Source organism: Shewanella mangrovi, assembly GCF_000753795.1.
Classification (GTDB): Bacteria; Pseudomonadota; Gammaproteobacteria; order Enterobacterales; family Shewanellaceae; genus Shewanella; species Shewanella mangrovi.
This window is the reverse complement of sequence record NZ_JPEO01000010.1, coordinates 115,344-165,704: the sequence shown is the minus strand read 5'-3', so window position 1 is coordinate 165,704 and position 50,361 is coordinate 115,344. Positions and strand designations below refer to the sequence as shown.

The 50,361-nt window shown below is 49.1% G+C and carries 44 protein-coding genes and 1 pseudogene (1 of these 45 cut by a window edge); 11 read left to right on the top strand and 34 right to left on the bottom strand.

Annotation, left to right across the window (positions count from 1 at the left end):
- Positions 1-129 precede the first annotated feature (129 nt).
- On the bottom strand, positions 130-1,269 hold the full coding sequence (gene dnaJ / locus HR45_RS13240) for a molecular chaperone DnaJ (protein ID WP_037443670.1): 1,140 nt from the start codon (positions 1,267-1,269) through the stop codon (positions 130-132).
- A gap of 93 nt (positions 1,270-1,362) precedes the next feature.
- The gene (gene dnaK / locus HR45_RS13235; RefSeq protein ID WP_037443667.1) at positions 1,363-3,282 is read right to left on the bottom strand and encodes a molecular chaperone DnaK; all 1,920 of its coding nucleotides are present in this window, start codon (positions 3,280-3,282) and stop codon (positions 1,363-1,365) included.
- A gap of 270 nt (positions 3,283-3,552) precedes the next feature.
- Here dnaK and HR45_RS13230 point away from each other — a divergent pair, with 270 nt between their 5' ends.
- A complete protein-coding gene (locus tag HR45_RS13230) occupies positions 3,553-4,461 on the top strand; it encodes a DMT family transporter (protein ID WP_037443665.1) in 909 nt (302 codons plus the stop codon).
- 20 nt (positions 4,462-4,481) lie between these two features.
- A complete protein-coding gene (gene ybaK, locus HR45_RS13225; RefSeq protein WP_037443663.1) occupies positions 4,482-4,961 on the top strand; it encodes a Cys-tRNA(Pro) deacylase in 480 nt (159 codons plus the stop codon).
- 91 nt (positions 4,962-5,052) lie between these two features.
- On the opposite strand, the gene HR45_RS13220 is transcribed toward ybaK, so the two are convergent.
- The 4 genes from HR45_RS13220 to HR45_RS13205 all read right to left on the bottom strand — a co-directional run bounded on the left by HR45_RS13220 (position 5,053) and on the right by HR45_RS13205 (position 11,143).
- Positions 5,053-6,312, bottom strand: a complete 1,260-nt coding sequence (locus HR45_RS13220) for a glutamate-5-semialdehyde dehydrogenase (protein ID WP_037443660.1) — start codon at positions 6,310-6,312, stop codon at positions 5,053-5,055.
- Positions 6,309-7,430, bottom strand: coding sequence for a glutamate 5-kinase (gene proB, locus HR45_RS13215; RefSeq protein ID WP_037443658.1), 1,122 nt, complete (start codon positions 7,428-7,430; stop codon positions 6,309-6,311). Before proB ends, HR45_RS13220 begins: the two co-directional genes overlap by 4 nt.
- A 167-nt stretch (positions 7,431-7,597) precedes the next feature.
- Positions 7,598-8,887 (bottom strand): NCS2 family permease, encoded by a 1,290-nt coding sequence (locus HR45_RS13210; protein ID WP_037443657.1) that lies wholly within the window; start codon positions 8,885-8,887, stop codon positions 7,598-7,600.
- Between the two features lie 729 nt (positions 8,888-9,616).
- Positions 9,617-11,143: a M17 family metallopeptidase gene (locus tag HR45_RS13205; RefSeq protein ID WP_037443656.1), complete on the bottom strand. Its 1,527-nt coding sequence runs from the start codon at positions 11,141-11,143 to the stop codon at positions 9,617-9,619.
- A gap of 218 nt (positions 11,144-11,361) precedes the next feature.
- Between HR45_RS13205 and HR45_RS13200 the strand changes: the two genes are divergently transcribed.
- The 4 genes and pseudogenes from HR45_RS13200 to HR45_RS19830 all read left to right on the top strand — a co-directional run bounded on the left by HR45_RS13200 (position 11,362) and on the right by HR45_RS19830 (position 15,865).
- The gene (locus tag HR45_RS13200) at positions 11,362-12,822 is read left to right on the top strand and encodes an aminoacyl-histidine dipeptidase (RefSeq protein ID WP_037443654.1); all 1,461 of its coding nucleotides are present in this window, start codon (positions 11,362-11,364) and stop codon (positions 12,820-12,822) included.
- A 180-nt stretch (positions 12,823-13,002) separates the two neighbouring features.
- On the top strand, positions 13,003-14,310 hold the full coding sequence (locus tag HR45_RS19735; RefSeq protein WP_037443652.1) for a methyl-accepting chemotaxis protein: 1,308 nt from the start codon (positions 13,003-13,005) through the stop codon (positions 14,308-14,310).
- A 232-nt stretch (positions 14,311-14,542) separates the two neighbouring features.
- Positions 14,543-15,319: pseudogene (locus HR45_RS19835) on the top strand (PAS domain-containing protein); the annotation flags it as partial.
- 30 nt (positions 15,320-15,349) lie between these two features.
- Positions 15,350-15,865 (top strand): methyl-accepting chemotaxis protein, encoded by a 516-nt coding sequence (locus HR45_RS19830; RefSeq protein ID WP_430742024.1) that lies wholly within the window; start codon positions 15,350-15,352, stop codon positions 15,863-15,865.
- Positions 15,866-15,914: 49 nt separating this feature from the next.
- Here HR45_RS19830 and gabD read toward each other — a convergent pair whose 3' ends face one another.
- Positions 15,915-17,357, bottom strand: coding sequence for an NADP-dependent succinate-semialdehyde dehydrogenase (gene gabD, locus HR45_RS13185; protein WP_037443647.1), 1,443 nt, complete (start codon positions 17,355-17,357; stop codon positions 15,915-15,917).
- A gap of 227 nt (positions 17,358-17,584) precedes the next feature.
- On the opposite strand from gabD, the gene HR45_RS13180 reads away from it, so the two are divergent.
- A complete protein-coding gene (locus HR45_RS13180; protein ID WP_162180656.1) occupies positions 17,585-17,920 on the top strand; it encodes a DUF3634 family protein in 336 nt (111 codons plus the stop codon).
- 17 nt (positions 17,921-17,937) lie between these two features.
- Here HR45_RS13180 and HR45_RS13175 read toward each other — a convergent pair whose 3' ends face one another.
- The 9 genes from HR45_RS13175 to HR45_RS13135 all read right to left on the bottom strand — a co-directional run bounded on the left by HR45_RS13175 (position 17,938) and on the right by HR45_RS13135 (position 26,736).
- A complete protein-coding gene (locus tag HR45_RS13175; RefSeq protein WP_081933482.1) occupies positions 17,938-19,185 on the bottom strand; it encodes an SAM-dependent methyltransferase in 1,248 nt (415 codons plus the stop codon).
- Positions 19,166-19,936 (bottom strand): DUF1365 domain-containing protein, encoded by a 771-nt coding sequence (locus tag HR45_RS13170; protein ID WP_052074727.1) that lies wholly within the window; start codon positions 19,934-19,936, stop codon positions 19,166-19,168. Before HR45_RS13170 ends, HR45_RS13175 begins: the two co-directional genes overlap by 20 nt.
- Positions 19,933-21,210 (bottom strand): NAD(P)/FAD-dependent oxidoreductase, encoded by a 1,278-nt coding sequence (locus HR45_RS13165; RefSeq protein ID WP_037443642.1) that lies wholly within the window; start codon positions 21,208-21,210, stop codon positions 19,933-19,935. The genes HR45_RS13170 and HR45_RS13165 overlap by 4 nt, the downstream gene beginning before the upstream one ends.
- Before the next feature lie 3 nt (positions 21,211-21,213).
- On the bottom strand, positions 21,214-21,933 hold the full coding sequence (locus tag HR45_RS13160) for an SDR family NAD(P)-dependent oxidoreductase (protein WP_037443640.1): 720 nt from the start codon (positions 21,931-21,933) through the stop codon (positions 21,214-21,216).
- The gene (locus HR45_RS13155; RefSeq protein ID WP_052074726.1) at positions 21,930-22,385 is read right to left on the bottom strand and encodes a nuclear transport factor 2 family protein; all 456 of its coding nucleotides are present in this window, start codon (positions 22,383-22,385) and stop codon (positions 21,930-21,932) included. The genes HR45_RS13160 and HR45_RS13155 overlap by 4 nt, the downstream gene beginning before the upstream one ends.
- 12 nt (positions 22,386-22,397) lie before the next feature.
- A complete protein-coding gene (phrB, locus tag HR45_RS13150) occupies positions 22,398-23,837 on the bottom strand; it encodes a deoxyribodipyrimidine photo-lyase (RefSeq protein ID WP_037443638.1) in 1,440 nt (479 codons plus the stop codon).
- Positions 23,834-24,730, bottom strand: coding sequence for a MerR family transcriptional regulator (locus HR45_RS13145; RefSeq protein WP_052074725.1), 897 nt, complete (start codon positions 24,728-24,730; stop codon positions 23,834-23,836). Before HR45_RS13145 ends, phrB begins: the two co-directional genes overlap by 4 nt.
- Positions 24,720-25,679: a YbgA family protein gene (locus HR45_RS13140; RefSeq protein ID WP_037443636.1), complete on the bottom strand. Its 960-nt coding sequence runs from the start codon at positions 25,677-25,679 to the stop codon at positions 24,720-24,722. The genes HR45_RS13145 and HR45_RS13140 overlap by 11 nt, the downstream gene beginning before the upstream one ends.
- Positions 25,680-25,809: 130 nt before the next feature.
- On the bottom strand, positions 25,810-26,736 hold the full coding sequence (locus HR45_RS13135; protein ID WP_037443635.1) for a polyprenyl-phosphate transporter: 927 nt from the start codon (positions 26,734-26,736) through the stop codon (positions 25,810-25,812).
- Positions 26,737-27,091: 355 nt separating this feature from the next.
- Between HR45_RS13135 and HR45_RS13130 the strand changes: the two genes are divergently transcribed.
- Positions 27,092-28,651: a S10 family peptidase gene (locus HR45_RS13130; protein ID WP_037443632.1), complete on the top strand. Its 1,560-nt coding sequence runs from the start codon at positions 27,092-27,094 to the stop codon at positions 28,649-28,651.
- A 68-nt stretch (positions 28,652-28,719) separates the two neighbouring features.
- Here the strand turns inward: HR45_RS13130 and HR45_RS13125 are convergent, their stop codons facing one another.
- On the bottom strand, positions 28,720-29,880 hold the full coding sequence (locus HR45_RS13125; protein ID WP_052074729.1) for an ammonium transporter: 1,161 nt from the start codon (positions 29,878-29,880) through the stop codon (positions 28,720-28,722).
- Between the two features lie 466 nt (positions 29,881-30,346).
- Between HR45_RS13125 and HR45_RS13120 the strand changes: the two genes are divergently transcribed.
- Positions 30,347-31,330: an LLM class flavin-dependent oxidoreductase gene (locus HR45_RS13120; protein ID WP_037443630.1), complete on the top strand. Its 984-nt coding sequence runs from the start codon at positions 30,347-30,349 to the stop codon at positions 31,328-31,330.
- Positions 31,331-31,390: 60 nt separating this feature from the next.
- Here the strand turns inward: HR45_RS13120 and fdhF (HR45_RS13115) are convergent, their stop codons facing one another.
- Both fdhF (HR45_RS13115) and HR45_RS13105 read right to left on the bottom strand, forming a co-directional pair.
- Positions 31,391-33,559 (bottom strand): formate dehydrogenase subunit alpha, encoded by a 2,169-nt coding sequence (gene fdhF / locus HR45_RS13115; protein WP_037443627.1) that lies wholly within the window; start codon positions 33,557-33,559, stop codon positions 31,391-31,393.
- Between the two features lie 582 nt (positions 33,560-34,141).
- Positions 34,142-35,419 carry an MFS transporter gene (locus HR45_RS13105; RefSeq protein ID WP_052074724.1) on the bottom strand — a complete coding sequence of 426 codons (1,278 nt, stop codon included), beginning with the start codon at positions 35,417-35,419 and terminating at the stop codon, positions 34,142-34,144.
- A gap of 112 nt (positions 35,420-35,531) precedes the next feature.
- On the opposite strand from HR45_RS13105, the gene HR45_RS13100 reads away from it, so the two are divergent.
- Positions 35,532-36,482, top strand: coding sequence for a LysR family transcriptional regulator (locus HR45_RS13100; RefSeq protein WP_052074723.1), 951 nt, complete (start codon positions 35,532-35,534; stop codon positions 36,480-36,482).
- A 251-nt stretch (positions 36,483-36,733) separates the two neighbouring features.
- Here HR45_RS13100 and HR45_RS13095 read toward each other — a convergent pair whose 3' ends face one another.
- On the bottom strand, positions 36,734-38,860 hold the full coding sequence (locus HR45_RS13095) for an OmcA/MtrC family decaheme c-type cytochrome (RefSeq protein ID WP_052074722.1): 2,127 nt from the start codon (positions 38,858-38,860) through the stop codon (positions 36,734-36,736).
- Positions 38,861-39,860: 1,000 nt separating this feature from the next.
- Here HR45_RS13095 and HR45_RS13090 point away from each other — a divergent pair.
- The gene (locus tag HR45_RS13090) at positions 39,861-40,760 is read left to right on the top strand and encodes a dienelactone hydrolase family protein (RefSeq protein ID WP_037443620.1); all 900 of its coding nucleotides are present in this window, start codon (positions 39,861-39,863) and stop codon (positions 40,758-40,760) included.
- Positions 40,761-40,801: 41 nt separating this feature from the next.
- Here the strand turns inward: HR45_RS13090 and HR45_RS13085 are convergent, their stop codons facing one another.
- The 14 genes from HR45_RS13085 to HR45_RS13015 all read right to left on the bottom strand — a co-directional run.
- A complete protein-coding gene (locus HR45_RS13085) occupies positions 40,802-41,353 on the bottom strand; it encodes a phosphatase PAP2 family protein (protein ID WP_037443618.1) in 552 nt (183 codons plus the stop codon).
- Positions 41,354-41,570: 217 nt separating this feature from the next.
- The gene (locus HR45_RS19085) at positions 41,571-42,215 is read right to left on the bottom strand and encodes a DsbA family protein (protein WP_052074721.1); all 645 of its coding nucleotides are present in this window, start codon (positions 42,213-42,215) and stop codon (positions 41,571-41,573) included.
- 181 nt (positions 42,216-42,396) lie between these two features.
- The gene (locus tag HR45_RS13075; RefSeq protein WP_241461123.1) at positions 42,397-42,975 is read right to left on the bottom strand and encodes a DUF3833 domain-containing protein; all 579 of its coding nucleotides are present in this window, start codon (positions 42,973-42,975) and stop codon (positions 42,397-42,399) included.
- Positions 42,972-43,499 carry a chalcone isomerase family protein gene (locus HR45_RS13070; protein ID WP_037443615.1) on the bottom strand — a complete coding sequence of 176 codons (528 nt, stop codon included), beginning with the start codon at positions 43,497-43,499 and terminating at the stop codon, positions 42,972-42,974. Before HR45_RS13070 ends, HR45_RS13075 begins: the two co-directional genes overlap by 4 nt.
- Positions 43,500-43,525: 26 nt before the next feature.
- Positions 43,526-44,008, bottom strand: coding sequence for a DUF2878 domain-containing protein (locus tag HR45_RS13065; protein WP_052074720.1), 483 nt, complete (start codon positions 44,006-44,008; stop codon positions 43,526-43,528).
- A 291-nt stretch (positions 44,009-44,299) separates the two neighbouring features.
- Positions 44,300-44,662 carry a VOC family protein gene (locus tag HR45_RS13060; RefSeq protein WP_037443613.1) on the bottom strand — a complete coding sequence of 121 codons (363 nt, stop codon included), beginning with the start codon at positions 44,660-44,662 and terminating at the stop codon, positions 44,300-44,302.
- Between the two features lie 36 nt (positions 44,663-44,698).
- Complete coding sequence (locus HR45_RS13055; RefSeq protein ID WP_037443611.1) at positions 44,699-44,881, bottom strand: hypothetical protein; 183 nt, start codon at positions 44,879-44,881, stop codon at positions 44,699-44,701.
- 238 nt (positions 44,882-45,119) lie between these two features.
- Positions 45,120-47,300 carry a formate dehydrogenase subunit alpha gene (fdhF, locus tag HR45_RS13050; RefSeq protein WP_081933481.1) on the bottom strand — a complete coding sequence of 727 codons (2,181 nt, stop codon included), beginning with the start codon at positions 47,298-47,300 and terminating at the stop codon, positions 45,120-45,122.
- 19 nt (positions 47,301-47,319) lie between these two features.
- Complete coding sequence (hydN, locus tag HR45_RS13040) at positions 47,320-47,862, bottom strand: electron transport protein HydN (protein WP_037443605.1); 543 nt, start codon at positions 47,860-47,862, stop codon at positions 47,320-47,322.
- Between the two features lie 190 nt (positions 47,863-48,052).
- On the bottom strand, positions 48,053-48,556 hold the full coding sequence (hycI, locus tag HR45_RS13035; protein ID WP_052074719.1) for a hydrogenase maturation peptidase HycI: 504 nt from the start codon (positions 48,554-48,556) through the stop codon (positions 48,053-48,055).
- Positions 48,549-48,953 (bottom strand): formate hydrogenlyase maturation HycH family protein, encoded by a 405-nt coding sequence (locus HR45_RS13030; RefSeq protein WP_037443603.1) that lies wholly within the window; start codon positions 48,951-48,953, stop codon positions 48,549-48,551. Before HR45_RS13030 ends, hycI begins: the two co-directional genes overlap by 8 nt.
- A complete protein-coding gene (locus HR45_RS13025) occupies positions 48,950-49,723 on the bottom strand; it encodes an NADH-quinone oxidoreductase subunit B family protein (RefSeq protein ID WP_037443601.1) in 774 nt (257 codons plus the stop codon). The genes HR45_RS13030 and HR45_RS13025 overlap by 4 nt, the downstream gene beginning before the upstream one ends.
- Positions 49,720-50,268, bottom strand: coding sequence for a formate hydrogenlyase complex iron-sulfur subunit (locus HR45_RS13020; protein WP_037443599.1), 549 nt, complete (start codon positions 50,266-50,268; stop codon positions 49,720-49,722). Before HR45_RS13020 ends, HR45_RS13025 begins: the two co-directional genes overlap by 4 nt.
- A gap of 18 nt (positions 50,269-50,286) precedes the next feature.
- Positions 50,287-50,361 carry the final stretch of a hydrogenase large subunit gene (locus HR45_RS13015; protein WP_052074718.1) on the bottom strand. It continues 1,656 nt past the right edge of the window, so only the last 75 of its 1,731 coding nucleotides appear in the window; its start codon lies beyond the right edge, outside the window; the stop codon is at positions 50,287-50,289.

The following is a 50,361-nucleotide window of genomic DNA, read 5'->3' as shown; positions in this document are numbered from 1 at the left end:
ATGAGTGGATTTACGGGCAAAGCCCTCTCATGAATGATAACCACCTACTGAAGTAGGTGGTTTAGGATGAGCAATAAAAAAGCCAGCAAACATGCTGGCTTTAGTCTACGCGCTATAAATTAGGTGAATTTAACCGTTCAGATCTTGAAAGAATTTCTTCACGCCATCAAACCAGCCTTCGGCTTTCGGACTGTGTTTACGCGCTTCACCAGTCAGAGTTGCTTCAAACTCTCGCAGTAACTCTTTCTGTTTCTCAGACAAGTTAACCGGCGTTTCCATCACCACTTTACACAGCAAGTCACCTACGGCGCTGCTACGCACGGATTTAACCCCTTTACCACGCAGGCGGAACATACGCCCAGTCTGGGTTTCTGCCGGGATCTTCAGGTTCACTTTGCCATCCAGTGTTGGCACTTCAATCTCACCGCCAAGCGCTGCTTTGGCAAACGAGATCGGCACTTCGCAGTAGAGGTTATTACCATCACGTACAAAGATTGGGTGTTCACGTACCGTAACTTGTACATACAAGTCACCCGCTGGTGCACCAAACTCACCGGCTTCACCCTCTCCAGCCAAACGGATACGGTCGCCTGTATCCACGCCCGCAGGGATTTTCACGTTCAGAGTTTTACTCTTCTCTACGCGACCATCGCCATGACATTTACTGCATGGGTCTTTGATGATCTTGCCGCGACCATGACAGGTTGGACAAGTTTGCTGCACCGCAAAGAAGCCCTGACGCATCTGTACTTGCCCCGCGCCATGACAAGTGCCACAGGTAGTGGCTGAAGTACCTTTCTTAGCGCCTGAGCCGTCGCACACGTCACAAGTGGCTAAGGTTGGGATGCGTAATTCACGGCTGACACCGCGCACCGCTTCTTCCAGCGACAGTTCCAAGTTGTAGCGCAGATCAGATCCACGAGCCGCTTGACGTTGACCGCCACCGCGACGACCACCACCGAAGATATCCCCAAATACATCGCCGAAGATGTCGCTAAAGTCAGCGCCGCCGCCACCGAAACCACCAGCACCGCCACGGCTAGGATCAACACCCGCATGACCAAATTGGTCGTAGGCGGCGCGTTTATCGCCATCGGTGAGGATTTCGTAGGCTTCCTTCACTTCTTTAAAGTTAGCTTCGGCTTCTTTATCGCCTGGGTTGCGATCCGGATGATATTTCATTGCCAAGCGTTTATACGCCTTTTTAATATCCCGTTCGCTAGCGTCGCGGCCGACGCCCAATACTTCGTAATAATCTCGCTTTGACATAATCTCTACGTTTTCTCAACTGGTGCAAGTACGAACGGGCGTTAGGGTTTCCCCGTAACGCCCGCCTGTAGTTAACCGGGGATAAACGCCCGATTATTTCTTGTCGTCTTTAACTTCTTCAAACTCAGCATCAACGACATCATCGGCAGCGGCGTTAGCACTTTGTTGGCCAGCATCTGCGCCGCCTTGTGCTTGCTGTGCGTTAGCTTGGGCGATTTCAACCAGTTTTTGTGAAGCTTGGATCAGCTCTTGAGTCGCCGTTTCGATAGCGTCTTTGTCGCTACCTTTGGTGGCTTCTTCAACTTTGCTGATAGCCGCTTCAATGCTGGCTTTATCGTCGCTTGGCAGCTTGTCGCCCGCTTCTTCAATCTGTTTCTTAGTCGCGTGTACCAAACCATCAGCTTGGTTACGTGCAGTCACTAATTCTTCAAACTTCTTGTCGTCTTCTGCGTGCGCTTCAGCATCACGTACCATTTGTTCTACTTCTTCGTCTGACAGACCTGAAGAAGCTTTAATGGTGATCGCTTGTTTCTTACCGGTTTTCTTATCGGTTGCAGAAACGTTCAGGATACCGTCGGCGTCCAAATCGAAGGTTACTTCAATCTGTGGCATGCCGCGTGGTGCTGGCTCAATGCCTTCCAGGTTGAATTGACCCAGAGATTTGTTGGCGCTAGCTTGCTTACGTTCACCTTGCAGTACGTGAATGGTTACTGCGCTTTGGTTGTCGTCAGCAGTTGAGAACACTTGGTTCGCTTTAGTAGGAATCGTCGTGTTTTTCTCAATCAGCTTGGTCATCACGCTGCCCATGGTTTCGATACCCAGAGACAGTGGCGTAACGTCCAGCAGCAGCACGTCTTTCACGTCACCCGCCAGTACACCACCTTGGATAGCCGCACCAACAGCTACTGCTTCGTCAGGGTTCACGTCTTTACGTGGTTCTTTACCGAAGAACTCAGTCACTGCCTGTTGTACTTTAGGCATACGAGTTTGACCACCCACCAGAATCACTTCGTTGATGTCTGAAACCGACAGGTCTGCATCAGCCAGAGCCACTTTCAGTGGTTCCAAAGAACGTTGGATCAAGTCTTCAACCAAAGATTCCAGTTTCGCACGAGTGATTTTCACCACCAAGTGTTTAGGACCTGTTGCATCAGCAGTGATGTAAGGCAGGTTCACTTCAGTTTGGTTCGCGCTAGACAGTTCAATCTTCGCTTTTTCAGCTGCTTCTTTCAGACGTTGCATTGCCAGTGGGTCTTTACGCAGATCCAGACCTTGCTCTTTCTTGAATTCGTCAGCCAAGTAGTTGATTACACGGTTATCGAAGTCTTCACCACCCAAGTGAGTATCACCGTTGGTTGCCAATACTTCGAACGTTTGGTCGCCATCAGCGCTATCAATTTCGATGATAGAGATATCGAAAGTACCACCACCCAAGTCGTAAACAGCTACTACGTTATCGCCTTGTTTTTTGTCGATACCGTAAGCCAATGCTGCTGCAGTTGGTTCGTTGATGATACGTTTAACTTCCAAGCCAGCAATACGACCAGCGTCTTTGGTAGCTTGACGTTGTGAATCATTGAAGTATGCAGGTACGGTGATTACGGCTTCGGTAACTTTCTCACCCAAGTAATCTTCTGCAGTTTTCTTCATTTTTTTCAGCACTTCGGCGGAAACTTGTGGCGGTGCCATTTTCTTACCGCGGCTTTCTACCCAAGCGTCGCCATTGTCAGCTTTAACGATGCTGAATGGCATGATGTCCACGTCACGTTGAACTTCGTCATCACCGAAACGACGACCGATCAAACGTTTGATTGCAAAGAAGGTGTTTTGTGGGTTAGTTACAGCCTGACGTTTTGCAGGTTGACCTACCAGGGTTTCATCTTCTGTAAATGCAATGATAGAAGGAGTGGTGCGATCGCCCTCAGCATTTTCCAGCACTCTGGGTTTGTCACCGTCCAGTACGGCAACACAAGAGTTGGTTGTGCCTAAGTCGATACCAATAATTTTACCCATGAGGTCCTCCGAAAATTTTTCGCACTTAAATTTGTTATCTGTTACTGGATATAGGGGCGAATTTGCTGTTTTCAAGCACTATTTTTACCGCCTGTATCGCGTCTTAACCCCTTTATGGGGGCGCAATTTGGCTTTACAAGGGCGAAATTAAAAAAATTGCGGCTTAACTGCCCCTTTTTTGATAAAGCGAAGCTAAAATAACCTCCACCTACCGTGCTAATGCCTTACTGGTTATGGCGCGTTCGCTTTTCTTGATATGAGTAGTGCTGATTGAAAACATCTTATTTGGCGCTCGCCTATGGTTTGGGCGCAGTGCTGTTGTGGTCGACTGTTGCCACTGCCTTTAAAATTGCCTTGGGCTTTTTTAGTCCACTGCAATTGGTATTTGTCGCCACTATTACTTCGGCGAGCGTACTGCTGCTGATATTGGCGCTACAGCGTAAACTAGCGCTTATTAGTCGTCAGTTCCGTCAGGCGCCGTGGCTATATTTGCAAACCGGCATACTGAATCCGTTTCTTTATTATCTGGTGCTCTTTAAAGCCTACGATTTGCTGCCAGCACAACAAGCACTGTCACTTAACTACACCTGGGCGATTTTGCTGCCGCTGCTATCTGTGCCCATGCTCAGACAAAAACTGCGCCGTATCGATTTAATCGCGGCGTTGCTCGCCTATTCTGGTGTAGTGATTATCGCTACCGGAGGCAATTTCGCGGGGCTGCAGTTTGAAAACCCGTTTGGCATTTTATTAGGGCTGACCAGTACCCTGCTCTGGTGTTTGTATTGGATTATTAACACCCGCGACAAAGGCGACCCAGTAGTAAGCCTTCTGTTGAGCTTTTTGGTAGCCTTACCCTTTATCACCTTGACGTTAGTGCTGACGCAGCCATTGCCAACACTCACATTACACGGCGTGTTGGCTGGCGCTTATGTCGGCTTATTTGAGATGGGGGTCACCTTCGTATTGTGGTTAATGGCGCTAAAATCTGCCGAGCGCACTGCGAGCGTGAGTAATCTGGTATTTCTTTCACCCGTGCTATCGATGTTTTTTATCGCCGCGATATTAGGTGAAACTATCGAACGTGCGACGATTTATGGTCTTAGCTGCATTTTACTGGCGCTATTACTACAGCAACTACTGCCCTATATTAAAAGTCGCCGTATGCGACGTGCGCTGTAACTATCACAAGAGAGGTCGTTGTGACGCCTGCTATCGATTTAGCGAATAAGAAGAAAATCTCCTTTAGCATCCACGAGTATCATCACGATAAAAATGCGCCGTCTTATGGTGAAGAAGCCGCGAGCGCGCTGGAATTAGACCCCAACCAAGTATTTAAAACTTTGTTGGTAAGCCTTGATGAAAAATCCAACCCGCTGGCAGTTGCATTAGTTCCGGTGAATCACCAACTCAGCCTGAAAGCGGCGGCGAAAGCGCTGAAACAGAAAAAGTTAGTTATGGCCGATCCGCAGCTAGCACAGAAATCATCAGGTTATCTGGTTGGCGGTATAAGCCCGTTAGGCCAGAAAAAGCAGCTACCGACGGTTATCGACGCTAGTGCTCAAGCCTTTGATAACATTTATGTCAGCGCGGGGCGTCGCGGACTGGAGATCTGTTTAAGTGCTGCAGATTTAGCTTCGCTCTGCCGTGGCAGTTTTGCTGAGATAAAAGCAGAAGACTAAGACAAAGATTTTTAAACTCAAAGTTCTAGAAAACAAAAAGCGCCGTGTTCAACATCGGCGCTTTTTTACTTTTTAAACTGTACGACTCAACTTAGCTACGTGCGGTGTAATCCCCGACAGCCAACCATTTATAGGTGGTGAGCGCTTCCAAGCCCATCGGTCCGCGGGCGTGCAGCTTTTGGGTACTCACAGCCACTTCAGCGCCAAGTCCAAACTGGCCACCATCGGTAAAGCGGGTGCTGGCATTCAGGTAAACGGCGGCGGAGTTCACCTCATTCATAAAGTGAGTCGCCGCTGCAATATCATCGGTCAGAATCGCTTCTGAGTGGCCACTGGAGAACTGACGAATATGGGCAATTGCGGCATCGATATCGGCAACGATTTTGATGCCAATCGTCAGCGACAGCCACTCAGTGCTAAAGCTTTCATCGGTGGCCGCTTCAATATCATAGGCGGGTAGCAGTTTACTGGTCGCTTCGCAGCCAACTAACTTCACGCCTTGCGCTGTCAATGCCGCCGCAAGTGTCGGTAAATAGTCTGCAGCAACCGCCTCATGCACTAATACCGTATCCAATGCGTTACACACGGTTGGGCGCTGCACTTTCGCGTTGATAATCACATCGGTCGAACGCTCGAGCTCAGCGGCTTTGTCGACGTACATATGACAGATACCAATTCCACCCAAAATCACGGGAATCGTCGCCTGCTCAGCGCAGAGACGCTGCAACTTGTCACCACCGCGCGGCACAATCATATCGACATAACTGTCCAACTTTAGCAGTCCGGTAACCAAGCTGCGGTCCGGGTTATCAATCAACTGCACCGCATCTTCAGGTAAACCACAACTGGCCACAGCCGCTCGAATCACCTTGGCAATTGCCATGTTGGAGTTCAGGGTTTCTTTACCACCGCGCAAAATCACGGCGTTACCGGTTTTGAGCGCCAGCACCGCGATATCCACCGTCACATTGGGGCGCGCTTCGTAGATCACTCCGATCACGCCCAACGGCACACTGCGACGACATAGGCGCATGCCATTTTCCAATAGACGCGAGTCAAACTCGCGGCCGATGGGATCAGGTAAGCCAACGACATTATCAATATCAGCGATTACACCGCTGAGACGCTCATGATTCAGCAGTAACCGATCAATCATTGCCTGATTCAGCCCTGCTGCTTTTGCTGCCGCAACATCCTGCTCATTGGCCGCGACAATCTCATCCGCCGCCGCGGTGAGACTGCTAGCGATGGCGTTGAGCAGCGTTGATTTTTGTGTCGAGGACAAATTAGCCAATGCAAAACTCGCCTGTTTGGCCTGCTGTCCTAGCGTTTGCAAATACTGTTCGTTCATAACACCACCATATCGTTACGGTGAACCACGGCATCGCCGTAGTCATAGCCTAAAATCGCTTCAATTTCGTTAGAATGCTTGCCGGAAATCATCCGCAGTGCTTTGGCACTGTAGCGACAAATTCCTTTAGCAAAGCGGTGACCATGCTGATCATGCAACTCCACAGTTGCGCCACGATCAAACGTACCTTCAATAGCCACTATCCCTTTAGAGAGTAAACTGCGGCCTTTTTCTGAAACCGCCCGCACAGCTCCATCATCAAGCACAATTTTGCCCTTGGCTTTCGGCCCGGCCAAAATCCATTGCTTACGGCTCTCAAGCGGGGTTTCGATAGCGCTAAAGTGGGTACCAACGCTTTCTTGCGCCATCAGTTTTAAAATCACATCCGGATGATGACCGGAGGCAATCACCACTTCGATACCAGCTCGACGTGCGATATCTGCCGCTTCCAACTTGGTCGCCATGCCACCTGTGCCCAACCCGGAAACCGAACCGCCAGCGATCTCGCGTAACTGGTCATCAATTCCCGCGACCTCAGAGATAAGTTTAGCGTCTGGATTGTCGCGCGGATCAGCATCGAACAAGCCTTTTTGATCGGTCAGCAATATCAGTAAGTCGGCATCACACAGCAAAGCAATGCGCGCCGACAAGTTATCGTTATCGCCGACTTTGATTTCACTGGTGGCCACAGCATCGTTTTCATTGATGATGGGAATGATATTTTGTGCCAATAGAGCGTGCAGCGTGTCGCGGGCATTTAAATAACGTTTGCGGTCTTGCAAATCGGCACGGGTGAGCAACAACTGCCCGACGTGCAAGCCGTAGATACTGAATAACTGCGCCCATGCCAGAATTAGCTGGCTTTGACCAACGGCGGCCAGCAACTGTTTATTAGGCATGGTATCGGGTAACTGTGGGTATAGCAGGTGTTCACGCCCTGCCGCAATCGCACCCGAGGTACACAACACCACCTCAATACCATCGCGCATCAATGCAGCCATCTGCCGCGACAACTCCACCATATGTGCTTTATCCAGCTTGTTACTGCCAGAGGTCAACACACTCGTACCGAGCTTTACTACCACACGCCGATAGCCGGCTTTACTGGAATGTTCCATCTACATCAAACGCAGAAAATCAAAGGAAGAGGGATTAACTTATACCGAATCGCCGCACGAATTCCTAGCGTCATTAGCTGTGAACTAATCTTTTCTGTGATTTTTTTAAAAATCTTCCATAAAAAAAGGCCATCACTAAGGATGACCTTTCTTAAACAGCAAATTTGTTACATAAACAATACTTTGCCGAGGAACAAAATCGCCAGCACGATAATGCCGACGTTAAGATCTTTGAAACGACCACACAGCAGCTTAATTACAGCGTATGAGATAAAGCCCAGTGCAATACCATTGGCAATTGAGTAAGTAAATGGCATCACCAAGGCGGCCACCACCATAGGTGCTGCTTCAGTCAGATCGTCCCATTCTACGTGCAACAAGCTCGACATCATCAGAATAGCAACGTAGAACAAGGTACCCGCTGTCGCATAACCTGGCACCATGCCCGCCAATGGCGAGATAAACAAGGCCGCGATAAACAGCAGACCAACCACAACCGCGGTTAACCCAGTACGGCCACCAGCGCTCACACCAGCGGTGCTTTCAATGTAGCTAGTCGTGGTTGAAGTACCTAATGCCGCACCCGCCATTGTCGCCAGAGAGTCAGCCGTCAATGCACGTTTTAGACGCGGTAAGCTACCATCGCTCTTAAGCAAACCGGCACGGTGTGCAACCGCCACTAACGTGCCAGAGGTATCAAACAGGTCAACAAACAGGAACGCGAATACGATAGAGATCATGCTGATATCCATCACACCACTCAGATCCATTTTCATGAAGGTTGGTGCTAGTGATGGCGGTGCAGACACAATACCGTGGTACTCAACATCACCAAACAGCAAGCCCAGCAAGGTAATGGTCAGAATACTAAGGATAACCGCTGCTTTATAACCACGGTTAACGAAGGCGATAATCAGGAAAAAGCCCAGCGCCGACATGGCAACCGGAAACGCTTTTAGATCGCCCATACCAACCAGTGTGGCAGGGTTATCAACGACAATACCTGCACTACGCAGGCCAATCAGCGCCAAAAACAGACCGATACCTGCCGCAATCCCCATACGCAATGACATTGGAATCGAATTAACGATCCACTCACGAATACGCACGAGTGACAGGATCAGGAAGCAACAACCTGACAGGAATACCGCCCCTAAGGCAGTTTCCCAGCTATATCCCATGTCACCTACCACACTAAAAGTGAAGAAGGCGTTTAAACCCATCCCTGGAGCCAACGCAATCGGATAGTTGGCTAAAAGACCCATGACCAGACAGCCAACCGCGGCGGCCAGACAGGTAGCGACGAATACCGCTCCATGATCCATTCCAGCTTTAGCCAAAATCTCGGGGTTGACGAAAATGATGTACGCCATGGTGAGGAAGGTGGTGAAACCAGCCAACACTTCCTGCTTTAGGGTCGTTTGGTGCTCTTTGAGCTTAAACAGTTTTTCCAGCATGGAACCGGGTTCCTTGAACAGTGATTTGTAGGGTTCTTCTTTATGTAACAGTTATTTAACATAACCGCACGGTAGCGGCAGATTATAAATGCGTTCCTTTATCTTATTCCAGCAATATTCGTAGAGTGCCGGACAAGGATCACGCAATTACACTGACTTGCTGGTGATAGCAAGCACTGACGAACAGGCAAAAAAAAACCTGCTCAACAGAGCAGGTGAAGAGATGTAACAAAACGCCCATAAGATGGGTAAAAATAACCATTTGCACAAACAGATCCTGATGGGTTGGTGTCCATCGAAAATCGGTTCTAAAGCAACCACTTAAAAAAGCAGTTACGGGTGAAAGCTGTGATCCGGAGTGAAATCAACAACAAACATCAAGTAGAGAGACTCTGCAACCGAGGCTGAATTCCGACTGTAACTGACCGACCAAAGTCACTACAGCGATAGGATTCCGATGAAACTTAGAGGTTGGGGACTCTCATGGGTAACATCACCTTCGGGAACATCCGTCGACCTCATGTCTTGGCGTCACCGTTGGTACTAATAATACACAGATGAAATATTATTACAAGATAAAATGCATATTTTTTTAATTATGGAGCTCTTTTGTAATAAAGTTACAAAACGATGACAATAGAATTTCTAAGTGTTTTTTAAAAAATCTATATATTCAATAAGTTGAAAACAACCCACTCGAAGATTTAGCGATTTTTGCGTTTGTCTTTTTTAGATCAACTGTTGTAAGTAATGCCAAAATGTTACCAAAGGTATCGCATTGGGTTTGCCATAACGCGGATCCCCTTCGATAGCCGCCCCCGCTATATCAAGGTGCATAAATGGCAGTGGCGTTGGCGACTGTGCACCATGACGATTAAGACCAGAAGCACTGACAATAAAAGCCGCAGCAAGCTGATGACCACGTGTCACCATCGACGAGCCTAAATGCATACTCGAGAGCACATCGGCGGCCAAAGTAGTATCGGTGATGATGGAGAAATCTTCTTGAGACAATGCCGAGACTGTCGCCGCCTCGCCCTGCAAGTTCGCCTGATGAGAGAAGCTTGGGGCCAAATTAGCTAGCGCCACACTATTAGGCACAGTCGCAAAATGTCGGCCAAAGGCACGCGCGGCGTGACTGGTTAAGGTCGCCACCGAAAATAACTGTGGATTAACCGCGTCACTAGCCAAGATGCGTAAATGCGATAACAGATCTGCTAGCACTAAGCGCCCTTCGGCGTCGGTATTGCCAATACGCACACGTGTTCCAGCGTGTGAGGTAATGATTTCATCGGGTACAAAAGCATCGCTGCCGATACTATTGCGGACTAAACCAAGCTGCGCAACAACGCGTACACCTTGAGGTTTAAGCAACCCAATGGTTTTCATCAGTCCAGCAATCGCCGCCGCGCCACCTTTATCGCGACTCATCCCCGACATGCCGCCGCCCACTTTAAGGCTGGCACCGCCAGTATCGAATATCACTCCCTTTCCAGCCAACAACAACGTATGCTTGACTTCGTCTTCCGGCAGGTATTCGAGTTGTAACACCCGAGGTTGATGACGTTCAACCTGCAATGATGCTCGACCAACGGCGCACAACAACGGATAGTCGGCCAACAGAGTATCGAGATCATCAAGGACGGAGACATCTACATCACTCTCCACGAGTGACTTCATGCAGTAATCCACAAACGCATAAGGCGCCATCCGCTCAGGCTCGGTGGCACATAAATCGCGTGCTAATATTCTTCCGGCTTCAATCGCCGTGAGTTGCACGGCAATGTTATCCGGCACATCGACTAAGCCGATGCAACTGATGCCGACTTGATGCCCAGCCTCTCGCGCTTCTAATGGCAACCAAAGCTGCTGCGCACAGCCAAGCGCGGCGACCGATAGCGCCATGGCAAATTGCGGTAAAGGATTAGCCGCAACCCATAATAATGGCCGTTTGGCGCCACTCGCCTGTGCTTGGGCGATTGCCTGTTGTGCCACCTCGGCATAAACACTGACATCACCATATTCTGCATCTATCTGTACGACGGCACTGAGCAAGCGATTCCCCGGCGCACTATCGCACACGGACAACACCAATTGCTGACCAATACGTTTATCGATGGCCGCCTGTTGCTGCAATGCTTGACGAATAGCCGCGAAAGGAACCGCTAAAGGATCTGGACTGATAATGATAAGCGCATCCCAGTCATTGCTGGATGCGAAGAGTTCGTCACTGGAAACAGAAATAAATTGCGGCACAGCAGGCTCCGGTTATGCGCTAAAAATGAGGCAACCTATTATTGGCATTTCAGTTGATGATTACTATGCCCATCCCGCTGGAAAGTTTTGCTGCCAAACAGTGAGCTAGATCTTAACTGATAACCACTATCAACTGCTGCTTATGTTAAACTCGCTGCATATTCATGATGACGCGTGCGTCATCAACCTGTGTTCAATTTCATTATCAGGAGTCTGATGTGTCTCAACTCAGCCAATTAGCCCCCCAGCCTTTGTGGCAATGGTTTGAAAAGATTTGTGCAATCCCAAGACCGTCTAAACATGAAGCGGCGTTGAGTCAGTTCATTCAACAGTGGGCCAAAGCACGTGATCTGCTGGTCATTGAAGATGCCACTGGCAACCTTATCATCCGTAAACCAGCCACTGCTGGCATGGAAGACCGCAAAGGCGTGGTTATTCAAGCGCATATGGATATGGTGCCGCAGGCAAATGCCGATAAAGTACATGACTTTACCAAAGATCCAATTGAAGCTTGGGTAGATGGTGACTGGGTAAAAGCCAATGGCACCACCCTGGGTGCTGACAATGGCATAGGTATGGCATCTGCGTTGGCGATTTTGGAAAGCACCGACATTGCCCACGGTCCGCTCGAAGTGCTGCTAACTATCGATGAAGAAGCGGGAATGACCGGTGCATTTGGTCTGCAAGCGGGCGTGTTAACCGGCGACATTCTGATCAACACAGATTCAGAGCAAGAAGGCGAAATCTATATGGGTTGCGCAGGTGGCGTCGACGCCAGCTTTACCCTGCCATTGACCAAGATTGCCAGCGATAATGCTGATAAAGCCTTCCGCTTAACTGTGTCTGGCCTTAAGGGCGGTCACTCTGGCGTTAACATCCATTTAGGTCGTGGCAACGCCAATAAAATTCTCGCGCGTTTCCTATTTGATAACGCTGACGAGTTGGGACTCACGTTAACCGATTTCACGGGTGGTTCTCTGCGTAATGCCATTCCACGTGAAGCCTTTGCCACCATTACTGTGCCAGCAGCCCAGGTTGATGCGCTAGCAAGTGCTGTGAGTGAATTTCAAGCCTTATTGCGCACAGAGTTGGCGATTGCAGATGCCGACGTAAAAGTATCAATTAGCCCAGTTGAATTACCTGCTGAGCAATTTAGTGCTGCTACCCAAGCGCAATTACTGTCACTGCTGCATGCCTGCCCGAATGGCGTAATTCGCATGAGCGACGAAGTAGAAGGCGTGACTGAAACGTCGCTAAACCTCGGTGTGATTACCACCGAAGCCGATAAAGTCGTTGCACTGTGCTTAATCCGTTCTTTGATCGACTCTGGGCGCGATAACGTGTGCAGCCAACTGGCCGCCTTAGGCAAATTAGCGGGCGCTCAAGTGGCATTTAGTGGTGCTTATCCAGGCTGGAAACCTGATAACGAATCTGAAGTCATGGCGATTGTGCGCAACACTTATCAGGATATCTACCATAAAGAGCCCGTCATTATGGTAATTCACGCGGGACTGGAGTGTGGCCTATTTAAAGAACCGTACCCAACCATGGATATGGTATCGATTGGCCCCACCATTCGTTATCCACACAGCCCAGACGAAAAAGTGAATATCACCACGGTTGGCCAATATTGGCAATTGCTGCTCGCTGTATTAGCGCGAATCCCTACCAAAGCTTAAAAAACAGCATTGAAAACAAAAGCCTTCGTAAGAAGGCTTTTTTTATGCCCAAACAAGCAAAACCTCCTATTCAATTCTATTCTTACATCTCGTGTGTAGCGCTAATGTCAGCACTCAAGCGGCCGATATTTAACTCGCAAGCTCATCCGTTCACGTTTCATTGCTACGGTAGGAAAATCTATGTTCTGGGGCAAAAAATCGAATCACCAACAACGACAGCAACTTCAGGAAGAGTTAGCGGAGCTGCAGTCTGTATGCGACTCAATTCACAAGAGTATCGCGTCGATATCTTTTACCACGGACGGCAAAATTACTGAGGTCAGTGAGCTATTTGCCAACACTGTCGGTTATGACCGTCAGCGCATGCTTGGCATGCAACACCGCGAGCTATGTTTTCCTGAAACCGCAAACTCTAGCGCTTACAAAGAGCTGTGGAATAAACTTCGTAGTGGTAAATCCTTTTCCGGGCCAGTGAAACGAAAACATGCTGACGGCCATGCCGTCTGGTTACAAGCGACCTACTTTCCGGTGATGCGGGACGGTCAAGTCACCAAGGTGATGAAGCTGGCAACAGACATCACCGTCGAGCATGAAGAACTACTGGACAAAGTCGCACTATCTGACGCGCTGGAGCTATCACGTGCCAGCATTGAGTTTGACCCTCAAGGCAATATTATTGATGCCAATAAAAATTTTCTTGATGTGATGGGCTACACCCTCAATGAAATCAAGAATAAACATCACCGCATGTTTTGTGATGACAAGTTTTACAGTAAACATCCTAATTTCTGGAAGGAATTAGCCGCAGGCGAATACAAAACCGGACTGTTTAAACGTTATAGCAAACATGGCGATCCGGTCTGGTTAGAAGCGTCTTACAACCCAATTAAAGACCCATCAGGCAAAGTCTATAAAGTGATTAAGTTTGCCAGCGATACAACCGAGAGGGTATTGCGTGCCGATGCGACCAAAGCCGCCGCCAACGTAGCGCGCGAATCCGCCATTGAGACCACAGATAAACTGCAGCAGGCAACCTCTTTGCTGGCCAACGTTCGTGATAACTCCAATATGAATTATCAGCAGGTACAACGTGCCTCGTCGGCGATATCAGAACTCAACGAGCAGTCTCGCAATATCGAAGCGATTGTGTCGACCATTAGCGCCATTGCCGATCAAACCAACCTACTGGCACTCAATGCTGCTATCGAAGCCGCGCGGGCGGGCGAACAAGGTCGCGGCTTTGCGGTCGTTGCAGATGAAGTGCGGCAATTGGCAGCACGCACCAGCGAATCGACCAAAGAGATCAACGCTGTGGTTAAGAAAAATGGCGCCTTGACCGAACATGCCACCAAGGAGATTTCATCGGTAGCCGATGCCACCACTAAAGGCAGAGAACATGTTGAAGCGGTGAGTAGCGTCATGAGTGATATTCTGAGCAGTTCTCAAAACGTGTCTGAAACCATAGAAGCACTGCAACGCAATGAATAATTCGCGCTCATTTTTCGGCTGCCGCGGTACATGTTTTGGCTTAATATGTGCCGCCAAATAAGGACTACCTGTGCTAGTTGCCAAAGGCCAACACGGGTATATATGTAAGAGTCTATTGGAGAATAATAGCCCTATGCCACAGATCATCATGCTGACATAGGCAACGTCTTTTTCAGGGATTGAATAACATTTGAGTTGATCAGCGCCAACCGGCGAAGATAAAAGGGTTAAAATGTTCTGGAAAAGTAAACAGCAAACCGAAAACTGTAAACTAGAGCAAGCGAAGCTAGCTCGCTTACATGCAATCACCTCATCAATTGAGAATCACCTTCCTAGCATCACGTTTGCGCTCGATGGCACTGTCATTGAGGCGAGCCAGATGTTTGCAGATCTTGTCGGCATTGAACGGCATACGCTGAAGGGGATGCATCATCGGCAGCTTTGTTCTCCCGATTATGTCAACTCTGGTGATTACCAAAAACTGTGGCAGCAACTCCGTGCCGGGCAAGCCTATAGTAATGTGGTTGAACGACGGAACGCGTCATCAGGGCAGCGGCTCTGGTTGCAAGCCACCTATTTCCCCATTATTGAAAATGGACAGGTGACACAGGTGATGAAAATCGCCTTTGATGTTACGGCTAAGCGAGAACAACTGCTACACCAACTCGCTATTTCACAAGCATTGAGTCAATCACAAGCGATCATCGAATTCGATCCACAAGGCACCATTATCGAAGCCAATGATAACTTTCTGCGCACTATGGGGTATCGTCGCGACGAAATTATCGGTAAGCACCACCGCATGTTTTGTGACGACGAGTTCTACCGGCAGAACCCAAGGTTTTGGCAAGAACTGGCTGCAGGACAGTTTCGTAGTGGCTTGTTTAAGCGCCGTAATAAGGCGGGTAACGTGGTCTGGCTCGAAGCCTCATATAACCCTGTTAAAGACAGTTCTGGCAAGGTATACAAACTGATTAAGTTTGCCAGTGATATCACTGCACGCGTTGAGAGAGCACAAGCGACCAAGCAAGCTGCGGAAATGGCCCAACAGGCAGCAATGGAAACCAACGCCGAAGCACAACAAGCGTTAGCGCTGCTGCAGTCTGTGTTAGCCACCTCGCAAAGTAGTGTGCAGCTGGTAGAAAAAGCATCAGAAGCGATCACTAAGTTGAATACTCAGTCACACAACATCGAAGCCATTGTATCCACCATCAGCGGTATTGCCGATCAAACGAATTTGCTGGCGCTAAATGCGGCAATTGAAGCTGCTCGTGCTGGCGAGCAAGGACGAGGCTTTGCAGTCGTTGCCGATGAAGTGCGTAAATTGGCAGGCCGCACCAGTACCTCAACCCAAGAGATTGGCGAAGTCGTGCAGCAAAACGGCGGGCTCACTGCCATGGCGACACAAGACATGAGACAGGTAGCCGAATCAACACAGCAAGGCCAGCAACAAATAGAGGATGTGGTTCGCGTGATGAGCGCTATTATCGCCAGCTCCGCACAAGTCGAAAATACAGTTGCAGCTTTGTCAGGCGACGATGCGCTTAACATTTAATTACGACCGCAACAGCAATAAAAAACGCGGCAACAGCCGCGTTTTTTTATTAAATCGACATGCAGAGATATTTCATTTCGAGATAATCTTCTATGCCGTATTTTGAGCCTTCTCGGCCAAGTCCAGATTCTTTTACACCGCCAAACGGTGCGACTTCATTCGATATCAACCCGGTATTAATCCCAACCATGCCGTATTCCAGTGCTTCGGCCACGCGCCAGACCCGCGATAAATCCCGCGCATAAAAGTAGGATGCGAGGCCAAACTCAGTATCGTTGGCCATTTGAATGACTTCCTGTTCATCCTTAAAGCGGAATAGCGGCGCAATTGGCCCAAAGGTTTCTTCCTTCGCCAGCGTCATCTCTGCGGTAACTTCGGTTAACACAGCAGGTTGCATAAAGCGGCCTTGCAGCGGTGCGCCGCCCACGATTACACGAGCCCCTTTACTGGTGGCATCCTGCAACTGCGCTTGCACTTTTTCCAGAGCCTTAACATCAATCAAAGGCCCAACCTCAACCCCGGCTTCGGCGCCGTTACCGATTTTCAGTTGCGCGACTTTGCTGGCTAACTTACTGGCAAACTCATCGTAGATGCTGTCGTGAATATAAAGACGATTGGCACAAACACATGTTTGTCCGGCATTACGATATTTCGACAGCATTGCGCCTTCCACCGCAGCATCGATATCGGCATCGTCGAAGACGATAAATGGCGCATTACCACCAAGCTCCAGCGATAGCTTTTTCAGCGTGGCCGCACTTTGTTGCATCAATTTGATACCGACTGCGGTAGAGCCCGTGAAGGACAACTTACGTACGACCGGACTAGCTGTGAGTACCTGCCCAATCTCAATTGCATGGCCAGGCAATACGTTAAAGACACCCGCAGGAATACCCGCTTGTTCGGCAAGCTTAGCCAGCGCAAGTGCGGTCAACGGCGTTTGCTCGGCGGGTTTTAATACCATCGTGCAACCTGCCGCCAGCGCAGGCCCAGCTTTACGGGTAATCATGGCAGCGGGAAAATTCCACGGCGTAATAGCTGCACAAACGCCAATCCCTTGTTTAATCACCAACAGGCGTTTATCCGCTTGATGGCCCGGAATAACGTCCCCATACAGCCGCTTGGCTTCTTCGGCGAACCATTCAATAAAGGAAGCCGCATAAGCCACCTCCCCTTTTGCTTCCTGAAGCGGCTTGCCGCCTTCACTGGTCATCAGCAAGGCTAAGTCGTCACTATTGTCGATGATCAACTGATACCAACGCCGCAATAGTTGTGCACGTTCTTTCGCGGTTTTACTGCGCCACGCCGGTAATGCCTTTTCGGCAGCCGCGATTGCTTGCGCTGTTTCGCCGGCGCCAACAAAGGCAACGGCTGCGATGGGTTGTTCGGTCGCTGGGTTAATCACATCCAAGCGTTCACCATTGCAGGCATCGCGCCATTGGCCGTCAATATAGGCTTGGGTTTGCAGTAGTTCAGGGTTAGCAAGTTGCATCTTGACTCCTGAGTCTTTGCTCGTGTCGGGGAATCTGTGATTGCAAGATAGCACACCCGCGGCAAGAGACAGGTGAACGAGGTACAAAATGGTGGCAACTATTACTGCCGAGTCACTGTTTTTTAACAGTAAATCAAAGCGTCAGCGTAAAACTCTGTGATGAAATTAGCAGTCAACTAACAAAGTGACGACTATATTAATCTGCATAAGCCTGTTTCCGGAGACTCATCATGGCCGAAGCGTTAAAACTGATTGCGTTACTGCTGATCCTGTTGCTCATCTACAAACTGGTATTCAGCCGTAAAACACAGGGCGCCATCTTTGAAATGCATTTTAAAAATGGACGCCTAACTCAACACAGCGGCAAAATCCCTGAGCGTTTCGCCAAAGAATGTCGCGCGATTGCCAAGAAAGGCAAGCTGACATGCGTGGTACGTGCTGAAAACACGCAGCCAGTATCACTGCATGTTTCGGCCAACGCTGGCGCCCAATATATTCAGCAGATGCAAGCCGCCTTTCCTAAGCAACAATACGACACCAGCAACGCCGCCAAAGCTCACTAAGTCGCGCAATGCAGCATTCACTGCGGCCGATAGTCACCTTTGGCTGCAGTGATGTGTACCACGCTGATACTGCGCTCTAAAAATCCCCCTTCACAGTAACTCAAGTAAAAGCGCCACATACGAATAAAGTCGTCACCATATCCTAGCTGTTTCACCTTAGGTAACGCATGCTGAAAGCGCTGCTGCCAATCGTTTAATGTTTTGGCGTAATCGATACCAAAGTCATACAAAGCATCGACCACCATCTCGGTGTGACGCTGAAAATGCTGCGCCATAACCGAAACCGACGGCAGGCAACCACCTGGGAAAATATACCGCTGAATAAAATCCACGCCACGGCGATAACTGTCATAACGTTGGTCAGCAATCGTAATGGCCTGCAGCAGCAACTTACCGTGCGGCAGTAACAACGTATTAAGCTTATTGAAAAAGCCAGGAAGATACTCGTGCCCAACGGCCTCAATCATCTCTATCGAGACAATACGATCATACTGACCGCTGAGTTCGCGATAGTCCTGTTGCAATAAGGTAATCTGCTCGCCAAGCCCCTCTTCAGCAATGCGTTGCTGAGCATATTGGTACTGAGCATCAGATATTGTGGTGGTGGTAACTGTCACGCCATAATGTTTCGCCGCATATATGGCTAATGCGCCCCAACCGGTGCCGATCTCCAGCAGTCGCTGTCCAGGTTGCAAATCCAAGCGCTCGCAAATCTGCTGCAGCTTATACTGCTGCGCATCTTCGAGTCCGCTATCTGCGTGTGGATAAATGGCACTGGAATAAAGCATATCCCGATCAAGAAACTGCTGATAAAGATCATTTCCTAAATCGTAATGCGCCAGAATATTGCGCTTACTGCCTGACTTAGAGTTACGACTGAAACGATGACGCAGCAGATGCCAGCTGTTAGTAAGCCAGCTAAAACGCTGTTCCAGTCGTTGTAACAACAGCAGATTGCGCGCAAAAATCCGTACTAACACAGTTAAATCATCACAGCGCCATTGCTCAAGAATATAAGCTTCAGCGGCGCCAATGCTGCCACCAAACACCAAGCGTTGATAACAACTGGGGTCATTGATGGTGAGGGTCACACGTAAATCAGCATGCTTGTCACCAAAGTGATATTGCTGTGCTCCTTCCACCAGGGTGATTGCCCCATTCGCTAATCCACCCAACGCTTTAAACAGCACACTTCTTGCCAGACGTTGACGCCAGCCAAGTTGCCAAGATAAGGGTTGTTTTAATTCAATCTCGCTTGGTTGCATGGGAGTTCTCCTGTGATTTCAGCGTATTGGGATGAGACACAAAGGGGACTTTCTTCCACCATAATTTCAGCGCTTGCCAATAGATCAGTCTGACGATTCTGAGTGTCATGAGAGGATAACGCAGACAATAGTGGCGAATATTACTGGCCGAGAAATCCTGCCGCTGGAGCTGCATAGCCGCCCGAAAACTGGCGTGGCTATTGGTTTGTCGTAAGTTAGTGATGGCAAAATTTAATTGCTCACCGGGCAGATTAAACTGCCAGCGATACTGCATGTCACAATCCATAAATGGCGAGACATGAAAAGCCTTGGGGGTTAATTCAGTTTGCTTGGCATCGACGAGATAGTAATGGCGCTCATTCCATGGTGTATTACTCACTTCTGCCAATAGGCAGCAGAGTTGCTCGTCCTGATAACAGTAGAAAAAATTCACTGGGCTAAAGTAAATACCAAAGTGGCTTAGCTGACCGGCATAGAAGACTCTGTTACCGGCATCGCCACCGAGCTGTTGCACTTTTTGTTGTACCCGTTGTTTGAGCGGCAAAGCGCCACCACCAAGATGATGCTGCGGATTAAAACTTAGTGGCCGCCACCACTCTTTACCAAACCAAGCACTGGTTTGGTACAAGGTTTCCAACTCATCTAAATCCAGCAACGCCAACGCAAACGGATAGCGGAAGTGGTGCGCTACGATTTCAAAACGTTTGTGCACGACGTTGCCGTAGTAGAGTCCGCTTTGTAGTGATGTCATAAATGCACTCCAAAACGCTGACACACGTCGAGGGCACTGTGGACGCCATCTTCGTGAAAGCCGTTATACCAATAGGCACCGACAAAATGGGTATGACGTTTGCCACAGATCTGCTCGCGCTGCTGACGAGCACGTAGACCCAACATAGAAAACTGCGGATGGCTATAGTTAAAACGCCGAAGTATCTTGCGTTCGTCTATCGCATCACTTTGATTTAACGTCACCAGAAAATTAGGCGCATCGCTGGGTAAACGCTGCAAAATATTCATGTTGTAGGTGACTGCGGCAGGTCGAGTACGATCACCATCGAGCCGATAATTCCAGCTCGCCCACGCCGCTTTTTGTTGCGGTAATAAGCGGGTATCCAGATGCAACACCACTTCATTGTCTTGATAAGGCAGCGCACCTAACACCTGCTTTTCGTGAAAGTCGGCATCGGCGAGCAAGGCTGACGCTTGGTCGCTATGGCAGCCGATAATCACCTCATCAAACCCTTGCCAGCCACCGTTCACTAATAGCTCGACGCCATCTTGATGCCGTCGCACTGCCTGCACCGGAGCATTCAAATGCACTTTATCGGCAAAGGGTTTAATCAGGTGCGGAATATAACTGCGAGAGCCGCCTTTGATCACGTACCATTGCGGCCGATTGCGGACATCTAACAGGCCGTGATTTTGAAAGAATTCAATAAAGAAGCGTAGCGGAAAATCCTCGATATCCTGCAGGCTGGCAGACCAAATCGCCGCTCCCATTGGCAAAATATAATGCTCACAGAAAAATGCAGAAAACTGCTCCTGTCTGAGAAACTCCCCCAGAGTATCGTCGGGATATATACCTTCAGTAAACAGCGTCTTACAACGCTTATTAAAACGCATAATCTCCAGTAGAAAACCCCAAAATTGCGGCTCAATCAGATTACGTTTCTGAGCAAATAGCGTACGAAAGCTATGGCCATTATATTCCAGCCCACTTTGCAGATGGCGCACCGAAAAGCTCATTTCCGTTGGCAAAATTTCCACATCGAGTTGGGCAAGCAGCTTTTGAAAACGCGGATACGTTCGGTCATTAAAGACAATAAACCCTGTATCAATGGCATATTGCTTCCCCATGGCTTCAATATCCACAGTAGCCGTGTGACCACCAAGACTCGTATTTGCCTCAAACAGAGTGATATCAAATTGCTTGGACAGCAGATAGCCACAGGTGAGAGAAGAGATCCCCGAGCCTATGATGGCAATACGTTTCTGCGCCAACGCAGTGGTAGCGTGACTCATGGATTAGTCTCCTCGTGGATGTTCGGCGAGTAGCCGTTGCTGCCAAGTGATGGGCAAGTGAGCTATCAGCTTGAGAGTCCACAGCAAGCGCCGTGGAAAAGCGATAATTTGCTTGCGACGGGCAAGCCCCTGCCGAATACGTGCTGACGCCTGTTCCACCGACATCAACCACGGCATGTTAAAGTCGTTGTGCGCAGTCAGCGGCGTTGCCACAAACCCAGGTTGAATTTCACTGACAGTGATGTTTTGCGTTAACAGATCCCGCTGTAGGCTCTGTGCAAGATAGTGAATCGCAGCTTTTGATGCGCCATAAGCTTCAGCGCGAGCAAACGGCAGATGAATCACGGCAGATCCGGTCAGGGCTAACTGAGCTCCCGGCTTCAACTTCGGCAGCAGAAACTGCAGACAGTAACCGATAGACGTCAGGTTAGTGTTGATGACCCGTGCGAAGCTATCGCCATCAAACTGCTCTATCTGCTGATACTCACAGGTGCCAGCATGCAACATGATTAAATCGAGTGACTGTTCGGCAACCTGCGCTGCCGCTTGCTGCCAAGCCTGCTTATCAGTGATATCGAACGCTAACGGCGTCACATTGTCGATGCCCCCCAAGGCAATGCCGTGACGCCCACAACCCCACACGTGCCAGCCGTCAGCGGCATAATCTTTTGCCAGTTGTAACCCTATGCCGGAGGTTGCACCGGTGATCAGTAGCTGTTTCATACACTCACCCGTCGTTTAATGGCTCTCACAGCACTACCCAACAACGGCAACTGTTCATACAGCATCTGGCCAACATCAAAGTAATCACGATGAAAGGTGACTTTGTCGGCAAGGGTGAGAAAACTCATCCCGTCGACACTGATTAGCTGACCACGATTCAGGCGTGGATGCTGAAAATGCATCTGCCAGTTGATTGCGGCCTGCGCCGGTGCCAGCAGCACCTGCTGCATATCAAAGGCAATATAATCAAGGTGTTGATACAGACCGACAAAATACTGGGTTAAGGCATCCAGTCCGCACACTTGATGAAGTGGATCCTGAAATAGGATCTGCTCATCATAGATATCAGCCAACAACGACAGGTTGTCTCGGTTGAGGCGTTGATACATGGCAAGAAAACGTTCGACCAGTTGCTGCTCGCCTGCTGCACATTGACCACTAATACTTGCCATGTTGCGCTCCTTCTAATTGGCTTTTTTCAGCACCGATAACCGTGACAACGCTCGTTCGCGCGCTTCGCTGTGGTTAACTATCGGCATCGGATAATCACTGACCGCAAACAATTGGCCGTGCATGCGACTATCAGGGTGATGAATTTGCTTCAGTGACCAAGCCTCGACCTCAGGCACGTACTTACGGATAAAACTGGCATCGGGATCAAATTTTTCGCTCTGTGTCATAGGGTTAAAGATACGAAAATATGGTTGAGCATCGCAGCCAGTCCCCGCCGACCATTGCCAGCCGCCATTATTCGCCGCAAGATCGCCATCAAGCAGTTGCTGACGAAACCAACGTTCGCCAAGGTGCCAGTCAATCAACAGATGCTTCGTGAGAAAGCTGGCGGTGATCATTCTTAAGCGGTTGTGCATCCAGCCGGTTTGCTGCAACTGACGCATCGCTGCGTCCACAATGGGATAGCCAGTGCGGCCTTCACACCATGCGCTAAAGGCTTCGTCGTCCTGTTGCCACTGAATGTGCGCTCCCAAAGGATTGAAATTCGCGCCCATACTCAAGCTCGGATAAGCCTGCAACAGATGTCGGTAAAATTCGCGCCAGACTAGCTCGGACAGCCAACAACGGCCGGGACTGGTGTCATCCGCAATCGCATCGGGGAACTGCGCCAGCAAGGCGGCTAAACACTGTCTGGGACTGATGATGCCCAATGCCAGATAGGGCGAAAGACTGCTGGTACCATCAAGCGCAGGGAAATCACGCTGTTGCTTATAATCTGCAGCATGATGTTGCACAAATTGCTGCAATAACTGCCGCGCTTCACCTTCGCCCGCACGCCACATCTCACTATCACCGGTAGCGACTGACAAGCTGATGATATGCTGTGGTGTAAATGCCGCTGCAATCGGTGCAGGCACCTTAAGCGGCTGACACTGCATGCCACTCGCCAGTTCACGCCAACGCTTGAAAAATGGCGTGAATACCCGGTACATGTCGCCACTTTGATTCACAACACTGCCGGGCGGCAGGATGCAGTGTTCATTGGTGAAATTCAGCGGCACTTCCGCTTCTAACAGCGCTTGATCACGCCGTATTTCATTCAGTTCAGGTTCACGTCCGGCAAAAATCGCCACCACATTTTCCTGGCGCATTCGCGCTTGCCAGAGCGCGTTAACGCCGTCAAAGTCATCGCTGTGCCACAGCTCCAATTCAACGCCAAGTGCTGCAAGTGATTGCTGCAAACAGCGCAGATGGCGCTGCAGAAAATCGAGTTGACGCAAACCTACATCATGTTTCTGCCACTGCAGTGGTGTTTCAATGTAGACCGCCTTTAACGTCAGCTGGTGTTGCCGCGCCATCTTAGTTGCGGCGTGCAGCGCTTGGTTGTCGGCAACACGTAAATCCTGCCGAAACCAGATGTAGACGCTGCCAGAATCATGAGAGTGACTCATCGCTGCACCTCCTGTGCGCCAAAGTGCCACTGCGCTAGCTGTTGGATTGACTCGACGACATTAAGATTGTCGATATGCGCTAGCTGCGGCTGTAACAGACTGGCAAAACAGCCACAGAGCGCAGTGTTAAGTTGCACTTTGCTGCTGAGTTGCGACAGTTGACTTAAGGTGCTGAGATTGGTGTGAGCCGCGGGCATTACCAGCATGGCTTCTGGCTGCAAACGTTCGCAGATCAGCGTCAATGCATCAATTTCGGTAGAACGGTTAAAGAGAAGCGGTAGGCGCCCTTGCGCCAGAATCGCCAACTGCCAGATCCATAACTGATGCGGCGGCTGTTCATTTAAGGCCAATAGCAGCACATTACGCGGTTTTTGCCGCATCACAGATTCAATCCGTAACGACAAGTAATGTTGCAGCTGCCGGGCTAACCATTGGCCGATAAGTTCGCCATCAACGCGTATCAGCAACTGGTTGTCGAGATTTTGCAGCCATTCGCTGAGCTTGTCACCGCACACGGGCATTGGGTAGAGACTGGTCACTTCATCGAGCCGCTGCAGCAAGGTAACGGCCTTCATCGCGAATACCGCGTTATCCAACGCGGCAACCAACTGTTGCCAGTCTTGGTCGTCTTCACTATCCACTAATGGCTGAGTATCACTATTACTGTTGAGCAACGGCTTCACCCGGCTAATGGCGACCCCTTGCTGCAGCCAGTGCAGGATCTCTTTGATCTCTTCCACTTGCGCCTGACTGTATAGTCGATGACCTTTTGGCGTGCGTTGCGGCGTGACTAGCCCAAAACGGCGCTGCCAAGCTCGCAGCGTGACGGGATTAACCCCGGTCAGCCGCGCAACTTCGCCAATCGGTAATGTATATTCAGCTTCAGTAGCCATAACGCAGTTTTAACTCCTGTGGATGGGGATTGAGATACACCTGCTCAGCGATATAAGGCGTTGGGTGTTCTTTCAAGTAGTGATTAATCAAGGTCAGCGGCGCGATTAATGGTTTGAGCCCGTTACGGTATTCCATAATGGTTTGTGTCAGTTCTTGCTTCTGTTGCTTACTGAGACTGCGCTTGAAATAGCCTTGAATATGCTGCAGCGCACTGGTGTGATTTTTACGCGTTGCCTTTTGCTTCAACGCCGCCATAAAGCCTTCAAAATACTGCTGCGCCATCTGCGCTAACGGCTTATCTGGCTCCGCGATTAAAGGCCCTAACGCTCGATATTGGGTTGGGGAGTGCGCCAACAATAGATATTTATAGCGCGCGTGAAACAGCATCAGTTTGTGGTGTGTTAAGCCGCTATGGAGCATGCTTTGCCAATCGTGAAAGGCATAAACACGGGTAAAGAAGTTTTCCCGAATCACCAGATCGTGCAGGCGCCCTTCTTCTTCAACGGGTAATTGTGGCCAACGCTGCATTAAGGTTTGAGTGTAGATCCCTACGCCTTCTTTAATGCCGTTATTTGAATCCGCTTTATAGACTGTTACCCGCTCCATACCGCAGGTAGGCGACTTAGCACAAACGATATAGCCGCTGATGAAGTCCAGTTGTGCCACCTTGTCGGTACTGAACTGCTGCAGTTTGTCAGTGACATCAATACTATTGTCAGCCGACTTTACCCGTATCTGTTTGGCAGCATCACGCACAAGACGTATCGATTTACGCGGTGCGCCCAGCCCAATCGCCATCTCAGGACAGACGGGCACAAAGTCAAAGTGAGGTCGCAGCTCATTTTGGCAGTAGGCCGAATTCTTATGACCACCATCAAAACGCACACGCTCGCCTAACAGACAACTACTGACCCCAAGACGAATATACTGCGGATCAAACTTGTACATTTATCTGCTCCTTGTATAACTTTGCTATTATTACGGCACAAAGTTGTACAAGGATCAATTTTTTGTACAAATATTTTTTAGCCAATAAAAAAGGCACCCAAAGGTGCCTTAACCGTAGCGACCATCAGCATTAATCGTGGTGCTTACGTTGACTAAAATACTCCAATGCCAACACCAGCAAAATGGCAGAACAAGCGTAGATCAACGCTAACCACAGTTGATGTGATTGGCCGGTCGCGTGCTCATAGGCCATCGGCGACAGATTCTGTTGCAGCAATGGCACTTGCTCGCCATGGGAGTTTTCACGCCAAGTCAGGGTTTGCTTCCAAGGCCAGATTTTGCCAAGCGTGCCCACCATCAAGCCTGTTAAAAAGATTAAGGTGGCGTCTTTAAAGCGGCGCAACAACATCGACAGCAGGTGGCTGAAACACAAAATGCCGCTCACCGCGCCAACCGCAAAGCAGGCCAGAATATCTAACTGCAGATTTTTTGCCGCCGCCAACACTGCCGGATATAGACCGAGTAACAGCAGAATAAAACTGCCGGAAATGCCCGGTAAAATCATGGCGCAGATAGCAATTGCACCGCCAAAGAAAACGTTGACGTAAGTGGCTTCGATATTGACCGGGCTGACAACAGTAATGCCCCAAGCGATCAGTACGCCAATAGCAAAGAGCAGCAACCGCACCAACGAAACACCGCCGCGCACCTGCTTTAACATGTGCACCACAGAGATGATGATCAGGCCGAAGAAAAAGGACCATACCGGAATAGGATGCTCCACCAGCAACCAAGAGATTAGCTTGGCCAAGGTTAAAATGCTGGTGATGATACCGGCGAACAAACTGAGCAGAAAGCTGGCATTAATGTGTGCCAATACCGCCTTAAATCCCTGCTCGCGATAGCGTTTCCATAAGGTAGGATTCACACGGCGAATACTCTCCAGCAGCGTGTCATAAATCCCGGTAATGAAGGCAATAGTTCCGCCCGACACACCGGGCACCACATCGGCGGCGCCCATGGCCAATCCTTTGAGGTAAGTAAGTAGATACTGCACCGTACTTCCTTGAGTTACTTTTTATGTTGCGAATTATACGTTTGTTACTAGCAAATGCTAACGCGAGATTACTTGCTTTAGTTTAACTTTTCCTTACGTTTATGATTTTTACTATTAAATTGTGACAATAGTTGTCTCAAATTACATTTAGGACGGCCGCAACAACGCTCTTCTAAGCTTAAAATTATATTAAAAAACAGCGCAATACCTACCTCACCCGACATAAGCCAGACATCAAAATTGGGCAAATATCCTCCGTTTTTATTGACAATTTGCTGGCTGACGTCTGCTCATAAAATTTGTTAAAACTGAGCTCCGCAATCAATAAAAGAACAAAGATAAACTGGAGCTAATCATGCGTTTACTACCATTAGCAGCGGTGCTTGCGGCAACGCTGTCTACATCACCTGTGCTCATCAGCAATGTCTATGCCGCTGAAGCAGCTGTCAGTGCCGTGGCCAAGGCACCACAAGATCACGTGGTCACCAGCGAACATTCGATTCGTCTGCACGGCGATAAACTGTCATATACCGCCACTACCGGCACCATGATCATCCGTAATGACAAAAACGAAGCTGATGCCAGCGTGTTCTATGTGGCCTATACCAAGCCAGCGAAAAAAGGCGAACATCGGCCAGTCACCTTCCTGTTCAATGGTGGACCAGGTTCCTCAACATTGTGGCTGCATATGGGCTCATTTGGCCCCAAACGAATTAAGACTGAAAATGCCGCGCCAACTGGCCCAGCCCCTTACGAACTCGTCGATAACCAATTCACGTTACTGGATAAAACTGACTTAGTGTTTATCGATGCCTTTGGCACAGGCTACTCTCGCGGGATTGCCACCAAAGAAAATGCTGACAGCAAAGACGATCCTGCTAAGCACTTTTGGGGAGTCGATGGCGATGTTGATGGTTTCGCACGCTTTATTACCCGCTATGTCACCGTCAATCAGCGTTGGAACTCACCTAAGTTTGTCATTGGCGAATCATATGGCACCATTCGAGCGCCGGCATTGGTAAACAAACTGCAAGGTCAAGGAATGGACTTTAACGGCATCGTGTTGGTGTCGAGTATCTTGAACTACTCCGAACGTGCACCGGGTCTTGATCGCCAATACGTGGGGATTCTGCCCACCTTCGCCGCGGTTGCCTGGTATCAAAATAAACTGCCGAACAAGCCAGCCAAACTTGAACCTTTCTTAGATGAAGTACGGGCGTTTGCCGAAAACGACTACGCGATTGCGTTAGCACAAGGCCACAATCTGCCAGCGGATAAATTGCAGCAGATTGCTGAAAAACTGCATCAGTACACCGGACTTGATACGCAATATCTGAAAAACGCCAATCTGCGTATTGATCAGGGCCAGTTCCGCAAGGAGCTGCTGCGCGATGAACATCGCACCTTAGGCCGTTACGATGGTCGCTATCTCGGCATCGACGATGATGCAATTGGCGCCACTCCTGATACCGACCCATCAAGCACCGCCCCAAGCGGCGCTTACATTGCAGGTCTGCACAACTATCTGGAAACAGAACTAAAGTACACCACTGACGAGCACTACAAAGTGTCCAGCTTTGATGCTTACAAAAACTGGGATTGGACTCATGCCCAAGGTGGTAATTGGGGTTATCAATACAAGACCCGCGCTCCTTATGTCGTGCGTGACTTAGGGGATGCTATCCGCACTAATCCGGGACTGCATGTATTGTCCACCAATGGTTACTTCGACATGGCAACGCCGTTCCATTCGACTGAATACGACTTGGCCCACATGAACCTAGATCCAAGCCTGAGAAAGAATGTGGAGATGACCTATTACCCATCAGGGCACATGATTTATCTTAATGAAAAAGCCTTGGTCGATTTCCATAAAGATGTCGCCGCATTTTATGACAAAGCCCAGACAAAATAACCGAGCTTATTGAGACCAAGAACAAAAAGGCCCAGCCATTTGGCTGAGCCTTTTTTAACACACCATCATTATTCTTCGTTGGTCGCACCAATTCGATGCACAGCTAAATCAGCACCACGATATTCATCCTCTTCGGACAAACGCAGTCCAAACGTCATTCTCACCAAACCATAAACCACAAATCCACCGACGGCGGCGACAATGATGCCAGTCAGCGTACCGATGAGTTGCGACATAAAGCTTACGCCGCCAAGTCCGCCCAGCGATGTATTAGCAAAGATCCCGGCAGCAATACCGCCCCAGGCACCGCATAAACCGTGCAGCGGCCACACACCGAGCACGTCATCAAAGGCAGGAAACTTGTTTTGCGCAAGGGTAAATACCCACACAAACAAGCCACCGGCAACACTACCAACCACTAAGGCACCGATGGGATGCATCAGATCAGAGCCAGCACATACAGCAACTAAGCCAGCGAGCGGGCCGTTATGAATAAAGCCAGGGTCATTTTTACCCAGCAACATCGCCACTAACGTGCCACCCACCATCGCCATCAAGCTATTGATCGCCACTAGGCCAGAGATATTATCCAGCGTTTGCGCTGACATCACGTTAAAACCGAACCAGCCCACCGCCAGGATCCACGCACCTAACGCCAAAAATGGAATATTCGATGGCGCAAACGCGATCACCTTGCCATTGCGATAGCGACCTTTACGCGATCCCAGCAGCAAAATAGCCGCAAACGCAATCCAGCCACCGACGCTATGCACCACCACAGACCCGGCAAAATCATGGAACTGAGCACCAAAACTTTGCTCCAACCATGCCTGATAACCGTAGTTACCATTCCAGATCAGCCCTTCGTAGAACGGGTACACCAGCGACACAATCAACGCTGTCGACACCAGAATCGGATAAAAACGCGCCCGCTCTGCAATCCCACCAGACACAATCGCAGGAATCGCCGCAGCAAAGGTCAGCAGGAAGAAGAACTTCACCAATTCATAGCCGTTGTTTTGCGTTAACTCATTTGCACTCGCAAAGAAATCAACGCCATAAGCCACGTGATAACCAATAAAAAAGTACGCCAAGGTCGATACCGCAAAATCGGTAAGAATTTTCACCAGAGCATTGACCTGATTTTTATGTCGCACCGTGCCCACTTCTAAAAAAGCAAAGCCCGCGTGCATTGCCAACACCATTACCGCCCCCAGCAGTATGAACATGGTATTGGCGCTATGGACGAGTGTTTCCACCGCCGAATTAACGCTCCCAACGTCAATAGTCGCCACAATAATCCTCTATTTTATAATCTGTTATCTAGGTAATTGATGGTCGCATCAGACGCAAAACGCTGATGAGACCGCCCCCTTCCCCCAATCTGTGTAGGAGTACACGCCCAACAACGTGGACAAGCATTATACGAATGTTAACTAGTTATGGAAGATATGTTGCGTTGCTTTAATTCACGCTAATACAGCTAGCGCCAACAAATACCCAGCAAGGGTTAGCTGCCACTATCGCAGACAGCTCAGGAAACGTGAGCTCAACTGCACTTTTGCATCAAAAATCATTAAATTTGATTAATTATTCTTCATACAAAATGCTATAACCGATAAAGACTTGCTCTAAATCGGCACAGATATTTTGTGATATGGTAAAAAAATCAGGCTAAAGAATGACGGATGACAAATGACGGTTTCATATTCAGTACTCGACCTCGCCCCGGTGGTGGAAGGCAGCAGCCCCACCATTTCGTTTGAAAACTCACTCAGATTGGCACAACACGCCGAGCAATTGGGCTACAAACGATACTGGCTGGCTGAGCACCACAATATGCCCGGCATTGCCAGTGCCGCCACCTCAGTCTTGCTCTGTCACATAGGCAATGGCACCCACACGATTCGTATTGGCTCCGGCGGTATCATGTTGCCCAATCATTCGCCTTTAGTCATCGCCGAACAATTTGGTACACTGGCGACCCTGTTTGGCGATCGGGTGGATTTGGGCATCGGCCGCGCTCCCGGTACCGACCAGCACACCATGCGCGCATTACGACGACAGGCTCAGCAAGCTGTCGATAGCTTTCCGCAAGATGTGGTAGAGCTGCAGCGATATTTTGGTGACAACGCCGGCAAAATCAATGCGATTCCCGGGCAAGGATTACAAGTGCCCCTGTGGCTCTTAGGTTCGAGCTTATACAGTGCACAGCTCGCGGCCCAAATGGGATTACCTTTTGCCTTTGCGGCACACTTCGCGCCGGAAATGCTGCAGCAAGCCTTGACCCTTTATCGCCGTCAATTCCAGCCATCACCGCAATGCGAACAGCCATACGCTATGGTGTGCATCAATCTGATTGCGGCCGATGATCGCCAGCAAGCGCGCTATCTGTTTACCTCGGTACAGCAGCAGTTTTTACAGCTCTATCGTGGCACGCCTGGCCAAATTCCGTTGCCACGTTTTCCACTGGAAGACTATGAACCATTTGAGCTTAACGCGATGGAACGTACCCTTGCCTATTCGCTCGTCGGTTCGCCAGAAGACATTCGCCACGGTGTAACAGCGCTGCTTGAAGAGACTCAGGCTGATGAGCTGATGTTTAATGGCCCCATTACCGATAGCACCGCCAGAATGGAGTCCTTCACCATCGGTGCAGAAGTGATGCGGCAGTTGTAAAGCACACCATAATAATAAAGGGGCGTTTAACGCCCCTTTATTGGTTTATTGCCTTAAAGGTTATGCCATAGCAGGTTGAGCATCATCGACGGCATTACGTAATCGCGCCTTCATATCGTTATAAGCATGCACTGCGAAATTTTCCGCCCATCGTTGATCGTCAATTGCCGTTACTTTGACCGCGCAATATTTGGTTTCAGGCGTTTTCGAGGTTGGATCAAGGTTATCTTGGGTCAACTCATTACAGGCGCCAATCCACCATTGGTAAGTCATATATACCGCACCTTGGTTAGTGCGTTCACTGACACTGGCACGACTGATCACTTTGCCACGGCGCGATTCGACCCATACCAGCTGCTGATCTTCGATATTGAGATTGGCAGCGTCTTGAGGATTGATGGTGACTAAGCCGGGTTCATCAGCTAACGCTTTCAAGGCGGCACAATTGCCAGTCATGGAGCGACAAGAGTAATGCCCCACTTCACGCACAGTACAGAGTACCAGTGGAAAATCAGCGTCAATGAGCTCCGCAGGTTTGCGCCATTGCGTGGCAAACAGCTGACCTTTGCCCGTTGGTGTCGCAAATTTATTGTCAGTGTACAGAATGGGGGTACCGGGATGATCTAAGGTTGGACAAGGCCACTGCACATGACCAAATTCGCCCATCTTCTCGTAGGTGGCACCGTAATACAGCGGGCATAGCTCACGCAGCTCATCCCAGATCTGTTGGTTGCTGTCGTAATGCATCGGATAGCCCATAGCGGTCGCTATCAGCGAGATAATTTCCCAATCGCGTTTAACGTTATATTGCGGCTCAATCGCTTTTTCAAAACGTTGGAAGCCTCGGTCGGCACAGGTAAATACTCCACCGTGTTCGCCCCAAGACGTGGCAGGCAGAATCACATCGGCCGCTTCCGCGGTTTTGGTCATAAAGATGTCCTGCACGACCAAAAAGTCCAGCGCTTCAATTCCCTTACGCACTAGGCTCAAATCCGCTTCGGTTTGTAACGGATCTTCACCCATGATGTAGTAGGCCTTGATGTCACCTTCGAGCGCCAGATGCGGTACCTGCGTAATTCGTACGCCCACCTCTTTATCCATAGTGTCCGCATCTATGTTCCAAGCTTTGGCAAATTTTTCGCGCACCGCAGCGTCTGTTACTTTTTGATAGCCGGGGAACAGATCGGGTAACACGCCCATGTCGCAGCCACCTTGAACATTATTCTGCCCCCGCACTGGCGCCACCCCTGCCCCGGTGCGACCAAGATTGCCGGTCAGTAACGCCAATGTAGAGAGGCTCTTAACGGTTTCAGTACCCTGACCAAATTGCGTCACGCCCATGCCCCAGCAAATAGTGGCGGACTCGGCCGAAGCATAGGTGCGCATCGCTTCACGCACATTCTGCGCTGGTACACCAGTAATCGGTTCCACCGCTTCTGGTGAGTAGTCTTTGACAACCTGCCACAGCGAATCAAAGCCTTCAGTGTATTTGGCCACATATTCCTGATTGTAGAGCTCTTCATCGAGCAAGGTATAGATAAAGGCATTCACCATCGCCACATTGCTACCGTTTTTCAGCTGCAGATGTTGATCGGCAATACGCGCGGCTTCGATACGGCGAGGATCACAGACGATAATTTTGGCGCCATTCTGTTTAGCTTTCACCACGCGACGCGCCACAATCGGATGCGAATCAGCGCTGTTGTAGCCAAAAATCAGCAGACATTTGGATTTTTCCAGATCTTCGATAGAGACGCTCATGGCGCCATTGCCGAGCGTTTCGCGCAACCCTGCCACTGACGGGCCATGACAGACACGGGCACAACAATCGACATTGTTAGTTCCCAGTACAGCACGGGCAAATTTCTGCATCACGTAGTTGGTTTCATTACCTGTGCCGCGTGAAGAGCCAGTAGTCATAATTGCCCGTGGCCCGAATTCCGCTTTGATGTCAGCGAGACGTTTGGCGGTATATTGAATCGCTTCATCCCAAGACACCACCTCAAAAGGACCACCTTTTTCGCGGCGGATCATAGGTTCGCGCAGGCGTGGCGTAAGGAGTTTGGTATCGTTTAGGAAATCCCAGCCGTAATAACCTTTCAGGCATAGCTCACGCTGATTCGTGGCGCCTTCAGCGGCTTCGGCACGAATGATGTTGCCGTTATCCACCACCAGTTTCATTTTACAGCCCGCACCACAGTACGGGCAGACAGTTGTTACTTTTTCCATTATTTCTCTACCTTTAGAAGTTCTAAATACCGCGCTGCACCAGCAACAATATTTATTTGCGCTCGGCCGAGAGGTGCAAAAATATGAGTGTCGGCCGGACTAACCTCGATACTGGCCGTGCCTTCTGGGCGGTCGTAGCAAAGGTCGCATGTGTTTGCCTGGGCTAAATCCCTCAGGACGAAGACGGTTGCGCCGAATTTGCGCACTACCGGGTAGGTCACCATTGCGAGTGAGCGAATTGCACACACAAAGGTCGTTACCAACCCATTGTGGCCATCGCTACAGGCGGAAGTTGTAGTGAGTGCTATGTTAAGCCATTGCTGATATGTGAAACGTTGTGGCGTGCACATTCATACAAGGCAAATGGCATAGGCCTTCACTGAAGTTCACTAAACATAATTCATGCCAATTAAATAAGCTTTAAAAACCAGTCTGTTAACTAGCGGCGTGAAAAATCAAATAGGGGAACAGTCGCGATTTCGACAAATTTGACGACAACTGTCGACACGATGAAGAGGCTAAGGAAGGGGAGACAAAACAGCCTCTCTGATGAGGCTGTTTTATGGAGACATAGTGCACAACTTACAGCATTTGCGCCGCGTGCTTTTCGCGCCAAGCGGCAACATAGAGCAGTAGTAAACCTGCCAACGCATAACTGCCGGTGAACATCACCACCGACGGCCAGCCACCATGTTGCCAGAACCAACCGCCAACAGTGCCGGAGATACTGGAGCCCATGTAATAGAACAGCAAATACAGTGAAGAAGCATGGCCTTTGGCACGCTTCGCGGTAGCCCCTACGGAGCTGCTGGCCGCAGAGTGACCAACAAAGAAGCCGGTAGTGATTAAGGCGACACCACAGACAATCAGGGTGATAGTCCCAAACAGGGTCAGCATGGCCCCCGCTAACATCAGAATGAACGCCGCAAACATGAGCTTAGTGCGTCCAAATTTCTCGGCTAAGTTGCCCGCCATTGAAGATGACACAATGCCAAAGGCAAATGCCAAAAAGATCATGCTCACCTGCGTTTGGTTAAAACCAAATGGCTCCGCCGACAAACGGAAGGTGGTGTAGTTAAACAGCGTCACGAAGATACTGATCAACATGAAGCCGACTGCATACAACTTCACCAACCTAGGGTTACGCAGATGGCTGCGCCAAGAAGCTAAATGAAACCCTAAATTCAGACCAGGCTTGCGCACAAAGTTGCGAGAATCTGGTAACAGATACCAAAAACCAATTGCAGAGATTAAACACAGCAGACCAAGCACGCCCATCGCCACTCGCCACGAGGCAAATTCCGTCAGCAGCCCCATCGCTACTCGGCCCATCATCGCGCCAAAAGCGGTACCGCCAATATAGAGTCCCATCGCTTTACCTAAATCTTTAGGGGCGATCTCTTCCGCTAACCACGCCATTGCAACTGCCGGAACGCCGCCCAGCACAATGCCTTCAAGCGCTCTTCCCAACAACACGCCGTGCCATTCTGGCGAAATCGCCACGATACAGTTCAACGCCGCTGCAGCCGCCATAGAACAGAACATCAGGCCTTTACGTCCTAATGCTTGTGAAAATGCCCCAGCTAACACAATAGCAAGTGCTAGAAAGCCGGTGGTGACAGATAAGGCGAGTGAACTTTCAGCAGGTGTCACACCAAAACTGGCGGACAGATCGGGCAGCAAAGGCTGCACACAATAGATAAGCGAGAAGCTGGAAAAACCGGCAAGAAACAGGGCAATACTGGCATTTTTAAAGGCAACAGAGCCTTTTTCTATACCGACATAACTTTCGCTGTCAGCTGCAACAGAATCGGCAGTTGCGCTGACAGCGCTGGAAGGACTAGGTTCAGAACTGTTCATAATCTCTACGACTTTAGGCTAATAAAATAAGACAACGAGGCTATTTTATGCAGCCGCAAGCAATAGTTCTAATATATAATAAATCCCATCTCGATATGTTTTGGATATAGCTATGGAGCTACGTCATATTCGCTACTTCTTGGCGGTGGCCGAAGAACAAAACTTCACCCGCGCCGCTAATCGTCTGCATATTGCACAGCCGCCGCTGAGCCAGCAGATAAAAGCACTGGAAGAAGACATTGGCACCGCATTATTCTTTCGTACGCCCCATGGCGCAGAACTGACCGATGCAGGGCAAGCGCTCTACCGCGAAGTGTCAGGCCTACCACTGCAATTGCAACAAGCCAAAGAAACAGCCCTTAAAGCCGCCAATGGTGAAACTGGCAAACTGCGCTTAGGCGTCACAGGCACCGCGGCATTGCACCCCGCGATTCCGGCCGTTATCCGTCAATATCGTCGGCGTTATCCCGAAGTCGAATTAACCATCGAAGAGGCCAACTCGCTCGCGCTGGCGGAAGGGCTATTAAGTGACAGATTAGATGCGGCGATTTTAAGACCCTCAGATCCCGACCCAACGCAGCTGATAGTGCAACATTTTCTTGAAGAGCAGTTGGTGATTGCCCTGCCCTCATCACATCCGATTGCTCGGGCGCACGACACGATAGATATTGCGATTCTGAAACAGGAACCCTTTATTATGACGCCACGAACGCTGGCGGTAAGTCTGCATGATGCTGTGGTACATGTATGTCAGGAAGCGGGCTTTGAGCCAATTGTCGGCCAACCAGCACCGCAGATTGCTTCTATCTTGTCTATGGTTTCTGCTGAGTTAGGTATTTCGATGCTGCCTGAATCGATGCAACAACTTGCCGTGAAAGGCGTGGTTTATCGGCCAATCAAAAAGACCTCAATTAAGGTGGAATTAGCCGTTGCCCATCGTGCACAACATCCGCCAAAACCTGCAATCAACTTTGCAGCAACGGTGAATCAACAACGTGTTGCGCGGGAAGCATTGTTAGCGGAGAAACCGGCAATATCGCTCACGGACATTAACCAAGATTGAGAAATGGTGAGATAAAAAGTAAAAAGCAGCTCAATTGAGCTGCTTTTTTGTTGGGTGCTAGGGACTACTCCAAGCGGCACCAAAGCCTCTATGACTATCCCAGACTCCATGTCACAAATACTGCTAGCGTTGATACAGATACCGTGTTTTATGGTCTCAACAGGGGACGCTGTTACAGCACATACACGGAACCAACCACGCAGTAGGGAAAGCTTCAGCCACTTGCACTGAAGCAGTCCCCAGCATATTCGTTACATCTTGTGGTACTTATCAATACCGAAGGACTTACCTTCAGCGTGACAGGTTGCACATGATTCAACTGGCAGATCTGAAGTGGTAGCTTCATCACCCACTACGTATGCACCATTTGACTGGAAGTGCGCTACGGCAGCTTCAGAGATATGGCAAGCATGGCAGCTTTCTGCAACAGGTGAAATATAACCATTGGTCACTTCAATCGCTTTACGACCAGAAGTTAGAGTACCGTCAGCTTGGAACAATGCATCACCATCTTTGTGACATGCAGTACAGTCACCAGCAGGTGCTGGGTAAGGTACTGTGTCATTGCTGTGATAGTAGTGAACTGAAGTTGCCAAGTCTTTGTTATCGAAGCCGTTGTGAGCGCCTGGATAGTTGTTGTTATGGCAATCCATACATTGATCGAAGTTGTGAACACCATGGTGACCACGTTTGACATAGTTCATGTCAGAGTGACAAGCGTTACACTTGTCTTGTGCCACGGTAATAGTGTCATCAACCACATAACGTGATTCAACCACTGGGCTGCTGTCTAAGCTGAAGAATGCAGTCGCGATATTGGCACCAATAGTGTCGTCAGAGGTGAATGCTAAATCGCTTGCATCACAACCTACTGCTACACCAGCTTTAGTCACACAATATTTAGCATCGCCACCCACATAGATAGTGCCGACAGCATCTGTTGGATCAACGTTATCTTGCACCAGCGTCAGAACACCAGCAGTAGCCACTGTACCACTGTCCAGATTTGGACGAGTACCCCAGCGATGAACTTCGCCGTTGCTATCGATGTTACCCATTAAGGTTCTAGCTTGTGCTAAGACAGACAAGTCAGATGCAGCAGCCAAAGGCGCGCCGTTAAAGGTTACATTAGCTGTAACAGTCACAGTTTTCATGCCAACGTTAACAGCATCATCAGCAACAGTTGCTGCAGTGTATTCAACGGTCAACAGGTCAGCATACTCAGCTTGTTTGCCCACTTTGTGCGCTTGAATTGGAGACAGTGCACCAGATTCGTGGCAAGCAGCACATTGAGAGTCATCAGTTTGCGCTAAGGCAAATTCTGAGTGACCAGCACCAGTGGCGAAGTCGATGTTAGAGTGACAACCAGTACATGCTGCACGAGTTGGTTCAGTCGCCCAAGTGTCGCCACCTTGGTGACAAACAGTACATTCGTACAATGGCGCTGGATATTTGATTTCAGCCCATTCTTCAGCTTGGATAAAGCCGTATTGAGCCAATGCAGCCAAGTGTTCACCACCGTGGATACGGTGAATCATTGCTGGCAAGTCAAATACATAACCAGCAGCTGCATCTTCTTCTGAAGGTTGAGTGCCTGGGTTATGACATTGAATACAGTTTTCTACGCTTTCATAGTTATGGTGAGCGTGAATATTCGCAATCTTACCAGTTTCGCTGCTTTCACCGTGACATTGCTTACATGCCGCATCAGTCACAGTATCTTTACCAGAAGCAACGCCCATTTCGCCAGTTGATGGCAAATAGGTGAAAGTTTCCAGTACCTTGTCGCTGATAGAGTTACCTTCAGCATCAGTCAGGTTGTAAACACGCAACATCATGCGATGTGGCGCGCCTAAATCATCTTCAGCACTCATAATGGTTGCAGCACCATCATGTTCCCAAGTGCCGGTATAAGTACCAGGATTTGCAGGGTCTTCGGTCAATGTACAAGCTTCTGAATCGCCGCGCATACCGGTATCGGTACAGTACATTGAGCCGTTACTTTGCCAATAGATAGATGGGCCATCGTCAGTGGTATTCGTCACTGCCGTAGCGGAATAAACACGTACTTGATCTAAACCAGTCAAAGGCTTAGCGTCACCCACTTGGTTAGCTGCGGTGACACTGAATTTCAGTACGAATGCATCACTACCTGCCAGTGTATTTTCGGCAGGATCAATAGTGAACGACACATCACCAGCTTTGTAAGCAGTAGAGATAACTTCACCGGCATTCAAACCATCCTGCCCGTCAACACCATTTGTACCATCTACGCCGTTTACGCCGTCTGCACCGTCTTTTCCGTCGTCACCACAAGCAGTGAGGGCGAGCATGCCGGATAAGATCAGCGCAAGTAATGACATATTATGATTTTTCATCATTGCGTCCCTTGTTAAGTATTGTTATCGCAAATGCAGATTTATATATGAAATCAGTGTTCTGCCAGATATTACTTGGTGTTCTAATCCAATATCACTCACAGAAATATTCACTTATAACTAATTAAGCGTTAAGTCTAATTAACTACAAAAAGAATCATCTAATTACCATATAAAATCGCCGCAAAATAAACATACTACAAATGTTGCAATTATTTTATTTTTAGGTTCTCTATATGTGACTCGCAACAACAAATTGCGATATTTGAAATTTCAGATTTCACCATGCTTTAGAAAATAATAAATCAGTAATCAATAAACATATAAAGTCAAAAATAAAAAACGTAAATACCAACTAAAAACAAAAAGATAGACAACAAAGAAAAATACACCTCCGTGACCAAAATGAACGAGTTAATATCTACTACCAAAGTTTAATAAAAAATGAGCCGCTATCACAATAACACTGCCAAATAAAAACTGTTATCATTTAACAACAAGTAATCAACAAAAAATATCTTAGTCATCAATCCATAAATTAATGCTATCAAAATTCCAGATAGTAAAAATATGTGATATCAATCATTAACAAATGAAATATATCTCTCGTTATAATAACCTCTCATTATTTTAAAATTAGATTAAATAACTTTAGCTACTATAAGTATTCAGTAATACAAGAGAGTGGACAAATTAATATTGGCTAGTCCTAATTTAATTTCGATATTGTCATGTGAATAAATAAAAGTGCGTTTAATCCTGAATTGATCAGTGTCACGCCAGCATCTGATATACACATCATTTGGACAATCGCCCGCACCTCTTTGGTTAAATCTAGCGCTGAACAGCAGCAACGCCGTCTGCTCACCAATGTGACCTTGCTTATCATCCCTACTCAGCTACAGCATCTGATGAAATTCTCAACACATGGAGCAACTAATTCGCTGTAATCGCTTATGCTTGCTTAGTATTAAATCTTCTGTCATCAAGGAGCGACTACATGCCAACGACCGATATAACAACACGGGAAATCCCACAAGAAGCGTTTGATTGGTACGATGAATATGCCCACGGCATTATTGATCGACGTGAGTTTATGCGCAGGCTGTCCGCCCTAACATTGCTGGGGTTTAGTATGACAACCCTAACCTCAGCGTTGCTACCCAACTATGCTCTTGCTGAGCAGGTCAGTTTCAACGATGACGCGATTAAGGCCAGCTATACACTTTTTGATTCGCCCAAAGGGCATGGTCAAGGCCGGGGTTATCTGGTAACTCCAACTCAAATTTCCAGCCCGATTGCCGCCGTATTAGTAGTGCATGAAAACCGAGGCTTAAATCCATATATTGAGGATGTGGCACGACGCGTAGCAAAACAGGGGTATATCGCGTTTGCACCTGATGCACTCTATCCGCTCGGCGGTTATCCGGGCAACGATGATGCCGGCCGTCAACTACAGGCCAGTATGGATCGCAGTAAAATTGAGGAAGATTTTATTGCCGCGGCGCAGTTTATTCGCATGCATCCGCAAGCCAATGGCAAGTTAGGTGCGGTAGGATTCTGTTTCGGTGGTTATATCGTCAATATGCTCGCAGCGGTAATCCCTGAGCAACTGAATGCTGCGGTTCCTTTCTATGGCACGCCCGCCGCAGCAAGTTTGCAAGCCAATATAAAAGGGCCGCTACTGCTGCATTTTGCCGAGTTAGATAAACGCGTCAATGCAGCTTGGCCTGACTATCAAACTCAGCTTGCTAAGCTAAAGGTACCGTATCAGGCACATATCTATGCAGGAGTGAATCACGGCTTTCACAACGACTCTACCGGGCGCTATAACCAGGCTGCCGCTGAGTTAGCATGGCAACGCACACTCGATTTTTTTCAGCAAGAATTGCAGCGCTAACCACTTAAAAAGGCGCCTTATGGCGCCTTTTGCTCATCGATTTACCAGTTAAATGAAACGGCAATTCCCGCCGCATCTTTATCAACCCAAGGTGTCAGCTGCACCTTATTGTCGAAGGCATCAGTAAAAAACCATCCAGAAATGGAGCCAATCACTGCGCTCGCCGCTACATCGCGCCAATGGTGCTTATCTGCTTCAACTCGGCCGTATGCGGTTAATGCCGCTACGCCATAGGCGGGGAAACCATATTGCCAGCCATAACGTTTTTGTAATGTCGTAGCGGCGGCAAAGGCCATCGCGGCATGATTAGAGGGAAAACTATCATTGTCACTGTGATCGGGACGTTGTTCATGAATAACAGACTTACCCAAGATACTGACGCCCGTCGCCACCCCCACACTTAGCCCAGCTTGCTTTACGCCCTGCCAATCATCTTTATAAGCCGGGATCGCCAACGACGCCGCAACCAATCCATAGGCCGTTGCATCGCTAACCTTGTCCCAACTGTCGTTGGCTTGTACTACCGAACTACACACTCCACCAGCCAACATCAGTGCAAAACCGCCCAATGCACGGTTAACTCCATTTATCATCTAAAAATTCCTAAAAGCTAAAAGAAAAGCGCGTCTGTTATTTGAATTTGCGCGCCATACCTTAGCAAATCCTTAACGCTGAGCAATAGCGCAAGCGCTTCTTGTAACGAGAAAAATAAGGGGGGATGTCGCCAACGGATAAGCGGTTTGAGGTAAGTGATGAGAGATATAAACGGTTTGCGGCAAGATGCTTTACCGCAAACCTTTGACCAAGACGTTAGCCTTGTTTGAGCAGATATTCGACCAATGCGATAAATTGCGCTTTGGGATCTTTCGCTTTGGTTAACGCCTCAAAGCGGATCTGGTATTTGCCATTGACCAAGAATACTGGCACGCCCTTAGCACCAATCGTTTGCTGGTCTTTATAAGATGCAGAAAGTTTCTTCAACGTATCTTCTGAATTCATCACCTGCATAAACTTGTCTGGGTCAATATTCTTCTGGCGCAGATACTGTTTTAAATCTTCACCGTCAGGCAGACGACGCTCATCGTGGGCGATTTGCGCGTAGTAATCCATAATGTCATAGAGTAAATCGCTGTGTCCCATGCCATACAGGCCGTAAAACACATGTGCGTCGAACACCCAACGTTCATTGCCCACCGCTGGTCGGCGTTCTATCTTCACCTCTGGATGACTTTTCTCAAATTCTTGCACCAACGGGTTCAGTGCACGGCAGTGTGGACAACCTAACCACATATACTCCAGCACAAATGCCCCTTTAGTGCCGGGATCTTTGATTTGGGTTTTTAATACCGTGTAATCAGTTCCGGCTTTAAAGTCATAATTTTCAGCCCGCGCAACTCCGGTAACTGCCATTAATGCCAACATCAGACTGGCACACCAAACTAAACCCCGCTTCATAACACACTCATTCTATTTAAAAACATTAACCTTAATAGTGCACAAATTACCCTTACATTACTAGCGATGCAGGACGCATCTTAAGGCTGCATAAGGTTAAATTTTATTTAGATTTATGCGCCGCACTGAGAATGTCGCCATGGCGAAAAGTTGAATCACGCTCGTAGTAAACCAAATCCTCTCAATCGCGCGATGCTAAGTTGCTATCTGCCACATGCTTGACAAAAAACAGTGTTACCTCGGCGACTTGAATGCCCCATTTACTAATTTTGGAGATGTTAAACACATGCTTAGCATCTTGGCGATACATCCAATCGTCGAATTGGACTTCTAATTCATGTTCTTGCGTTTTTAGCAGAAAGTCATAACGCCAGCGCAACGCATTGCCGCTTTCCGCTCCTTTAGCAGTACCAATGATATCGTCTGCTTTGCCGAGATAATGGCCATCCGCTTGTCGCGTAATCGTCCACACCCGCGTATCAGTTTCACCATCGTCATAGACAAAGTCTTCATGGAGGGTGAGCGTATCGCCGCTAACGTCACCGCGAAGCTGCACCTTAAAACGCCGCGTTTGCTTATCGGTGTAATCCTGTACCATTCCCCAGGCTTGAATATCCCCCTGAAAATACTCAAACAAATCAAACTTTGGCGTACTAGCGCGATAGTCTTTCAGCTCAGCACTGCAACTGGTTAGCAGCAGTAGCGTGGCCAATACCAAGATGAACTTATGGTAGCTTGTCATCAGGGAATGCCGCATCATGAGGCTCCTATTAATTGTCGGCGCAACTTCGGATACGCCGTTTGGGGTGACAGCCAGATAGCGATAAAGGCGCGGTTGAGTGTTGATTCACTGATGTGCCCGAGCGAGTGAAAATGTGCTTGTCCTTGAGGCTGAAAGTAAAAGCGACCATGCTCACCAGCAGAGACATATACCAGTTGGTCGCCTTCCTCGACACTGGGAAAAATCGCGCTCAGCTCAAGCAACCAAACTTCTATTTGCGCCTTGGAGTAACCGAGTTTCTGCCATTGTTCACGCGTCGCATCCAGTAGCTCCTGCGCCGAAATATTGCGCAGATATTGGATCTGCAACGCTAACGGTGCAGCTTCACTCAGATAGACACCGTCTGGCGTTCGCAAGGTGGAATGATAAATATCAAACCACAGCCAACTGAGACTGGCGTTCCCCACACTTGGCCATTGGCGCCAATTCAACATAGGTTCTGCTTGCGCAGGGAATAGCATCAGCAAGCAGGCAAATAACCCGGTTCGAACAAGGTCTCCCATCGCAAACTCCTATAGCCTAAAGCTCATCAAATCCGTTTCCGTAGAAGCAACATCAGGGCGCCCAACACACCCCATTCACAGAGTAAAACAACCGCAGTGAATGGCGTGCCAAATGGCAACATCACCGCCTGCAAATGCGCGCCGAAAAGATAACTTGCTGTGCCAGCGACAGCGCAGAGTAATACACCGATTGGCATTGGATATCGTGCCAGCCATGCCATTAACCACCAGCTATACCAAGCAAATGCAAACCACAAGGCAAGCAGCCACAGCGGTAACAGCTCAGTGGCAAACACAAAGAATCCGGCGCTCACATTTACGCTATCAAGCACAAGACCGACGAAGGCAACACTGACACACCAATACCAAGGTTTATGTTGCCGACGTATGGTCAACACTAAGGTCAGCAGCACCGCTGCCACCGTCCACCATTGCCATGTCTCACGGCCCAACACCGCCATTAACCAGAGGCATTGAAACCATACCGACGTGAGAAAAAGTGTCGCCATTGCATTGGACTCCGTTTAATAAGTGTCACAAGGCAGCAGCTCAGCTGGATATCAGACACTCGTTATAAAAACGAAGCAAATGAGGAAAAGGATCAGTAGCCGCCAAATTCGCGGCGGGCGTTAAATAGGGGGGGCAAGTAACTGGAGTAACAGCACGGTCTTCTGGCACACTGAGTATGCCTGCAAATAGATACAAATAGTGAGCAAAGGATATAGCTGCAGAAGCTTCATGCAGAGAAGCCTTGGTGGCAATGTCAGCCAAGGCGGTCGTAAGAGCAAGCCCGTTGAATATTAATCGCCTTTAAGCTCAAATAATTCGTGGATAATCCCTGATGGGTCTTTGAACGCCGCGTAACGCCCCCAGCGATTTTCATTGGGCACCGCGTGAAGAAAACTCACGCCTCTAGCTTTCAACTCCGCCATCTTGCTATCGATATCAGCAACGCTGAACACTAATGTTGCATTGGCCTGCTCCCCATGGGAATACTCGGCGGCAGCGGCCGTCCCCTGAAACATAAAGATGGAATGCTCTGCCGCAGCTAACTTTATGCAGTCAACATGTTGCTCCAGTAGTGTCAGCCCCAGCATTTCGGTATAAAAGCTAAGCGAGCGCTCAAGATTTTGCACCACTAATAGGGTCATGGGATTGTTCATAAACACCTCAAAAGAAGCGAAGCGATAAGCAGTTAATTACGCCTGTTTGGCCCCGATACTTGGGTTAAGCATGATAAATATGCCATAGCCAATCCAAGACATACACAACACCACAATACACCACCCCACTTTGGCACTACCTTTAACCCGCGTTGATAATGCGGTAAGCAGCAATGGCATGACCAATCCTAACAGTAGTAACAACAGCGACAAAATCAATCACGGCTCCTTATATCTTGATAACATCCTGAGAAGAGGACGGTTTTACCTAATAAGTCGCAGCCTAACGATTATCCAACGCTTGCGCCAGATGATTGCTAAGCCTTTACATGCAATGCGTACATTTTTGTTGTAAGACAATCACACACTGCGCTTTTTAAACGATCAAAAAAGGGACTCCCAATCCTTGGTTGTCCCTTGGCTTTTGACGGTTATGTAGCTTTGCAATAATTGCAAATCATGCAATAGAAGCGGTCGCCGGCTTGGCCTCCTCCACGGCATTGCGTAAACGAGCTTTCAGCTCGCTGTAGATCTGTGCAGCATGGTTCTCTGCCCAGCGTTGATCGTCAATGGTGCTGATATTCACCGCACAGTACTTGGTTTCTGGCGTATTCGTCACCGGATCCATATTTTCCTGTGTCAGTTCGTTACAGGCACCAATCCACCACTGGTAGGTCATATACACTGCACCGCGATTAACGCGTTCATTGTAATTGGCCCGAGTGATCACCTTGCCGCGACGCGACTCAACCCATACCAAGGCTTGATCTTGAATACCGAGTTTGTGCGCATCATCGGGATGCACTTGCACAAAGCCAGGTTCATCTGCCAAGGCTTTCAGTGCGGCACAGTTACCTGTCATTGAACGACAAGAGTAATGGCCCACTTCACGCACGGTACTCAACACCAGCGGATAATCTGGCGACGTTAACTCCGCAGGTTTACGCCACTGATTTGCGAGCAACTGGCCTTTACCAGATGGTGCCGCAGTAAACTTCAGATCTGTGTACAAAATTGGCGTACCCGGATGGTCAAGGGTCGGACACGGCCATTGAACATGCCCCAGATCGCCCATCTTCTCGTAGGTCACACCATAGTAGATTGGACACAGTTCACGCAGTTCATCCCAGATCTGCTGATCATTGTCATAGTGCATTGGGTAACCCATCTCGGTGGCAATCAGCGAGATAATGTCCCAGTCACGTTTCACGTTATATTTAGGTTCCACCGCTTTTTCAAAGCGTTGGAAGCCTCGGTCACAACAGGTATAGACCCCACTATGCTCACCCCATGAGGTAGCAGGCAGAATCACGTCAGCCATCTCGGCGGTTTTGGTCATAAAGATGTCCTGTACCACCAATAAATCTAACGCTTCTAACCCTTTGCGTACTGAGCTGGTATCGGCCTCAGTCTGCATTGGGTCTTCACCCATGATGTAATAACCCTTAATTTTGCCTTCCAGTGCCAAATGCGGCACCAGCGACAAACGAACGCCCGGCTCTGGGTCCATCGTGTCAGGGTCGATGTTCCACGCCTTGGCAAATTTTTCACGAATAGCTGGATCGGTCACCGACTGATAACCCGGGAATAGATCCGGCAATACGCCCATATCACAAGCGCCCTGTACGTTATTTTGCCCACGTACTGGCGCCACCCCTGCGCCTTCACGCCCAAGGTGTCCGGTCAGCAATGCCAGTGCGGCCAATGCTTTCACAGTTTCAGTGCCCTGCCCGTATTGGGTAACGCCCATGCCCCACATGATCACCGCAGATTCTGCCGTGGCGTAGGTGCGCATCGCTTCACGTACTTGGTTGGCAGGTACACCAGTGGCATCTTCTACCGCTTCCGGTTTGTAGTCTTTCACCACATCCCATAAGCCATCGAAACCTTCGGTATATTTCGCCACAAACTCTTGGTTGTAGAGTTTTTCCTCAATCAGGGTGTAAATAAAGGCGTTGATCAGTGCCATATTGCTACCGTTGTGTAGCTGTAGGAACTGATCAGCAATGCGTGCTGTTTCAATTTTACGAGGATCGCACACCACAATCTTGGCACCCTTTTGACGTGCTTTGACAATGCGACGCGCCACGATGGGGTGAGAGTCTGCCCCGTTATAACCAAACACAAACAAGCATTTTGAATTTTCAATATCGTCCAACGAAACGCTCATAGCGCCGTTGCCCAATGTACTGCGCAGACCTGCGACAGAAGGGCCGTGTCAGACGCGCGCGCAGCAATCGACGTTATTATTGCCGAGAACTGCGCGCGCAAATTTTTGCATCACATAGTTGGTTTCGTTACCAGTACCACGTGAAGAACCGGTGGTCATAATCGAACGCGGACCAAACTTGGCTTTGATATCCGCCAGACGAGTGGCAACAAACTTAATCGCTTCATCCCAGCTCACTGTTTCAAATGGTGCGCCTTTTTCACGGCGGAGCATCGGTTCACGCAAGCGTGGGGTAAGCAATTTAGTGTCGTTGAGGAAGTCCCAGCCGTAGTAGCCTTTAAGACACAACTCCCCTTGGTTGGTATAGCCGTTAGCGGCTTCGGCACGGATAATCTTGCCGTTGTCCACTACCAGCTTCATCTTGCAGCCCGCACCACAATACGGGCATACAACAGTTGCTTTTTCCATAACAAATATCCTGACAGACTTAGATATAGAGCGCGCCAGCTTCCAGCGCGGTGCGACGACGTTTTTCAGCACTTAGCTTTTCCAGCTCAGCGCGATCAACACAGCGAAGCGCATTCGTTGGACAAACTTCGATACAGGCCGGGCCTTGGTCACGGGTATGGCACAGATCGCACTTATTGGCTTGTGCCTTATTCACCAGCACATTCACGGCAGCGCCGGTGTTGCGCGTGGTTTGGTAAGTCACCACATCCATCGCCCCGTAAGGACAGGCCACCACACAGGTTTTGCAGCCGATGCAGCGTTCCTGCAACACATGCACAAAGCCGTGCTCACGACGAATCGCATGATTAGGGCACACATTGGCACATGGGGCATCCTCGCACTGGCGGCACGTGGCAGCGGTGCTGATATCCCCTCCTTTAACAACATGGATGCGAGGGGTGAAGTTGGCATCGTTCAGCGCGGTAACATCCCCGTCCGCTCGATGTGCAACAGCACAAGCTACCTCGCAAGTCCGGCAGCCGATGCATTTGTTGGCATCTGCGAGAATAAATCGATTCATTGATTTTCTCCGGTTGTATACAAGCTTTGGTTCCTGCATTGACAAAGCACTTTGCTACATCTGGCTCTATACATAATCCGAGCCAATTATTTTATTTTTTAAATTCACACACTTACTAATAAATGACGACATTAGCATTTTTTAAACAACACAACTTTGATGTCGATTCGACAAAACTGTCGAAATGACGTCATAACACATCCGATGTGTCGATTAATGCTGAGATAGCGCGCCAGGTATCAGCACGCAATTGCTGCTCCAATTGAGTGACCGCATCCATCACCGCTGGCGACATCGGATAGCAAAAACCGACGATGTCAGGCTGAATACCAATCATCACCACCTCAGTAACCGCGTCTTTCAAATCATCAATCAGAAAATTGAGCGGCATGGAGTGCGTGCTCATTAACATCATTTCGCTGATACAGTCAGGGTCAACCACACGCATCTCGCCGGGATTGAGCCCCATCTCGGTGGCATCAATCACCAGCAAGGTCTTAGGTTTCAGTTCGCGAATACGCACAGTTTCGGTTTCGGGTGCGCTACCGCCGTCTAACACCAACCAATTATCTAGCGGGTCGGCAGCAAGCTTTTGTGCTAATAAAGGACCAGCGCCATCGTCGCCCATCATGCTATTGCCGACGCACAAAATAATGTTGTCAGCATTGGCAGTATTTTGAGTTTGCTCAGTCATTAAGCCTCCGCACAATCAGCTGGATCGCGGGTTCGTTTTGCATCATCTCCAGCATGGTCATGAGTTGATCACGCCAGTGCAAAAACTCCTGCTCAACATCATCTGCCATCTCGGCTAAGCCTTTGGCCAGCAGCACCACATGACTACTGTCAATGACGATCTCGCCATACTTGGGAATGCCTTCGAGCTTGCGCCGCGCCAGATCGCTCGGGATCAACGCCAGCCATTCCAAGTAACGCGTTAGCGGGCAACTCATGGCGGGTTTAAAACAGTCAATCACCCCTAGGTGATGGCCGATCGCCAAGCCGTAATACACCAATTGTTGGGTTTCCGGTTTGGCATCCTTGTCGTCAACAAACTTCTGATTCAGGATGAAAAAAGTGACTGTTTCACTCATGCGTGTAACTCCTCAGTCACTTGTTGCAGATAGCCGAAAATCTCACTCAAGCGAGGATCCGCTTGCTCGCCGAGATACTGTTTAAACGCATCCAGCGGATTCGGTGTGACTAACAAATCAAGATATTGATGGGCGATTTGGCGACCATAGCGATAACCCGCCAGTTCACGAGCTTTACGCTCGATGGCCACCCGCAGCTGTGGTGCCACTTGCGGGTGCAGCAGTTGTGCCGGTTCACTATCAATGGCTGAGGGCTCACGGGCATGAATTTTCTGCTCCAGTAACCCCAGCGCCATGGCAAAACCATATAGCGTTGCTTGCGGAGTGGGAGGGCAACCGGGAATGTACACATCCACCGGCACAATTTGGTCTGTACCGCCCCACACGCAATAGAGGTCATGGAAAATGCCGCCACTGTTACCGCACGCGCCGTAAGAGACGATGATTTTGGGATCAGGTGCTGACTCATAGGCACGCAGCGCAGGTACGCGCATTGAGCGAGTGACCGCGCCGGTATACAACAGAATATCGGCATGACGGGGCGATGGCACCACTTTGATACCAAAACGTTCGGCATCAAATAGCGGCGAAATACTGGCAAAAATCTCGATTTCACAGCCGTTACAGCCACCGCAGTCCACTCGATAAACATAAGCAGAACGGCCAATATTTTTCAGCAACGCCGCTTTCATCTTGGCAATGCTTTCATCCACCGTCAGTGGAATCGGCATGCCGTTGGCGTCACGGGTATTTGGAATAGTCAGACTCATAGTGGTTGCTCCCGTAACATACGACTGATGGCAATCCGCTGCGATTGGGTGATGTTATGTTCGCGTTTGCAATGTGGGCAGGTATGTAGCTGCTGATGCAAAGCAGCGCGATCTTCATATTGCCCAGTGGCCAGCAGCAGGTCTTCGGCATATTGCAGCTCTTTTTCCACAGCAAACGGTTTATCGCATTCCACACAGTGGGCTAACGGGAAGGCCGATTTCTGGTACAAATCCTCTTTGCGCCACACTGCCAGTTGGATCTCTTGGCTCAGTTCAATTGCGCCCGTTGGGCACACTTCTTCACAACGGGCGCAGAAGATGCAGCGGCCGAGAAACAGCGACCACTCTTGCATGCCACTATCGAGATTGGTTTGCACCGTCAGTGCGTTAGCGGGACAGGCATTCATACAGGCAGCGCAAGCAATACACTGCGCCGGATTGTGTTCTGGCTTACCGCGAAAGTTTTTATCTAAGTCAGGTGCTGCCAGCGGATCACTGCCAGTAACAACGCCAGTACTCAGTGCTTTTTTTAGATATTTCAGCATGTTTTGACTCCTTAGCGACTACTTCAGCGGTGAGTTAGTACGCTCGATGCCATAACGCTCCACCTCTTTGTAAGGCACGGTTTTACTGGTGCG

Coding starts and splice junctions, on each gene's coding strand:
- dnaJ (WP_037443670.1), bottom strand. CDS start 1,269: ATGTCAAAGCGAGATTATTACGAAGTATTGGGCGTCGGCCGCGACGCT.
- dnaK (WP_037443667.1), bottom strand. CDS start 3,282: ATGGGTAAAATTATTGGTATCGACTTAGGCACAACCAACTCTTGTGTT.
- HR45_RS13220 (WP_037443660.1), bottom strand. CDS start 6,312: ATGAACGAACAGTATTTGCAAACGCTAGGACAGCAGGCCAAACAGGCG.
- proB (WP_037443658.1), bottom strand. CDS start 7,430: ATGGAACATTCCAGTAAAGCCGGCTATCGGCGTGTGGTAGTAAAGCTC.
- HR45_RS13210 (WP_037443657.1), bottom strand. CDS start 8,887: ATGCTGGAAAAACTGTTTAAGCTCAAAGAGCACCAAACGACCCTAAAG.
- HR45_RS19735 (WP_037443652.1), top strand. CDS start 13,003: ATGTTCTGGGGCAAAAAATCGAATCACCAACAACGACAGCAACTTCAG.
- HR45_RS19830 (WP_430742024.1), top strand. CDS start 15,350: ATGGCCCAACAGGCAGCAATGGAAACCAACGCCGAAGCACAACAAGCG.
- gabD (WP_037443647.1), bottom strand. CDS start 17,357: ATGCAACTTGCTAACCCTGAACTACTGCAAACCCAAGCCTATATTGAC.
- HR45_RS13175 (WP_081933482.1), bottom strand. CDS start 19,185: ATGCAACCAAGCGAGATTGAATTAAAACAACCCTTATCTTGGCAACTT.
- HR45_RS13170 (WP_052074727.1), bottom strand. CDS start 19,936: ATGACATCACTACAAAGCGGACTCTACTACGGCAACGTCGTGCACAAA.
- HR45_RS13165 (WP_037443642.1), bottom strand. CDS start 21,210: ATGAGTCACGCTACCACTGCGTTGGCGCAGAAACGTATTGCCATCATA.
- HR45_RS13160 (WP_037443640.1), bottom strand. CDS start 21,933: ATGAAACAGCTACTGATCACCGGTGCAACCTCCGGCATAGGGTTACAA.
- HR45_RS13155 (WP_052074726.1), bottom strand. CDS start 22,385: ATGGCAAGTATTAGTGGTCAATGTGCAGCAGGCGAGCAGCAACTGGTC.
- phrB (WP_037443638.1), bottom strand. CDS start 23,837: ATGAGTCACTCTCATGATTCTGGCAGCGTCTACATCTGGTTTCGGCAG.
- HR45_RS13145 (WP_052074725.1), bottom strand. CDS start 24,730: ATGGCTACTGAAGCTGAATATACATTACCGATTGGCGAAGTTGCGCGG.
- HR45_RS13140 (WP_037443636.1), bottom strand. CDS start 25,679: ATGTACAAGTTTGATCCGCAGTATATTCGTCTTGGGGTCAGTAGTTGT.
- HR45_RS13130 (WP_037443632.1), top strand. CDS start 27,092: ATGCGTTTACTACCATTAGCAGCGGTGCTTGCGGCAACGCTGTCTACA.
- HR45_RS13125 (WP_052074729.1), bottom strand. CDS start 29,880: ATGTTCATACTGCTGGGGGCGGTAATGGTGTTGGCAATGCACGCGGGC.
- HR45_RS13120 (WP_037443630.1), top strand. CDS start 30,347: ATGACGGTTTCATATTCAGTACTCGACCTCGCCCCGGTGGTGGAAGGC.
- fdhF (WP_037443627.1), bottom strand. CDS start 33,559: ATGGAAAAAGTAACAACTGTCTGCCCGTACTGTGGTGCGGGCTGTAAA.
- HR45_RS13105 (WP_052074724.1), bottom strand. CDS start 35,419: ATGAACAGTTCTGAACCTAGTCCTTCCAGCGCTGTCAGCGCAACTGCC.
- HR45_RS13100 (WP_052074723.1), top strand. CDS start 35,532: ATGGAGCTACGTCATATTCGCTACTTCTTGGCGGTGGCCGAAGAACAA.
- HR45_RS13095 (WP_052074722.1), bottom strand. CDS start 38,860: ATGAAAAATCATAATATGTCATTACTTGCGCTGATCTTATCCGGCATG.
- HR45_RS13090 (WP_037443620.1), top strand. CDS start 39,861: ATGCCAACGACCGATATAACAACACGGGAAATCCCACAAGAAGCGTTT.
- HR45_RS13085 (WP_037443618.1), bottom strand. CDS start 41,353: ATGATAAATGGAGTTAACCGTGCATTGGGCGGTTTTGCACTGATGTTG.
- HR45_RS19085 (WP_052074721.1), bottom strand. CDS start 42,215: ATGAAGCGGGGTTTAGTTTGGTGTGCCAGTCTGATGTTGGCATTAATG.
- HR45_RS13075 (WP_241461123.1), bottom strand. CDS start 42,975: ATGATGCGGCATTCCCTGATGACAAGCTACCATAAGTTCATCTTGGTA.
- HR45_RS13070 (WP_037443615.1), bottom strand. CDS start 43,499: ATGGGAGACCTTGTTCGAACCGGGTTATTTGCCTGCTTGCTGATGCTA.
- HR45_RS13065 (WP_052074720.1), bottom strand. CDS start 44,008: ATGGCGACACTTTTTCTCACGTCGGTATGGTTTCAATGCCTCTGGTTA.
- HR45_RS13060 (WP_037443613.1), bottom strand. CDS start 44,662: ATGAACAATCCCATGACCCTATTAGTGGTGCAAAATCTTGAGCGCTCG.
- hydN (WP_037443605.1), bottom strand. CDS start 47,862: ATGAATCGATTTATTCTCGCAGATGCCAACAAATGCATCGGCTGCCGG.
- hycI (WP_052074719.1), bottom strand. CDS start 48,556: ATGACTGAGCAAACTCAAAATACTGCCAATGCTGACAACATTATTTTG.
- HR45_RS13030 (WP_037443603.1), bottom strand. CDS start 48,953: ATGAGTGAAACAGTCACTTTTTTCATCCTGAATCAGAAGTTTGTTGAC.
- HR45_RS13025 (WP_037443601.1), bottom strand. CDS start 49,723: ATGAGTCTGACTATTCCAAATACCCGTGACGCCAACGGCATGCCGATT.
- HR45_RS13020 (WP_037443599.1), bottom strand. CDS start 50,268: ATGCTGAAATATCTAAAAAAAGCACTGAGTACTGGCGTTGTTACTGGC.